The organism is Kaistia terrae, assembly GCF_026344005.1.
GTDB classification, from domain to species: domain Bacteria; phylum Pseudomonadota; class Alphaproteobacteria; order Rhizobiales; family Kaistiaceae; genus Kaistia; species Kaistia terrae.
This window is the reverse complement of sequence record NZ_JAPKNH010000013.1, coordinates 56,511-111,393: the sequence shown is the minus strand read 5'-3', so window position 1 is coordinate 111,393 and position 54,883 is coordinate 56,511. Positions and strand designations below refer to the sequence as shown.

General features: G+C 63.6%; 60 protein-coding genes (2 of these 60 only partly in view). 46 read left to right on the top strand and 14 right to left on the bottom strand.

Annotation, left to right across the window (positions count from 1 at the left end; all coding sequences use genetic code 11):
- From OSH12_RS23830 to OSH12_RS23690, 29 genes are all read left to right on the top strand, one after another.
- Positions 1–1,232 carry the 3' portion of a terminase large subunit gene (locus tag OSH12_RS23830; protein WP_266346136.1) on the top strand. Its footprint begins 439 nt before the window's first position, so the window shows 1,232 of its 1,671 coding nt (coding positions 440–1,671); its start codon lies beyond the left edge, outside the window; the stop codon is at positions 1,230–1,232.
- Between the two features lie 100 nt (positions 1,233–1,332).
- Positions 1,333–2,580 (top strand): phage portal protein, encoded by a 1,248-nt coding sequence (locus OSH12_RS23825; protein ID WP_266346135.1) that lies wholly within the window; start codon positions 1,333–1,335, stop codon positions 2,578–2,580.
- On the top strand, positions 2,558–3,412 hold the full coding sequence (locus OSH12_RS23820; protein ID WP_266346134.1) for a head maturation protease, ClpP-related: 855 nt from the start codon (positions 2,558–2,560) through the stop codon (positions 3,410–3,412). Before OSH12_RS23825 ends, OSH12_RS23820 begins: the two co-directional genes overlap by 23 nt.
- A gap of 10 nt (positions 3,413–3,422) precedes the next feature.
- Positions 3,423–4,841 (top strand): phage major capsid protein, encoded by a 1,419-nt coding sequence (locus OSH12_RS23815; protein ID WP_266346133.1) that lies wholly within the window; start codon positions 3,423–3,425, stop codon positions 4,839–4,841.
- A 68-nt stretch (positions 4,842–4,909) separates the two neighbouring features.
- Entirely contained in the window at positions 4,910–5,341 is a 432-nt protein-coding gene (locus tag OSH12_RS23810; RefSeq protein WP_266346132.1) for a hypothetical protein, read from the top strand.
- A gap of 39 nt (positions 5,342–5,380) precedes the next feature.
- The gene (locus tag OSH12_RS23805; protein WP_266346131.1) at positions 5,381–5,704 is read left to right on the top strand and encodes a hypothetical protein; all 324 of its coding nucleotides are present in this window, start codon (positions 5,381–5,383) and stop codon (positions 5,702–5,704) included.
- Entirely contained in the window at positions 5,701–6,339 is a 639-nt protein-coding gene (locus OSH12_RS23800) for a hypothetical protein (RefSeq protein ID WP_266346130.1), read from the top strand. Before OSH12_RS23805 ends, OSH12_RS23800 begins: the two co-directional genes overlap by 4 nt.
- A 161-nt stretch (positions 6,340–6,500) precedes the next feature.
- Positions 6,501–6,683 (top strand): hypothetical protein, encoded by a 183-nt coding sequence (locus tag OSH12_RS23795; protein WP_266346129.1) that lies wholly within the window; start codon positions 6,501–6,503, stop codon positions 6,681–6,683.
- Positions 6,683–7,351: a hypothetical protein gene (locus tag OSH12_RS23790; RefSeq protein ID WP_266346128.1), complete on the top strand. Its 669-nt coding sequence runs from the start codon at positions 6,683–6,685 to the stop codon at positions 7,349–7,351. The genes OSH12_RS23795 and OSH12_RS23790 overlap by 1 nt, the downstream gene beginning before the upstream one ends.
- Position 7,352: 1 nt before the next feature.
- Positions 7,353–7,787, top strand: a complete 435-nt coding sequence (locus tag OSH12_RS23785) for a phage tail terminator-like protein (protein WP_266346127.1) — start codon at positions 7,353–7,355, stop codon at positions 7,785–7,787.
- A 24-nt stretch (positions 7,788–7,811) separates the two neighbouring features.
- Positions 7,812–9,287 carry a phage tail tube protein gene (locus tag OSH12_RS23780; RefSeq protein WP_266346126.1) on the top strand — a complete coding sequence of 492 codons (1,476 nt, stop codon included), beginning with the start codon at positions 7,812–7,814 and terminating at the stop codon, positions 9,285–9,287.
- A 46-nt stretch (positions 9,288–9,333) separates the two neighbouring features.
- Positions 9,334–9,735, top strand: a complete 402-nt coding sequence (locus OSH12_RS23775; protein WP_266346125.1) for a hypothetical protein — start codon at positions 9,334–9,336, stop codon at positions 9,733–9,735.
- Between the two features lie 74 nt (positions 9,736–9,809).
- Entirely contained in the window at positions 9,810–10,103 is a 294-nt protein-coding gene (locus OSH12_RS23770; RefSeq protein WP_266346124.1) for a phage tail assembly chaperone, read from the top strand.
- A complete protein-coding gene (locus OSH12_RS23765) occupies positions 10,090–12,888 on the top strand; it encodes a phage tail length tape measure family protein (protein ID WP_266346123.1) in 2,799 nt (932 codons plus the stop codon). The genes OSH12_RS23770 and OSH12_RS23765 overlap by 14 nt, the downstream gene beginning before the upstream one ends.
- Positions 12,888–13,511 (top strand): hypothetical protein, encoded by a 624-nt coding sequence (locus tag OSH12_RS23760; protein WP_266346122.1) that lies wholly within the window; start codon positions 12,888–12,890, stop codon positions 13,509–13,511. The genes OSH12_RS23765 and OSH12_RS23760 overlap by 1 nt, the downstream gene beginning before the upstream one ends.
- Positions 13,511–14,137, top strand: a complete 627-nt coding sequence (locus tag OSH12_RS23755) for a hypothetical protein (protein WP_266346121.1) — start codon at positions 13,511–13,513, stop codon at positions 14,135–14,137. The genes OSH12_RS23760 and OSH12_RS23755 overlap by 1 nt, the downstream gene beginning before the upstream one ends.
- Positions 14,137–14,550 (top strand): DUF6950 family protein, encoded by a 414-nt coding sequence (locus OSH12_RS23750; protein WP_266346120.1) that lies wholly within the window; start codon positions 14,137–14,139, stop codon positions 14,548–14,550. The genes OSH12_RS23755 and OSH12_RS23750 overlap by 1 nt, the downstream gene beginning before the upstream one ends.
- The gene (locus OSH12_RS23745; protein ID WP_266346119.1) at positions 14,547–17,183 is read left to right on the top strand and encodes a phage tail protein; all 2,637 of its coding nucleotides are present in this window, start codon (positions 14,547–14,549) and stop codon (positions 17,181–17,183) included. Before OSH12_RS23750 ends, OSH12_RS23745 begins: the two co-directional genes overlap by 4 nt.
- On the top strand, positions 17,183–18,100 hold the full coding sequence (locus tag OSH12_RS23740) for a hypothetical protein (protein ID WP_266346118.1): 918 nt from the start codon (positions 17,183–17,185) through the stop codon (positions 18,098–18,100). The genes OSH12_RS23745 and OSH12_RS23740 overlap by 1 nt, the downstream gene beginning before the upstream one ends.
- An 8-nt stretch (positions 18,101–18,108) precedes the next feature.
- Positions 18,109–18,480 (top strand): hypothetical protein, encoded by a 372-nt coding sequence (locus OSH12_RS23735; protein ID WP_266346117.1) that lies wholly within the window; start codon positions 18,109–18,111, stop codon positions 18,478–18,480.
- Complete coding sequence (locus OSH12_RS23730; RefSeq protein ID WP_266346116.1) at positions 18,480–18,875, top strand: hypothetical protein; 396 nt, start codon at positions 18,480–18,482, stop codon at positions 18,873–18,875. Before OSH12_RS23735 ends, OSH12_RS23730 begins: the two co-directional genes overlap by 1 nt.
- A gap of 82 nt (positions 18,876–18,957) precedes the next feature.
- On the top strand, positions 18,958–19,260 hold the full coding sequence (locus OSH12_RS23725) for a hypothetical protein (protein WP_266346115.1): 303 nt from the start codon (positions 18,958–18,960) through the stop codon (positions 19,258–19,260).
- Positions 19,257–22,844: a phage tail protein gene (locus tag OSH12_RS23720; protein ID WP_266346114.1), complete on the top strand. Its 3,588-nt coding sequence runs from the start codon at positions 19,257–19,259 to the stop codon at positions 22,842–22,844. The genes OSH12_RS23725 and OSH12_RS23720 overlap by 4 nt, the downstream gene beginning before the upstream one ends.
- Positions 22,844–23,314 carry a hypothetical protein gene (locus tag OSH12_RS23715; protein WP_266346113.1) on the top strand — a complete coding sequence of 157 codons (471 nt, stop codon included), beginning with the start codon at positions 22,844–22,846 and terminating at the stop codon, positions 23,312–23,314. The genes OSH12_RS23720 and OSH12_RS23715 overlap by 1 nt, the downstream gene beginning before the upstream one ends.
- Before the next feature lie 35 nt (positions 23,315–23,349).
- Positions 23,350–23,565, top strand: coding sequence for a DUF7940 domain-containing protein (locus OSH12_RS23710; RefSeq protein ID WP_266346112.1), 216 nt, complete (start codon positions 23,350–23,352; stop codon positions 23,563–23,565).
- Entirely contained in the window at positions 23,558–24,145 is a 588-nt protein-coding gene (locus tag OSH12_RS23705) for a lysozyme (protein WP_266346111.1), read from the top strand. The genes OSH12_RS23710 and OSH12_RS23705 overlap by 8 nt, the downstream gene beginning before the upstream one ends.
- Positions 24,127–24,453, top strand: a complete 327-nt coding sequence (locus OSH12_RS23700) for a DUF6527 family protein (RefSeq protein WP_266346110.1) — start codon at positions 24,127–24,129, stop codon at positions 24,451–24,453. Before OSH12_RS23705 ends, OSH12_RS23700 begins: the two co-directional genes overlap by 19 nt.
- Positions 24,450–24,830 (top strand): hypothetical protein, encoded by a 381-nt coding sequence (locus OSH12_RS23695; protein ID WP_266346109.1) that lies wholly within the window; start codon positions 24,450–24,452, stop codon positions 24,828–24,830. The genes OSH12_RS23700 and OSH12_RS23695 overlap by 4 nt, the downstream gene beginning before the upstream one ends.
- A gap of 156 nt (positions 24,831–24,986) precedes the next feature.
- Entirely contained in the window at positions 24,987–25,244 is a 258-nt protein-coding gene (locus OSH12_RS23690; protein WP_266346108.1) for a hypothetical protein, read from the top strand.
- On the opposite strand, the gene OSH12_RS23685 is transcribed toward OSH12_RS23690, so the two are convergent.
- From OSH12_RS23685 to lsrA, 9 genes are all read right to left on the bottom strand, one after another.
- The gene (locus OSH12_RS23685) at positions 25,204–26,670 is read right to left on the bottom strand and encodes a hypothetical protein (protein ID WP_266346107.1); all 1,467 of its coding nucleotides are present in this window, start codon (positions 26,668–26,670) and stop codon (positions 25,204–25,206) included. The genes OSH12_RS23690 and OSH12_RS23685 overlap by 41 nt on opposite strands.
- 195 nt (positions 26,671–26,865) lie before the next feature.
- Complete coding sequence (locus OSH12_RS23680; protein ID WP_266346106.1) at positions 26,866–27,135, bottom strand: hypothetical protein; 270 nt, start codon at positions 27,133–27,135, stop codon at positions 26,866–26,868.
- Positions 27,135–27,332 carry a hypothetical protein gene (locus OSH12_RS23675; protein ID WP_266346105.1) on the bottom strand — a complete coding sequence of 66 codons (198 nt, stop codon included), beginning with the start codon at positions 27,330–27,332 and terminating at the stop codon, positions 27,135–27,137. Before OSH12_RS23675 ends, OSH12_RS23680 begins: the two co-directional genes overlap by 1 nt.
- Positions 27,333–27,623: 291 nt before the next feature.
- Complete coding sequence (locus tag OSH12_RS23670; protein ID WP_266346104.1) at positions 27,624–27,884, bottom strand: hypothetical protein; 261 nt, start codon at positions 27,882–27,884, stop codon at positions 27,624–27,626.
- A 66-nt stretch (positions 27,885–27,950) separates the two neighbouring features.
- The gene (locus OSH12_RS23665; protein ID WP_266346103.1) at positions 27,951–29,198 is read right to left on the bottom strand and encodes a class II aldolase; all 1,248 of its coding nucleotides are present in this window, start codon (positions 29,196–29,198) and stop codon (positions 27,951–27,953) included.
- 74 nt (positions 29,199–29,272) lie between these two features.
- Positions 29,273–30,304 (bottom strand): autoinducer 2 ABC transporter substrate-binding protein LsrB, encoded by a 1,032-nt coding sequence (gene lsrB / locus OSH12_RS23660; protein ID WP_266346102.1) that lies wholly within the window; start codon positions 30,302–30,304, stop codon positions 29,273–29,275.
- A 13-nt stretch (positions 30,305–30,317) separates the two neighbouring features.
- Positions 30,318–31,319, bottom strand: a complete 1,002-nt coding sequence (locus OSH12_RS23655; protein WP_266346101.1) for an ABC transporter permease subunit — start codon at positions 31,317–31,319, stop codon at positions 30,318–30,320.
- Positions 31,316–32,359 (bottom strand): ABC transporter permease subunit, encoded by a 1,044-nt coding sequence (locus tag OSH12_RS23650; protein ID WP_266346100.1) that lies wholly within the window; start codon positions 32,357–32,359, stop codon positions 31,316–31,318. Before OSH12_RS23650 ends, OSH12_RS23655 begins: the two co-directional genes overlap by 4 nt.
- A complete protein-coding gene (gene lsrA / locus OSH12_RS23645; RefSeq protein ID WP_266346099.1) occupies positions 32,352–33,854 on the bottom strand; it encodes an autoinducer 2 ABC transporter ATP-binding protein LsrA in 1,503 nt (500 codons plus the stop codon). The genes OSH12_RS23650 and lsrA overlap by 8 nt, the downstream gene beginning before the upstream one ends.
- A gap of 241 nt (positions 33,855–34,095) precedes the next feature.
- Here lsrA and OSH12_RS23640 point away from each other — a divergent pair, with 241 nt between their 5' ends.
- From OSH12_RS23640 to OSH12_RS23620, 5 genes are all read left to right on the top strand, one after another.
- Complete coding sequence (locus tag OSH12_RS23640) at positions 34,096–35,043, top strand: sugar-binding transcriptional regulator (RefSeq protein ID WP_266346098.1); 948 nt, start codon at positions 34,096–34,098, stop codon at positions 35,041–35,043.
- Between the two features lie 10 nt (positions 35,044–35,053).
- The gene (gene lsrK, locus OSH12_RS23635; RefSeq protein ID WP_266346097.1) at positions 35,054–36,619 is read left to right on the top strand and encodes an autoinducer-2 kinase; all 1,566 of its coding nucleotides are present in this window, start codon (positions 35,054–35,056) and stop codon (positions 36,617–36,619) included.
- A 57-nt stretch (positions 36,620–36,676) separates the two neighbouring features.
- Complete coding sequence (locus OSH12_RS23630) at positions 36,677–36,997, top strand: antibiotic biosynthesis monooxygenase (RefSeq protein ID WP_266346096.1); 321 nt, start codon at positions 36,677–36,679, stop codon at positions 36,995–36,997.
- 316 nt (positions 36,998–37,313) lie between these two features.
- Complete coding sequence (locus tag OSH12_RS23625; RefSeq protein ID WP_266346095.1) at positions 37,314–37,934, top strand: hypothetical protein; 621 nt, start codon at positions 37,314–37,316, stop codon at positions 37,932–37,934.
- 104 nt (positions 37,935–38,038) lie between these two features.
- Entirely contained in the window at positions 38,039–38,689 is a 651-nt protein-coding gene (locus OSH12_RS23620; protein ID WP_266346094.1) for a methyltransferase family protein, read from the top strand.
- 168 nt (positions 38,690–38,857) lie between these two features.
- Here the strand turns inward: OSH12_RS23620 and OSH12_RS23615 are convergent, their stop codons facing one another.
- Complete coding sequence (locus OSH12_RS23615; RefSeq protein WP_266346093.1) at positions 38,858–39,988, bottom strand: choloylglycine hydrolase family protein; 1,131 nt, start codon at positions 39,986–39,988, stop codon at positions 38,858–38,860.
- Between the two features lie 239 nt (positions 39,989–40,227).
- Positions 40,228–40,554, bottom strand: coding sequence for an NIPSNAP family protein (locus tag OSH12_RS23610; RefSeq protein ID WP_266346092.1), 327 nt, complete (start codon positions 40,552–40,554; stop codon positions 40,228–40,230).
- A gap of 291 nt (positions 40,555–40,845) precedes the next feature.
- Between OSH12_RS23610 and OSH12_RS23605 the strand changes: the two genes are divergently transcribed.
- The 6 genes from OSH12_RS23605 to OSH12_RS23580 all read left to right on the top strand — a co-directional run bounded on the left by OSH12_RS23605 (position 40,846) and on the right by OSH12_RS23580 (position 46,140).
- Complete coding sequence (locus tag OSH12_RS23605) at positions 40,846–41,244, top strand: c-type cytochrome (RefSeq protein ID WP_266346091.1); 399 nt, start codon at positions 40,846–40,848, stop codon at positions 41,242–41,244.
- A 220-nt stretch (positions 41,245–41,464) separates the two neighbouring features.
- A complete protein-coding gene (locus tag OSH12_RS23600) occupies positions 41,465–42,310 on the top strand; it encodes a cytochrome c oxidase subunit II (protein ID WP_266346090.1) in 846 nt (281 codons plus the stop codon).
- 85 nt (positions 42,311–42,395) lie between these two features.
- Entirely contained in the window at positions 42,396–44,204 is a 1,809-nt protein-coding gene (locus OSH12_RS23595; protein ID WP_266346089.1) for a cbb3-type cytochrome c oxidase subunit I, read from the top strand.
- Positions 44,201–44,905 (top strand): cytochrome c oxidase subunit 3, encoded by a 705-nt coding sequence (locus OSH12_RS23590; protein WP_266346088.1) that lies wholly within the window; start codon positions 44,201–44,203, stop codon positions 44,903–44,905. The genes OSH12_RS23595 and OSH12_RS23590 overlap by 4 nt, the downstream gene beginning before the upstream one ends.
- A 101-nt stretch (positions 44,906–45,006) precedes the next feature.
- Positions 45,007–45,744: a heme-copper oxidase subunit III family protein gene (locus OSH12_RS23585; RefSeq protein ID WP_266346087.1), complete on the top strand. Its 738-nt coding sequence runs from the start codon at positions 45,007–45,009 to the stop codon at positions 45,742–45,744.
- A 9-nt stretch (positions 45,745–45,753) separates the two neighbouring features.
- Positions 45,754–46,140, top strand: a complete 387-nt coding sequence (locus OSH12_RS23580) for a cytochrome C oxidase subunit IV family protein (RefSeq protein WP_266346086.1) — start codon at positions 45,754–45,756, stop codon at positions 46,138–46,140.
- Between the two features lie 120 nt (positions 46,141–46,260).
- Here the strand turns inward: OSH12_RS23580 and OSH12_RS23575 are convergent, their stop codons facing one another.
- From OSH12_RS23575 to OSH12_RS23565, 3 genes are all read right to left on the bottom strand, one after another.
- Positions 46,261–46,590 carry a BrnA antitoxin family protein gene (locus tag OSH12_RS23575; RefSeq protein ID WP_266346085.1) on the bottom strand — a complete coding sequence of 110 codons (330 nt, stop codon included), beginning with the start codon at positions 46,588–46,590 and terminating at the stop codon, positions 46,261–46,263.
- A 114-nt stretch (positions 46,591–46,704) separates the two neighbouring features.
- Entirely contained in the window at positions 46,705–47,874 is a 1,170-nt protein-coding gene (locus OSH12_RS23570) for a cystathionine gamma-synthase (RefSeq protein WP_266346084.1), read from the bottom strand.
- Entirely contained in the window at positions 47,871–49,295 is a 1,425-nt protein-coding gene (locus OSH12_RS23565) for a pyridoxal-phosphate dependent enzyme (RefSeq protein ID WP_266346083.1), read from the bottom strand. Before OSH12_RS23565 ends, OSH12_RS23570 begins: the two co-directional genes overlap by 4 nt.
- 306 nt (positions 49,296–49,601) lie before the next feature.
- Here OSH12_RS23565 and OSH12_RS23560 point away from each other — a divergent pair, with 306 nt between their 5' ends.
- From OSH12_RS23560 to OSH12_RS23535, 6 genes are all read left to right on the top strand, one after another.
- Positions 49,602–50,912, top strand: coding sequence for an ABC transporter substrate-binding protein (locus OSH12_RS23560; RefSeq protein WP_266346082.1), 1,311 nt, complete (start codon positions 49,602–49,604; stop codon positions 50,910–50,912).
- Positions 50,913–51,224: 312 nt separating this feature from the next.
- On the top strand, positions 51,225–52,082 hold the full coding sequence (locus OSH12_RS23555; protein WP_266346081.1) for a carbohydrate ABC transporter permease: 858 nt from the start codon (positions 51,225–51,227) through the stop codon (positions 52,080–52,082).
- On the top strand, positions 52,079–52,945 hold the full coding sequence (locus OSH12_RS23550; protein WP_266346080.1) for a carbohydrate ABC transporter permease: 867 nt from the start codon (positions 52,079–52,081) through the stop codon (positions 52,943–52,945). Before OSH12_RS23555 ends, OSH12_RS23550 begins: the two co-directional genes overlap by 4 nt.
- Positions 52,942–53,844, top strand: a complete 903-nt coding sequence (locus tag OSH12_RS23545) for an ROK family protein (protein WP_266346079.1) — start codon at positions 52,942–52,944, stop codon at positions 53,842–53,844. The genes OSH12_RS23550 and OSH12_RS23545 overlap by 4 nt, the downstream gene beginning before the upstream one ends.
- Complete coding sequence (locus OSH12_RS23540; protein WP_266346078.1) at positions 53,841–54,584, top strand: GntR family transcriptional regulator; 744 nt, start codon at positions 53,841–53,843, stop codon at positions 54,582–54,584. Before OSH12_RS23545 ends, OSH12_RS23540 begins: the two co-directional genes overlap by 4 nt.
- 48 nt (positions 54,585–54,632) lie before the next feature.
- On the top strand, positions 54,633–54,883 hold the start of the coding sequence (locus OSH12_RS23535) for an SIS domain-containing protein (RefSeq protein ID WP_266346077.1). The gene runs 535 nt beyond the window's last position; only the first 251 of its 786 coding nucleotides appear in the window; the start codon lies at positions 54,633–54,635; the stop codon falls past the right edge of the window.

Sequence of the window (54,883 nt, the reverse complement as noted above, 5' to 3'; positions counted from 1 at the left end):
CGGAACTGATGAAGGAGATCACGCCCGCTGCGGACTCGCTCTTTGTCCAGTCGCTCCGGGCCAAGTTCGTACCGCTCTCCGGCAAGGCTGTCGGCAAGCATGGCCTCTCCGCTTCGGTCATCCTCGGCGACGAGATGCACGAATGGCGTGATGGCGAGTTGATGAACACGCTGCACCAGTCGACGTCGGCCCGCGATCAGCCGATTGAGCTCCTGGCTTCAACCGCAGGCCTCAAGGGACGGGGCTACGGAGAGGTGATCTTCGACGAGAGCCGTCGTATTGAGCGTGAAAGCCGTGGTGAGGGAGCGATCGCCGATACGCTCGTCGTCATCTTCGCAGCTGAGCCTGAAGACGACTGGACCGACGAGCAGGTCTGGTACAAGGCAAACCCTAATCTTGGCGTCTCGCCAACCCTTCGATTCCTGCGTGAAGAATGCGCAAAGGCGAAGGATGCGCCGCGCCTCGAGGCGGACTTCAGGCGCTACTATCTCAATCAGTGGATCGGCACGGCCGATCGGTGGATCCCGCTCGACAAATGGGATGCCGGCGCTCCCGACAAGGAGCGTTGGCGCAAAATTGAGATGGAGATGCTGGGGCGGAAGCGTCGTGCCTGTTTTGGCGGGCTCGACCTTTCATCGACAAGCGACCTGACGGCCCTGGTCTGGATCTTCCCGCCGGACGGCGCAGACACACGTTGGCTGATCCTTCCGAGGCTATGGGTGCCGGCCGCGAGCATCGAGCTTCGGGCTCGTCGCGATCGTGTCGGGTATGATGCTTGGGCCAAGAGCGGCGCCATCCGCGAGACGGAAGGGAACAGCGTCGACTATGCGACCATCCGAAAGCAGGTGATCGCCGATGCGGAGAGGTTCGATGTCCAGAACTTGGCCGTCGATCGACTGTTCCAGGGCCATGAGACTGCGGTGACGCTCGCCGAGAGCGGTGTCCCTGTCGAGTTCTTCGGCCAGGGCTTCTACTCGATGTCGCCGGCCGCGAAGGACTTCGAGCGCCTGGCCATTTCCAGCCAGCTCGACGCCGGCGGACATCCCTGCATGCGCTGGCAGGTCGATCATGTCGCCTACAAGCAGGACGACGCCGGCAACATTAAGCCTTCGAAGGTCCGATCTTCCGAGAAGATAGACGGCGTCGTCGCGCTGATCATGGCGATCGGCGTGGCATTCCGACCCGGTGACGGACCATCCGTCTACGAAACTCGCGGCGTGCTCGCGATCTGAGGATCATATGGGTCTGTTCTCATGGATTGGCGCTCGCCCGAGCGAGACTGTTCCGCCGCCGGAGGCATTGTCTCCGCCGTCGGAGGACATTACTCCGGCCGTGGCAGGCATCCGTGCACAAGGCGAACAGATTGCTGTTCGAGATCTCGGTGACCCTGTCATTCGTGACTTCATGCGGGGCGGAACCGAAACCAAGTCAGGTGCGGTCGTCACGCCGGACGGGCTCATGCGGGTGTCGGTTGCCTGGCGCTGTATCGGCCTCATCTCGGGCGCGGTGGCCAACTTGCCGCGCGATATCATCATCCGTGTTGACGAACGTCACCGCGAACCGGCCGTCGATCACCCGGTGCGGAACCTCCTGACGCGCAAGCCTAACCATTGGCAGACGCCAGAGGAATTCATCCGCCAGCTGCAGGCGCATGTCCTGATCCGTGGCAACGGCTACGCCCTCAAGGTCAAGGTCGGCAAGCGGATTACAGCGCTGCTTCCGATGCATCCGGACCGAGTTTCGGTCGTCCAGCTGCCTGACTTATCTCTTGACTACACCTACCACCGTCCGAACGGCGCCCAGATCCGGCTCAAGGCCGATGACGTCTTTCACCTTCGCGGGCTTTCGCTAGATGGCGTCACCGGTCTCTCGGTGATCTCGTATATGCGCGAGGCTGTCGGGCTCGCCATCCAGGCAGAGACAGCTGGAGCGCGACTGTTCAAGCATGGCGTCATTGCCGGGCAGGTCTACGAGCATCCTGATCGAATGTCGCCGGAGGCATACGGCCGGCTGAAGCAGTCGATCGAGGAAAAGTACGCAGGCGCCGAGAATGCGCACAAAGCCATCATCCTCGAGGAGGGAATGAAGGCTTCCGACAAGGTCGCGATGACCGCCGCAGACGCCGAGTTCATCGCTGTCCGTGAATTCCAGCGGCAGGATATCGCCACATTTTACGGCGTACCGCCGCACATGATCGGGGCTGGTGCTGGCCACAACTCTAATGCCAGTCCCGGCATGCTTCAGATGTCGACGCTGTTCGTTCAGTACTCGCTGCAAGATCATCTGACTATGTGGCAGGGCGCTATAAGACGCGACCTGCTCGATGGTGGCGATCCGCGGCTGGAGGCCCGATTCTACACTACGGGCCTTCTGCGCGGTGACCCGGCAGCGCGTTGGGAAACCTATAAATCCGGCCTCGATCGCGGGGTCTACAGCCCTGATGAAGTCCGGTCCTACGAAGACATTAACCCGCGGCCGGACGGCAAGGGTGGCGAATACACCGTCGCTTCTAACCTGGTCGGCAACCGGGCCGACAACTCCAAGGAGAAAGACCAGAATGTCGATCCGGCCGCTTCCTGAGATCCCCGATTTCCAGATCTCTGCCGATATGGGCTGGGACATGCGGCCTGATGCGGTGGACCGTTGGCAGGCTGGCGTAAAGGCTGCCGACGCGCCCGAAAACTCGATCTCTATCTACGAGACGATAGGTCATGACTATTGGACCGGCGAGGGCATGACCAGCAATCGCGTGGCCGGCATGCTGCGAAAGATCGGTGATGCCGACATCGTCGTGAACATCAATTCGCCCGGCGGCGACTTCTTTGAAGGGGTCTCGATCTACAACCTCCTTCGCCAGCACAAGGCGAGCGTGACGGTCCGTGTCATGGGCGTTGCCGCTTCCGCGGCCTCCGTCATCGCTATGGCCGGCGACCGGATCGAAATTGGTGCAGCCAGCTTTCTGATGATCCACAACGCTTGGGCCGGTGCCGTCGGCAACCGACATGACTTCCGCAAGGCGGCCGACATGCTCGAGCCGTTCGATGCCGCCATGGCGCAGGTCTATGCTGCCCGGACCGGCATGGACGTCCTGGCAGCCGCGAAGCTCATGGATGGCGAGACCTGGATCTCGGGGGCGAGTGCGCTCGACATGGGATTCGCGGACGCGCTGCTCGACGGCGACAAGATCGTCGAAGACGCCCAGGCCAGTGTGGCTGCTTCGTCCGTGAAGGCGCTCCGCCGCGTAGATTCTCTTCTCGCAAAGCAGAACATCTCCAGAAGCGAGCGGCGCGAGCTGTTCGCCAACATCAAGCGGAACACGCACGACGCTGTTCCTACGGCCACGCAAGACGCTGGCCATTCGGACTTCCTCGCCTCGATCCAATCGACGATCCGCACGATCGCCCAAAACTAGGAGCTACCCCATGCGTGGGATTTACGTGTTCGCGGCGCTGGCCGTCGCGGCAACTCTCGTCGCGTCCATGGCGCTCGCCGACGGCGGCGCCGCCGTCGCCCATTTTCACCTCGGTGCCGGCTCGGCCATCGCCAGCATGATCGCTCCGGTGGTGCCGCGCGGGCTCCAGTTCGTGCGCGCCGAGACCGCACCGACCGTGGCCGACCTGAAGGCGGCGATGGATCTGCTTGGCAAGACCTTCGCCGAGTTTCGGACTGAAAACGACAATGCCTTGAAGAGCAAGGCTGATGGCCTGCTCACGGAAAAGGTCGACCGCCTCAATGCGGCGGTCGGTGAACACCAGGCCGCTGTCGATGACATCGCCCGCAAGATCGCCGCGCTCCAGCTCAACGGCAACATGCCGTCAGGCGGACGGGTCTACAGCGCTGAGCAGCTGGCTTATTTCGCCAGTGTCGACGGCTGGATGCGTGGCACGGTCGACGAACGGGACATGAAGGCCCTGCAGGCGAAAGCCGGCTTCCAACCCGTTTCGGCTGCCATGACCACGCAGTCGCAGCCGGACGGCGGCTTTCTCACCCGTCCCGAGTTGGACTCGACGATCGACTCGGTGCTCAAGGTCGTATCGCCCATGCGTTCCCTGGCCACGGTTCGCTCGATCGGTGGCTACAGCTACTCCAAGTTGGTCAATCAGCACGGCACGACTTCCGGCTGGGTCGGCGAGGGCGACAACCGCGTCCAGACGCTTGCGTCGCAGCTCTCCGAGCTGAGTTTCCCGGCAATGGAGCTTTACGCCATGCCGGCGGCGACCCAGACGATGCTGGACGATTCCTTCATCGACCTCGAAAGCTGGATCAGCGATGAGGTCACGCTGGAGTTTGCGCAGCAGGAAGGTGCGGCTTTCGTCTCGGGCAACGGCGTGAAGCGGCCTTGGGGCTTTCTCGCCTATGAGAACGTCGCGGACGCGAACTATGCCTGGGGCAAGCTCGGCTATGTCGGTACGGGCGTTTCGGGCGCGTTTCCGGCCAGCAATCCGGCCGACGTGCTGATCGACCTGTTCCACGCGCTGAAGGTGCCCTACCGCAACGTCGCGAGTTGGACGGCGAACAACAAGACGCTCGGCACTCTGCGTAAGCTGAAGGACGGCCAGGGCAACTATCTGATCAACATCAACTTCAAGACCGATGGCGTGGTCAGCGAGATGCTTGGTCGACCGGTGGTCGAGATCCCGGATATGCCGGACATCGCCGCCAATTCCTATGGACTCGCCTTTGGCGACTTCAAGCGCGGCTATCTGATCGTCGATCGTGTCGGCATCCGCATCCTGCGCGATCCCTACACCGCCAAGCCCTACGTGCTGTTCTACACGACCAAGCGCGTCGGCGGCGGCATCCAGAACTTCGAGGCTATTAAGCTTCTCCGCTTCGGCTGAGTTGGTGCCGGCCGGCGGTGGCCATCTGCCGCCGGCAACCTTTCCCTCAATCCAGATAGGAGCGCACCATGCGTGACCTCGCTACGAAAATCGCTGCCGTTGCCGCGCTCGGCCCGGTGGCCGCGAATGCCGATGCCACCTCTGCGGCGATCGATCTTCAGGGGTATGACGGCGCAACGATCGTTCTCGGCATCGGCGTCGGGGGTATCGCCTTCGATGCCACGAACAAGATTGAGTTCGTCGTGACCCATTCCGACGATAACGTCTCCTACTCCCAGGTCGCTGCCAGTGATCTCTGCGGGCCGAGTTCGCCTGCAGCAGTGAGTGGCGGCATCGTGAAATCGCTCGTGGCCGCACATCCCGCGATCGAGAGCTTTGCGGTCGGTTATGTCGGCAACAGGCGCTACCTGAAGGTGCTGGCCGACTTCTCCGGGACGCATGGCACAGCCACGCCGCTCTCCGTCACCGTCATCAAGGGCGCTCCTCGCCGGGCGCCGTAGGCGTCACCAGCAGGCCCAGCCAGCAAGCAGGAGATCCAAATGGCTGAAATTAGCGCGATCGTCGTCTCTCCCTTCAAGGGGGTGCGGGACGGAGAAATCTACCCTCGCGACATTGAGGTGGGCGATACGGTGGTGGGCGACCTGGCCGTCTCTGCCCTCCGCGACGGGATGGCTGAACTTAGGGATGGCGATGCGGACCATGGCGCTGATACGGCTATCGTCAATCTCGGCCGCCTCAAGCTCGACGAGCTTAAGGCGCTGGCGGCGGAGCGCGGTATTGAGCTGGGTAAGGCGCAGACCAAGGCCGAGATCATCGCGGTACTCGATCCCGCGACGCTCCCGACGGGACCGTCCGCCACATGAGCCTCGCCCTCCTGACGCCGGCCGAGGCGCAATCCGGATATCCGAGCGCACACGCCTTGCTTACGCTCGCCGAACTGCGCACGGCGGCCGGCTTCGGGGTGGGTGGGACGGACGACGAGGTGACGGCTCTGGGTGACGGCATCGCCCTTGCCGTCGCCCGGCACTGCGGCGTTGCGTCGGCGGGGCTCGCTCCGCCGACGCTGCGTAAAGAAACGTTAGTTGAGACGGTACGGCTCGATGCTGTCGTCACGCGACTTATTCTGCGCCGCCGTTTCATCAGTGTTTTGAATGTCGAGCAGGGCGGCACAGCACTTGATCTTTCGCAGATAGAGGTTGAGGCCGGGGCTGGGATGGTCTCCCGTTTGTCGGCCGGCGGCCACGCAAAGTGGTGTGGTGGCCCTATAGCGGTCACCTATGAGGCTGGCTTCGACGATGTCCCGGCAGATATCCGCATGGCCGCCATCTTGGTAGCGCGCCAAGCCATTTCGGCGCAACGCCGTGACTTGGCCGTGAAGGTCGATGCCGTCAACGATGTCGATCGCGTCGAGTATTTCGATCCGACCATCTTTGGCGCCGACATGATCCCGCCGGCTGCGATGCGGCTGCTCGCAGCCTACAAGACGGAAAACCTCTAGCCATGGCATCGCCGGAAGAGACCCGCGGTCGATACAGACGCTCGATGGATAGGCTCGGTGAGTCTGTCATGTTGCGTCGAGTCGGACCGCCTGCGGTTGAGAAAGTTGTCCCCGGTCGGCTGCTTGGTTTCGCGCCAGAGGAATTGGTGGGGTCGATCACCGTGGCTGATCGCCGGGTGCTTGTCCTGGCTGAGGACGTCGAGGCCAGCGGCTGGCCTGGAGCCCTGCGTAAGGGTGACAAGGTCGTGATCCGGGGGCGTGTGTCGAACATCCAGTCCATCGACGACGATCGTCGTCGGGTTGCCGGCGTCTTGATCGCCTATGAACTGGTTGTGCGCAGCTGATGGCTATCTCTTCGCGGATCGATTCTATCGAGCGCGATATCGCCGTGATGCTCGATGAGACGCTGTCGCCGGAGGCGCGAAGTCTTGAGTTGGCGGCCTTCGCCAGGCGCGAGCTTGCCGAGGCGCAGCGGGTAAACCAGCAAGTGCTCGGCATGGTGCCGCCGCATGATACCTATGTCGACGGTCGGCCGAACGCGTCCGTCGAAACAGTGCGTCCAGACGGTGTTGTCGTGTTCGAATTCGAGATGCTGCAGGACATCTTCGCCCAGATTGGCGAGATGCTGGTGCAGGCATCGCCGGTCCGAACCGGCCGATTTGCGCGGTCGTTCCTGTTCCTCGCCGATGGCGCAGTGGTCGACCCCGGCGCCCTCGTGCCGCCGGCCTCGGAATATGTATTCGTCAGCTCCGTCCCCTACGCCCGCAAGATCGAGCAGGGGCTGTCGTCCATGGCGCCGGACGGCGTGTTCCAGGCTGTCGCCGCGATCGCCTCGAGGCGGTTCTCAAACCTCGCATCGATCACTTTCTCTCATGTCGTGCTGCAGGCGGGGATGATCGACGACTGGGCTAGTACCGATGGCGCGATGCGGCACGCCAGCCGTCACCATCGCCGGAAGTCGCCGGGCGAATGGCTACGCCGCCAGCCGGCTATCAAGATCAGGACGTACTGACATGCCGATGCAACAAGTTGTAGCCGCGGTCGAGGCCCGGCTCGCTTCCGGCTGGGCGTTTTGCCCGGTTCGCGGCTTCTCCGACGACAATGGCGACACGCCAGGCGATGCCTCCGCCTTTCTCGTCGTCCAGTACCCGGTCGCAATGTCGAGCCAGATCACCATCGGCGCGCCGGGCGCCAACGTCTTTCGAGAAGAGGGCGCTTTCCGCCTGGTGCTGGCGATGCCGCGCACGATCGAGGGCCGGCTGCTAGCCCTGATCTGGACCGACGAGCTGGCAAAACTGTTCCGTGCCAAGCAGTTCGGCGCAAATGCCGACTTCATGGGCGTCACGACCTATGCCCCGACGTCCCCGTCGATCGAGGACGACACCGATAACGGCAACTACCTCCTGCTCTCGATCGCCGTTCCCTACCAGGCCGACCTACTCGGCTAACCCCTCTATAGACGGAGACGTTTCATGGCCGACCTTCAGTCGACGAACCGTGTTGCCCTCGCCAAGGTCCGTGAGGCGACCTTCGGTGTCACCCCGCCGACCCCAGCGTTCAAGAGCATCCGCCAGACCTCTTCCGGTCTCGCCGCCAGCCCCCAGACCGAAGTGTCGGCCGAGATCCGGCCCGACCGCCAGGTAACCGACCTGATCCTGGTCGGCATGCAGGCCGGCGGCGATATCGGCGGCGAGCTTTCGTTTCGCTCGGTCGACGACGACTTTGAGGAAGCGCTGCAGGGCACCTGGTCGAGCAAGCCGTCGATCGAGGTGGTGACGCTGGACACGCAGATTTCCGACGTGTCGGCCACGACCCTGACGGTTGCCGCCGGCCTTGGCACGCCGTTCAAGGCCAACCATTTGGTGGTGCTGACCGGATTGCCGACGGCGGCTAACAACAAGGTCGCCAAGGTTTCGTCGGCGACCAGCACCACCATCGTGTTCCCGGCCTCGACCTTCGTGGCCGAGACGGCACCCATCCCTGTTGGCGCTGCTGCTCGGGTGGTTGGCTTTGCCGGAGCATCGGCCGACATCGCCGCAGTCACGATCGGCGGCAACGCGCTCGCCTCGACTATCCTCGACTTCACTACACTCGGCCTGCATGTCGGCGAGTGGATCCGGATCGGCGGCACGACGGCCAACAGCTTCTTCGCCACGGCCGGCACGAACGGCTGGGCGCGCATCGCGGCGATCAGTGCCAACCGCCTGTCCCTCGACAACGTCCCGGTCGGCTTTGCCGCCGATGTCGGCACAGGAAAATTGATCGAGATCTATGCTGGCGACTTCCTGGTCAACGGCTCGAGCAAGCGTTCGAACACGATCGAGCGCCAGTATCTCGACCATGCGCCTGTGACGTTCGAATATCTGCGCGGCCAGACGCTCGACCGGCTTTCGGTGAATGCGCCGGCGCAGAAACCCGCCGCCTATTCCCGGACCTATGTCGGTGCTGATGCTGCTGTCCAGGCGTCGCGTTTCGCTGGCGCCACCGACATCCCGGCGCCGACCTATCCGGTGCTCAACACCTCGTCGAATGTCGGCCGCATCGGTTTTGGTGGGTCATTGCTGTCCGGCCCGAACTTCGTGATGTCGGCGCAGTTCGAGATCAACAACAACCTGCGTCGGCAGAACGCGGTCGGCTCGATCGCCGCCGTCGGCATCGGCAACGGCGAGTTCTCCGTCACCGGCACGCTGGAGACCTATTTCGGAGACTCGAGCGTCTATCAGCAGGTCATCAACAACACGCTGACCTCCTACGACATGCGGCTCGGCCGCCAGGACGGCAATAAGGAATCGCTGCTGTTCGACTTCCCGTCGATCAAGCTTTCCGGCGGCTCGCCAGGCGTCTCCGGCAAGAATGCCGATGTGATGTTGTCGGCCGGCTTCACCGCGATCATGGATGCCGTCAAGGGCTACACCATGAGCGTCGGCCGGTTCTGGTTCCTGCCGTAGCGCGCGAGCCGCCCCTTCCTCACTTCTCACAACCCGGAACCTCACGATGAAGCTCGCAAATCTCAAGATCGACTCTGCCAAGCTCGAACAGGGCGCCTGGGTCGGCGACATCCCGGCCCTCGGCAACATCCGCCTGCATGTGCGCGGCCTCGGCAATGACGACTATCGCCGTCGCCAGTCCGAACTGGTCGCCGCGATCCCGCGCCATCTCCGCAAGGAGCCGGCCGAGCAGGACAAGCTGACGAACACCCTGATCGTCGAGACCCTGCTTCTGGGCTGGGAGCATGTCGAAGACGACAAGGACAAGCCGCTGCCGTTCACCCGCGAGAATGCGCTGCTGATCCTCGCCGATCCCGATATGCGCGCCTTCAATGACGGCGTCATCTGGGCCGCTTCCACCGTTGCCGAGCGCCGCAAGGCGGATCTCGATCTCGACGCGGGAAACTGACAGGCGCCCTCGACTGGCATCTCCAGTGGGGGGCGCATGCCGAGAAGATCGCTGCCGCTGCGCGCGACAGCGGAATGCCGATCGCGGACCTGCCGTTTCTGGCCGCCCGCGAAGATCCAGACGATGCGCTGCGCTTCGTCTGGGACGCGTTCTGGAACCTGACGACCGACCGGCCGGTTGGCTTCGCCACCGGGCCAATTCCATGGTCGGCGGTCGATCGCTACGCCGGGCGATACCGGCTTGAGGCTGCTGACAGCTTTGAGCGCTTCCTCGCCCTGATCCGGTCGATGGATAGCGCCTATCTCGAACATCTCGAGCGCGAGCGCGAGAAAGCTCGGAAAGACAATCCCGCCAATGGCCAGTCTTGAAACCATCCGCCGGCTGTCGATTCGCGGTAGCTCCGAAGGTGTCGTCGAAGCCGCAGCCAATCTGCGCCTGGTCGACACGGCGCAGAAGCAGGTTGCGGCTTCGGCCGGTCCTTTGGCAATCGCGACCGACACCGTTGCAAAGAAGGTGACGTCGTCGGCCGGCGCCTATGACCGGCTGCGCCAGTCGATCGACCTCGACTATCGCGCCCAGATGCAGATGGAAAAGGGACAGCGCACGATCAACGCGGCGCTCGAGCAGGGCGTCACCGACGCGCAGGGCGCTGCCAACGCCATCGACATGCTGACGGCCAAGTATGCGCGCCTGCACGGCGCCATGAGCGTCAGCGTCTCGCCAGGCCAACTTATCGGCGCGCAGGAATCGGGTGCGTCGGCCAGCGCCAGTGCGGCGGCGTTCGCTGCTGAGCTTGACCGGCTCGACGAGATTGCCGTGCTGAAGGCGCAGCAGATCGGCCAGAACTTCAATCAGACCCTAAACGCCAGTTTCGCCACGACGGGCAAGTCGGCTCGCGACAGCGCTTCGGTGTTCGAAGACGCCGCGCGCGCCGAGGGCCTAATGGCCAAGGAGGCCGCGCAGCTGCGCGCCCAGATCAATCCGCTCGGTGCCGCGCTGGACCAGATGAACGCCGAGCTGGCGCAATATTCCAGCCTGGCCTCGGCCGGTGCGATCAACGCCGGGGAACTGGCGCAGGCGCAGGCCATGGCGCGCTCCCGGTACGACGCCACGGCGGGCTCGCTCACCACCATGAGCCGCAACACCAAGCTCGCCACTCATGAGGTGACGAACCTCACCTATCAGCTCAACGATATCGCCACCGGCCTCGCGACTGGCCAGTCGCCGTTCATGATCTTCGCCCAGCAGAGCGGCCAGCTGACGCAAATCTTCGGCAATCGCGGCATTCGAACCGCCCTCGTCGGGACGTTTCAAGGTTTGGCGTCGATGGTCAGCCCGGTCACATTGGCGTTGGCCGGACTTGCGGCCGGCGGCTGGGCGGCCAGCATGATCTTCAAGAAGATGCGCGGTGATTCCGAAAGCCTCGAGGATGTGCTGAAGCGTCACCAGACGGTGATCCAGACCCTCAAGGCCAGTTATGGCGACGCCGCGCCAAAGCTCGAGGCTTTTGCAGCTGAGGGCCGGAACGTGGCCGAGGTCCTGGCCCGGATCCAACAGAACGATCTGCAGGACCAAATGAAGAAAGCTTCCGAAGCGCTGCAGTATGGCTTCGGCGATCTGGCGCGTGGCGCCAGTGGCGGCGGCTTTGCCATGGCCGAGCAGTTCAAATCGCTGGAAGCGCCGCTCAACCGCTTCTTCGAAAGTGTGCGCTCGGGCCAGCCCGATGTTCGCAAGCTGCGGTCGGAAGTCGCCAATCTGGCGAACCTCGATCCGACCAACAAGGCGCTGGGCGACTCCGTCAAGAAACTGATGGAGATCACGGACACGGCCAACCAGGCTCAGGGCTCGCTCTTGGGCCTGACGGGAGGATTTGATGCGGCCGGCGCGGCTGCGCGGCGCAACCAGGTCAGTCTCGACAACTACGCCAACGCGCTGAAGACCATCTCTCAGATCTCCCTGCCGCAGCTCTCCGATCTCGAGCAGGTAGACAAAGCGCTCGAGACGGCGCTCGGCAGCACCGCCAGCGCTGCCGACAGGGCTGGGGCGATCAGCGTGGCAGCTGCCGCTCGGCAACGCATTGCCGATAGCCAGGTGCCGCTGCCGAAGTCGAAGCCGAACTATCTCGGCGCGAACCCGGACGGCAGCTATGGCGCCGCCGCCGGCAAGGCGGCCGAGCGCGAAGCCAACGCCTACCGCGACCTGATCAAGAATGCCAACGACCGCATCGATCAGCTGCATGTCGAGATCGAGACGGTCGGCATGGCGGACGCTGCGGCGGAGAAGTACCGCATACAGCAGGAGCTGCTGGCTAGCGCCACCGACAAGGGGCGGTCCGTCTCGGAGCCAATGCGCAAGGAAATCGAAAGGATCGCCGACGAATACGCGCAGCTGGCAGAGCAGGTGGCGAAAGCGCGGCTGCAGCAGGATCTGCTTTTCGATCGTCGCCAGCTTGGTCGGTCGGCGATCGACCAGACCGTCGCTGCCGCGCTGCGTGGCGCCGGTCTGCCGGAAGATCTCAACTCGACCGAAGCGCAGATGATCCGGCTCAACGAACAGCTGGCGATCGGCAAGGATATGTCGATGGATTTCGCCTCGAGCTTCATCTCGGGCCTTCGTGAAGGACAGTCCGTCATGGAATCGCTCGGCAACGCCCTCAACCGGCTGGCCGACAAGTTGATCGAGATGGCCCTAGACCAGGCCATCAGCGGCCTATTTGGCAACCTGATGGGCGTCATGGGCGGCGGCGGCTTCATGTCGATCGGCGGCACCGGTGGCATGTTCGCCAAGGGCGCGGCCTTCTCCGGCGGCAATGTCGTTCCCTTTGCCAAGGGCGGCGTGGTCACTGGTCCAACGACGTTCCCAATGTCGGGCGGACGCACCGGTCTGATGGGGGAAGAGGATTTCGAGGCGGTTGTGCCGTTGCGGCGAACGTCGAATGGGCGGCTCGGTATCGAGGCAGTCGGCGGTGGCAGTGGTGGTAGTGCGGTCTTTCACTTCCAGAACTCGAGCCCGATCATCATCCAGGGAAATGCCGGCGAAGATACCGTCAGCAAGATCGAGGCAATGGTCGCGCGCCGGGAAAAGCAGTTCGAAGCGCGGATTCCCGACATCATCCGCCGCGCCAAGCAGAACCGACAACTGGCGGTCGGCTGATGGCAAACACTGACCTCATGAGCGCGCTCGTCATATCGGGTGTGACCTTCTCGATCGACTACGGGCAGGAGTCATCGGGGCAGGCGGGCGGGCAGACCCGGGTGAAGGATCTCCGCTCGCCGCTCTGGCGGATGAAGGCCGATTGCTCCACGCTGACGCTGGATCAACTAAGGCGGGTGCGGGCGATCGTTGGCGCGCTCGGGGGCTCGTTGGGCAGCTTCTACGCCTGGGATCCGGCTGCGCAGTTTCCGGCGGCCGATCCCGATGGGGCAATCCTCGGCGCCAGCAATGTCCTGATCAGCGGGCTCGGTGCCGGAGCGAAGAACCTTCTTTTGAAGGGGCTGCCGGCCGGCTATGTGCTGACCGTCGGCGATATGGTCTCGTTCGACTATGGCACGTCGCGCGCTTTACACCAGGTCGTGACGCCGTCCGTGGTGGCCAACGGCTCAGGCGTGACGCCGGAGTTCGAGATCCACCCGCCACGGCGGCAGGGCGCCGCCGTAAACAACGTCGTCTCGCTCAAGCGCCCTTCCGCCGAGATGCGGATCGTCGCCGGCAGTCTCAATCTGAGCGCGGATGGCATGATCGGCCAAGCCGGCTTTGAAGCCGTGCAGGTGATCTGATGCGCTCGCTCGATCCGGCTGAACTTGCTGCCATCGTCGCCCGCACCGTCGTCGCGCGTGACCTTGTTGTCATTACCGTGAAGGACCGCATTACCGGAAACTCGTCCGACGTTGGTTTCTGGTCGGATGCCGGGTCCCTCTCTTGCCTCGTCAAGAACGGCCGGACTGGGGTGGTCGAGACCAAGTCTTTCGTCGGCGGCGCGCTCGTCTCGATCGGCGATATTCCGCTGATCTCCGACATCTCGGTGCGGACGGTCGACGTCGTGTTGTCGGGCATCGACGCCTCGGTGATCGATGCGACCCGAACCTATGATGCTCGCAATGCGCCGATCGCGATCTACCGCGGCTATCTGAACCCTGACACGCTCGAACTGGTGGCGCCAGCCAAGTCGCGTTTCGTCGGCTTTATCGACGAAGCGCCGGTTGTCACACCGTCCGAAGGTGGTGCCTCGACGGTGACGCTCTCCTGCGCCTCGCACACCCGCGAACTGACACGAAAGAACCCGGACGTTCGCAGCCATGAGAGCCAGATCCTGCGCAAGTCCGACGACGATTTTTATCACGACACCAGCGTGGTCGAGACGTGGGAAATCTTCTGGGGGAAGGAAAAGGGGCGGGCAGGCTGATGGCCCTTCATCGTATCCCCACCTGGCGCACCGCCCTGCATGAAGCGATCGAGGCGCACCGTCGTATCCCGTTCGCGTGGGGTGATCACGACTGCGCACTGTTCGCCGCCGACTGCATCAAGGAGATGACCGGCCTGGATCTCGCCAGTGGCTTTCGCGGTTCCTATCGCTCGGCTGGTGGCGCGCACCGCGCCCTGAAGCGGGCCGGCTATCCCGATCTTGTCTCGCTCGCCGCCAATTTCTTCGAAGAGATCCAGCCGATGATGGCTGGAGCCGGCGATATCGCGGCTTTCGATACGCCGGACGGTTGGGCGCTTGGCGTCGTCGCCGGTGAGCGCGTGACCGTGCTCGGCCTGGATGGGCTCGGCACGCTCGATCGCCTCACGGCTGCAAAGGCATTTCGAATCCCATGATCCGTCGCACCCTTCGAACCGCATCGACTGCGGCGCAACTGCTGCTTTGCTCGACGGCGCTTTGCCAGGCTGTTCCGATCATCGGGGCAATCGGCGCGTTCGCCGGTTGGCTCGGCGGCGGTGGCATCCTCGCAGGACTGGTTGGAGGTGCGCTCAAGCTGGGTATCGGGCTCGGCATCAGTTACCTCGCGCAGAGCATCTTCGGAAAGAAGCAGCCTGTCGGAGGCACTGGTGGCGCTTCCGGGACAATGCAGAGCGGCGGCGCCGTATCGCGCAGCTTCATCATCGGCCGAGCCATGACGGCTGGCTCGCTCGTCTATCGTGGCACTTGGGGTCAGGACGACGGCACGCCGAACGCCTACTATCACAGGGTGATTTCCCTCTCGGATCTGCCGGTGAAAGGGCTGGCCGAGGTTTGGGTCAACGGTTCAAAGGTCACCTGGGACCCGTCCACGCCGTCGGGCACGCAGCGCGCGATTCCCGAGTACAACAATGATGGTGATCGGCTCTGGATTCGCTTCTACGACGGCGAGCAGACCACGGCCGATGCCCAGATGGTATCGCGGTTTGCAGGCTCGGCGCGGCCCTGGAAAGCGACACGCGTCGGCACGGGCGTCGCCTATGCCGTGATCATCGCTCGCGTTAGCGACAAGGTCTTCTCTGGCTTCCCGCAGTTCAAGTTCGTGCTCGACGGCGTGCCACTTTATGACGTCCGCAAGGACAGTGCCATGGGTGGCTCGGGCGTGCAGACCTGGGGTGATCCCTCAACCTATTCGCCTGCGCCCGCGAACCTTGCTGTGCAGGCCTACAACGTCATTCGCGGCATCACCTATAAGGGCAAATATTTCTTCGGCGGCCAGACTGTTTCCGGCCCGCAGTTGCCGATCTCGTCCTGGTCTGCTGCGATGAATGAATGCGACCTGTCTGTCCCGCTGGTCGGCGGAGGCACGGAAGCGCAGTACCGCGGGGGCGGCGAAATCTCGCTCGACACTGATCCGGCCGATGTTGTGGCGGAGATGATGAAGGGCTGCAACGGTAGACTGGCCGAAGTGGGCGGCGTCTACAAACCGCACGTCGGAGCCCCGAGCACGTCGGTCTTCTCCTTCACCGATGAAACGATCCTCTCGACGGACCCGCAGACCTTTGAACCCTTCCCCTCGCTGGCCGAGGTCATCAATGCGGTGACCGGCAAGTACATCGAGCCCGGCGAGGGTTGGAGCGCCAAGGATGCGCCGCCGCTTTATTCGCTCGCGCTGGAGGCGGCCGACGATGGCCGTCGCCAGGTGGCAGACGTCACTTATGGGCTGGTGACCTCGGGCACGCAGGTGCAGCGGCTGATGAAGTCGGCGCTGGCCGAGGCCCGTCGCTTCCGCCAGCACGCGCTGCCGATGCCGCCTGACGCCTTCCTGCTCGAGCCGAACGATTTCGTGTCCTGGACATCGGCCCGCAACGGCTATGTCACCAAGCTCTTTCGCGCCGACGCGGTGCAGGATCTCGGCAACCTCAACATCGGCTTGAACCTGACCGAAGTCGATCCGGCGGACTATCTTTGGATTCCGGGTGACGACGAGCGGCCGGTCATCACGGCGCCGACGGAAGTCATCCGGCCGCCGGCGCAGCCGATCATCGACTGGAACGCCGTCCCGATCACGATCCGGGGTGACGGCGACAGCATGCGGGCTGGTATCCGCATGTCGTGGGACCCGAACATCGACGACGTCGACGGCGTGCAGTTCGAGGTGCGCCTGGCTGTCGATCAAACGATGGTGCTGCAATCCGAGACCGACCGCGTCGACGCCGGCGCGATCGAAATCTCGCAGTCGATCCTCGGCCTGACGCAGTATGAGGTGAGGGGGCGCTACCGGCCCGCATCGCCGCGCCCGGCCGCCTGGTCGAGCTGGCGCGCAGTGCTGACCCCAGACATCGCAGAGGGCCTGACGCAGCAGCAGCGCTATGAGCTCGCGCTCATGACCAATGACGCCCAGGGCTCGATGCAGGCCCTGCAGGACCAGATGCGTGAGTTGATCGAACAGGTCGCGCATACCTCGGCCGAAGAGGCTGGGCAGGGCTTTCTGCAGCGACAGGAAATTCGTCAAAGCGTGATTGCTTTCAGCGGCAACATCTCCGCCGCCATCATGCGCGTCACGACGGCCTTCGTTGAAGGCGATGCAGCGCTGGCTTCTGACCTTGTCGCGCTCACAGCCGTCAGTGACGAAAACCAGGCCGCGATCCTAAGTGAATCGACAGCCCGCGCCGATGCCGACGATGCTCTCGCGAGCATGGTCACAGCGGTGCAGGCGATCGCGGATCAGGGGACGGCTGGCGGCTTTATCAAGTTCGAAGCCGTGTCGGCGCCGTCCGGCGTGACGGCGCGGTTCCAGATCTTCCTCAACGTCGGAACGTCGGGAACGCCGAGTTGGAAAGACGCGGGCTTCATGCTCGAGATCGTCGGCGGTGTCGCGCGTTGCGTCATCAAGGCGGACCAGTTCGTCCTCGGTGACGCGACAACCGGCGTCATCCCGTTCTCTATCGTCGCCGGCATTCTCTATGCGCGCCACCTGGTCCTCCAGTCGTCCAATGATGTTGTGAAGCTGGACCTGAGCAACGACGCGCTCATCTTCTCGGAGCCCTGATGGCCGATAATCCCCGCCTGTTCGCCGGCGAGCTTTCGCCGGGTGACTTTCGAGCCCGCATCAGCAAGCCCGGCCAGGACGCGTCCGATCCGAACCTGCCGCGTGACCAGGTGGATTTCGATACCGCCTGGCCATTCGCCGGCAATATCCACGCGGTTCTAACTAAGGCGACGGGCAGTGGCACCGTCGCCAACCCATTCGAGTTCACGTTTCCGGCGCTTCCCTATGTCCCTTGCGTGAAGTGCTTCCTGGTCAATCCAGTCGCCTTTCCACAGGCCTCGGACGACATCTCCTGGGTCCACCAGTTCGTGCAGACCATCACGTATGAGTGCTTCAAGGATCGGCTGAAGTTCTACACCATCGGCGCGAACTCATATGCCGGCCTGATGGTGGTCATCGTGTTCAAGATTCCTGCCAGAGACGTTGATGGGGCCGGAACCGACCCCCACCCATTGGCCCGCATGATGATGGGCAAGCGAGGTGCCGATTACGGCCTCTATTCGTCGCGGCCCGGTCGCGACGTTCGAACCTGCGCCAAGTCGCAGATGATATTCAGTTCGGACGATACCTTCATCACCATCAACGGCACGCTCTCGAACTGGATAAGGGGAGCGGCGAGCGCCCCGACCGACAACGTCTATACGGAGATTGGATTCACCTATCCGTGGAAGGGTTATAAGCCGGTCGTCCTGTTCTTCTGCACGATCTCTCAAACGGCCAACAACGAAAACCAGATCTACCACCTGCCGTCCGACAGGGTGGTGAACACGTGGGGTTCTGGCTATCCGGCTGACGGGTTCGTGCGCTTGCGGGATGACCAACCAGGAGTGGGAAGGGTTCATCTGCGCAGGATCGGAAGCAATTTCTGGCTCAACTATTCGATCATCGTTCTCGACATCCCGCTTCCCCTGCCGTGAGTTGAGCCATGCCAACCAAGCGCGGACATATCGGCAAGCGCGGTTCCGATTTCGTCATCCAGTTTTCCAAGCCCGGCCATGACGTCGACACGGCAGCGCCGGAGAACCTCGTCTTCAACAGCGCGGCCAAGCGGCTTCGCCCGCTGCTCTCGGGTGTTACGCCGCCTCTCGCGGCCGGCAACACCAACATCCCTTTGCCCAAGACCTTCCTTGGCTTGCCGCTAATCTTCGTCGACATGTTCTTCGGAACGGATGCCACTCGCAGCCCGGGGCGCGGCTTCACGGTCCAATATTATCGAGGTCGCGACTACTTCACGATCGCCAACTCAACCGCCGGCGCGACCTTCTCCTACAACGTCTTCGACAATGAGATCACCTGATGCAGCTGCTCTATCATGACGAGAATGGTCGGATCACGCAGTCGCAGTCGGGCGCCATGAGCCCCGACGACCTCGACGATCTGCGCGCTCGAGGCTTCCTGTTCGTGGTCGAGCCGGACGGTGTTTCGATGACCGACAACTATGTCGTCGACGGCCATCTCGTCCCTCGGCCGGTGGCGCCGATCGCCATCAGCCGCACCGAGATCCCGGCGGACAAACGCAGCAAGGTCAAGATCGCCGGCCTGCCGGACCCGTGCGTCGTCGAGATCGACGGCGAGCCGGTCACCGTCGTCGGCGGCCTGATCGAGCTGACGTCCGACATGCCGGCGACCTATTGGGTCGTCTTCGACAGCTTCCCGTTCATGCCTTGGTCTGCCGAGATTACGGCCACCTAGCCGGAGCCTTCCTTTGAAAATCCGTCTGACGAAGAACCTGGAACCTCTCCGGGGGAGCGCCCTTGCGCGTCTGGATGAAGTGATGAGCGAACGCCTCTACGCCATGACGGCGTCGCCGGTGGCGATCCTGCGATCGCGAAAGCTGGCGGAAGCGAAGCGCGTACTGGCGGGCGAGGGCGGGGCGCCTCTCCTTACTGCCGAGGCGTTCGACCAGACATTCGACGTGGCAAGCCTCGCGGCGACCGTCGTGGCCAAGGCTGCAACTGAGGCCGAAGTCATCGCCGCGATCGAAGCCCAGCGCCAGCGCGCGCAGGCCGCCATCCGTTCCGCCCCAAACCCCGCCGCCATCGACGCCGTCCTGCTTGAACTGGAGCTTCTCCGATGATCGACAGCTACTATCGCGCCGGCACGCTCTCCGTCACGGCCGGCTCAACGGCTGTCGTGCTGGTCGGTGCTGCTGCCCTGTCGCAGGTCAAGGCCGGCGATCAGCTGGTGATCGGCGGCACCGTCGCGGTCATCGACAGCGTCACCGACAACCTCAATCTGGTTCTGGTTGAGGGCTGGCCCGGCGCGACGGTCGCTGCCTCGGCCGACTATCTCATCCTGCGGACGGGCGCCGCCTGGTCGACGACCGTTGTCGCCAACGCCCAGCTTGCCGCCATCATCGCCGCAATCGAGGCTGGCCTGCAGGTCTCCGGCGCGCTGTCGATCGGCTATGTTTTCTCGTCGACGACCGGCGATGCCGATCCCGGCACGGGCCAGCTGCGGCTCGACAATGCCACTCAGAACGCGGCGACCACCCTCCGTGCCGATCTGGCCGATGCCAGCGGCATCAGCGTCGCGACCCTGCTTGACCAACTCACCCTCTCGTCCTCTTTGGTCAAGAGCCTGATCCGGCTGTTCAAGACGGCTGATCCATCGAAGTGGCTGACGTTCCAGGCGACCTCGCAGGCGACGCCGACCGGCTACCGCAACATCGCCGTCAGTTTGATCGGCGGGTCGTCGGCCTCGCCGTTCGTCGATGGCGATGCTATCTCGATGGTCGCCACCGTCTCGGGTGATAAGGGCTCGGCTGGTGCCGCGACGGGCTTCCCCTACGCCTGGGCGACGGCGACAACCGCAACCGATCCGTCTGCCGGCAGGGTCAAGGTCAATCACGCCACGCCTTCGAGCGCGACCCTCCTGTTCATCTCGGAGACGGACGGCAACAGCTCCAACCTGGCGGCCGAGATTGCGAGTTGGGATGACAGCACGTCTTCCCGCAAGGGCCGGATCAAGGTCGCCGACAGCTCGAATCAGGCCAACTTTGTCGAATACGATGTCGCCGGTGCGGTTACCGACAATGGTACCTGGGTCACGGTCCCGGTCGCGTTCGTCGCTTCGGGCGGCACCATGGCGAACAACGCTGCCTGCGTGCTCGGCTTCACGGCGAAGGGCGACAAGGGCGACACCGGGTCGGCGGTTGGCGTGACGCTGGTCTACTCGACGACCACGACTGATGCGGATCCAGGCAACGGGACCTTCCGCTTCAACAATGCTGCGCCGGCCTCGGCGACTGCCGCCTATGTCGACAACCTTGAGGCCGGCGGCGGTTCGATCACGGGCTGGCTCGATAGTCTGGACGACAGCTCATCGGTTGTGCGGGCTATCTTGGCGCTCCGCGGGATCACCAATCCTTCCGCCTGGGCCGTATTCCTCGTGACGGGCAGCGTTGTTGATGGGACTGGCTACCGCAAGCTCACGCTTGCGCATCTCGCTTCCGGCGGCACTTGGTCCAATGGAAACAGCTTTGCCCTGTCTGCATCACTTTCAGGCAATGTCGGCAGTATCGGCCCGGCCGGCGGCGCGATTTCAATCCCTTACACCTTCTCGACGACGACAACCGATTCCGATCCTGGGGCCGGGCAGATTCGGCTTGGAAACGCCACACAGAACCTCGCGACCGTGATGCGGGTGGACCTGTCCGGTTCGGACGGTAGCGACTGGGCGTCTGTGCTCGACACGCTCGCGCTTTCGACCAACCCGACCAGGGCGCTGATCCGGATCTTCAGGGCGTCCGACCCGACCAAGTGGCTGCTCGCCTCGCTGAGCGCGCTCGCTTCGCCGACCGGGTATCGCAACCTCTCCATCAACGTGCTCGGTAGCTCGTCTAGCAATCCGTTTGCCAATGGCGACGCCGTGATGTTCTGCGCCGAGCGCATCGGCGACAAGGGCAACAAGGGCGACAACGGAGACAACGGCAACGCGGCGACAGTCGAGGTCGGGACCGTTGTAACCGTCCCGGCCAGTGTGCCCGCTGCCGTCACCAACTCCGGCTCGGATACGGAAGCGATCCTGAACTTCGAGATCCCGGCCGGGCTCGACGGTTTCCTGCCGGGCCGGCGCTTTGCCTTCTCGACCACGACAACCGATGCCGACCCGGGCGCCGGTACGCTCGCCTTCAACCACGCGACGATCGGCTCCGTCACGTCTCTGTTCATCGACAATGAGGAATCGGCCGGCGCCGATGTCACGGCCTGGCTGGATAGCTTCGATGACAGCACCAACACCGCCAATCGCGGTTCGATCTTCATGCAGCACGGCACCGACATCTCGACCTTTGCCGAATTCGTCGTCACCGGCTCTGTCATCGATGGTGCTGGATATCGCAAGATCCCGGTCGTGCCGGTCGGGGGCTCGGGCTCCCTTACCAATGGCGCACCGCTCGTTCTCAGCTTCACCCGAACCGGCAACAAAGGTTCGGACGGCCTCGGTGCGGGCGATGTGGTCGGGCCGACTTCGGTAACCGATGGCGCACTTGCCCTTTTCAATGGCACCACCGGCAAACTGCTGAAGAATGGCGCAACAGTGCCGAGCGCCTTCGGCCTTTCGCTGCTCGATGACGTCAACCAGGTGGCGGCCCAGACGACTCTCGGACTTGTCATCAGCACGAACGTGCAGGCCTATCACGCGTCGCTGCAATCGCTGTCGAGCATCACCGTCTCGGCCGCCGCGCTGACGCTGCTCGATGACCCCAACACGGCGGCAATGCTGACGACCTTGGGCGCAGTCCCCCTCGCCGGCGGCACGATGACCGGTGCCCTGACGCTGAACGCTGATCCGTCCAGCGCCCTCCATGCCGCGACGAAGCAGTATGTCGACAACGTCGCCGCAGGACTGGATCCGAAGCCAAGCGTTCGCCTGGCGACGACCGCCAATGACACGCTGTCGGGGCTCGCTGCGCGTGACGGCGTGACGCCGGTCGCGGGCAACCGGGTTCTGGTCAAGAGCCAGACGACGGCTGCGCAGAACGGCATCTATGTGGCAGCCTCTGGCGCATGGGCGCGCGCCGCCGACATGGACAACTGGCTTGAGGTGCCGGGTGCGAATGTCTGGGTCGAGGAAGGAACAGCGCACGGCGCAAGCGCGTGGGTCTGTTCCGTCGTCTCGGGCGGCACTCTCGGTACGACGGCGATCACCTGGTCGCAATTCGCTGGAACCGGCGTCTACCAGCCGGCCTCGATCAATCTGACCACCTGGTCGGGCATTGCCGCAGCCGCCGGCATCGGCGCATTTCTAGCAACCCCATCGAGCGCCAACCTGCGCGCGGCCCTAACCGACGAAACGGGGACTGGCAGCGCTGTCTTCGCCGACTCCCCCGCACTCATCGGAACGCCCACGGCGCCGACCGCAACGGCTGGCGCGAATACGACGCAGGTGGCGACGACGGCGTTTGTTGCGGCGGCAGTTGCTGCGCCTATCCCAACCACCTCGGTGTACCCCATTGGCACGGCAATGATGATGGTAAAACGCGGGACGGGGTCACTTGCAGATGGCGCTACCATTGCCGGGTCCAGTGTTCAAAACGCATTTTGGGACGCTGGGGGGACTATGGACAATAGCGGGACTGCCCAAGCTGGAACATGGCGCAATATTGCTGGTGTGGCGCTCCTGGAGAATCAGGCCGGAACGATGGTGAGGATAAGCTAATGCTGGTTACGAACGCACGCTTCATCAACGTTTCCGGCTGGTACGACGTGACGGTCACGCCGGACGATGGTGAGCCGTTCGGCTACACCGTTGCGCCCGATGACGACGCGGAGACGGCAGTGGCAATCCGGGCTGTCGTTGCGGCACAGGCGATCCCAATTGCAGCCTACGTGGCGCTGCTACCAGGTGTCCCCTCGAGAGTATCGGCCGCTCAGGCGAAGCTGGCGCTGGACGCCGTCATTACTTTTCCGGGGCAAGAGGCCGAAGAGGGCGTTCTCGTCGGCAGGATGACGCTGCTTGATGATTTGGAAGCCGTGATCGCGGCTATCCCCGTCCGTGCCGTCCGCATCTGGTTCGCCGACGCCAACGTCTGGGAACGGACGCACCCCTACGTCTCCGCGCTCGCCCTCGAAATGTCGCTCGATGACGACGCTATCGACGCGCTGTTCATAGCGGCTGATCGCTACTAACCACCTCCCCATCATCACAATTCCGGAGACAAGAAATGCTCGTGCCCAACTGGCGCGCAGTGCTGCGCTATGCCTGGAGCCTCAAGCTGATCCTCCTCATCGCCGCGATCCAAGGCCTCGATGCGGCCATGCCCCTCATCGGCCTTGCCCTGCCCATTCCCGCTGGCTGGCTGGCAGTGATCACCACGATCCTCGCCATCTTGGCCGCGTTCTCCCGCCTCATCCCGCAGAAGGCTCTGACCGATGGCTAAGCTCTATTCGACGAAGCGCGGCAAGGCCGCTATTGCCGGCATCATAGCGATTGCCATCGGCGGCTTCGCTACCGTCTCTGGGACCAGGGTCCCCGACGACGTGGCACTCGCAGCGACCTTCTTGGTCAAGCCGTGGGAAGGTCGTCATCTCCGGGCGTATCCAGACCCGGCGACAGGCGGCGTTCCCTGGACGATCTGCGATGGCGACACCAAGGGTGTGAAGCCCGGCCTGGTCGAGACTCCGGCCGGCTGTGACAAGCGGCTTGTGACCCGCATGGCGGAGTTCCGGGCGCAGCTGGTGCGCTGCATCCCCGGCTTCGACAAAAAGCCACTGTCATGGCGGGCAATGATGAACTCGCTCTCCTACAACATTGGCACCGGTATCGGCGCCACGAAGGGCGGATCGTGCAACTCGACGGCCGCGCGCCTCGGCCGCGCCGGTGATTATCTCGCCAGCTGTAGTGCAGCCACCGCCTTCAACAAGGCCAACAACCGTGTGTTCATCGGTCTCGTCAATCGCAGGGAGATGGGCGACGCCCGCCGGATCGGTGAAGGCGAGCTTTGCGTGAGTGGCCTCTGATGGGCGCGCTGTCGAAAATCCTACGTTCGGCAGAGGGTGGTCGTCTGTTGTTCTGGTGCCCCGGCTGCGATGGAGCACACCAGGTTAGCGTCGGGGAGGGGCCCAGTCCGCGCTGGGGCTACAACGGCAATGCCGATGCCCCGACGTTCACGCCGTCGATCTTTGTCAATGCACCTGGGCCCTATCACAATCCCGGCGCCGAGACTTGCCACTCCTTCGTGACGGACGGCCGCATCCAGTTCCTCGGCGATTGCTCGCATGCGCTGGCCGGCCAGACCGTCGATCTCCCGGATTGGGAGGCTGCATGACCTCCGTCTTCGGCCTGAAGGGCATGGCGATCGCCGCTGCCATCGGCCTCGTCGCCGGCGCCTACGCCGGCTACCGCATCACCAACACCTTCGACGAAGCAAAGGCGCTTCGACTGGAACGCGACGCCCTCAACGCGACAATTGCCGCACGCGACGAAACCATTGCCCGTAATGCCCGGCTCACCACCGGCGTCAACAACATCGCGATCGGCGTGAACCGCGCGATTGCCTATCTGAGAGAGGCGGCCAGTGATGAAGCCCTCACGCGCGACGACCCTGTTTGTCGCTATAGCGACGATGAGTTTGGCCGGGTGCAGTCACGTATCGACCGCGCGGCCAGACCCGGCGCCGGTCTTCCTGCCGTCACTCGCCCCTGAGATCCGCGAGCCCGGCGCGCCACCGGTCGTCAGCCGCAATCCTCAGATCATGGCCAACCGGGCAATCGACGCCTATGGCGTTTGCACCATCAAGCACGTTGGCACCGTCGCGGCTTATGATCAGGCCGTTGTCGAGTTGGGGAAGGCGAGACAGAGATGAAGCAACCGGAATCGGAACCACTCGCCGAGCGCTATGGCGATCTCCCCGAGGAGACGCGTCGCATGCTGGAGGACCTGCGTCCGGATGAGGTCGCATTCCTCCAGCGGCTTATCCGCGTGATGATCAGCTTTGGGACGGTCGGTAAGTTTCTTGGGCTCGTCGGCGGGGCGGCGATCGGCCTGGTGCTGGGCCTGCCGCTGCTGATCGACACCCTCATGCGGATCTGGAGTTGGATTCCTCATCGGGGGCCGTGAGGGCGGCGGGGGTTCTCTTTCGTACCGCGACCGCACCTGCACGAAAGATGGTGCGCCAGAAACTCACTATGGAGATCGCAACCGCAACCTCGATAGATGGCATGATAGGGACGAGGTAGCGCAGCTCGATCGCCGTGAGCGATATCGAAACCAATATGGCCGTGCGAACCGTGGTGGTAAGCAAGGCGGCCGTCAGCGGCAAAAATGCTGCGCGATCACCTAATAATATGGCCATCGGCCAGAAAATAAGCGCCGCCGATATAACAAGCAACGTGTAGATGTGCGCAATATTGGCTAGTATTAAATTGTTCCATCCATACGAAGTTACAGTATCTTTTCTAGTCCACAGTAGTGTGGCTCGCGTCAAAGGGACAAGCACGTAAGCTTCAACTGGATTATTTCTCTGAAAGGAATTGGCAAGCGTGGCGAAGTTTTCGTCCAATTCGCTTGGAAAAGGTCCTCCATCGGTCAGTCTGGATGCCTGCTCCATCAACCGTCCTAGATCAGGCTCAACGCTGGGCGAAAAATGGAATTTCGCTGCACTTTCTATTGTAGAGTATTGCTTGTTCCAAATGGGCCAAAGGAACTGGCTTGCGCTTTCCTGCGAAAGCGCCGTCGCCCTCCATAAATCAATCACGCCGGACGGGCGATCTCCCTTATATAGATAGGATGGCTGCTCCCATTCCCCTTTTACAGCAGCAGGAATCTGCCAAGCGAAAAGGCCAATTCCTGCGGAAATGCCGATCGGGGCAAGAGCTTTTAGAAGCGTTCGCCAATCCATTAGGCTCAGTCCGACAACGCAGACCGCGACGAGAAGGAATACCTGTTCCCGCCGAACGATAACAGCGGCTGCGATGGCCAGCGATACTGCCAGCACGTCAAGTCGTCCGCGTCGCACAGAGCGAACGAGAGAAGCGGCAACCAAAATTGTCGTTGCAGCGGATAGGTACTCGGGCATCAGGATGCTGGACCAAGCAAACGTTGCCGGAGAAAAACTCAATAGCGTTGCGGTCGCTACTTGCATCGCGCCAGTTCCGCGTAGCGACAATATCAATAGAATGACTGAAAGTGCATATGCTAGCGATTGGGATACAAGTACCGTGCTCGTACTTTGGCCACCAAGGAAATAACTCAGCGCGACAAAAATTGAATACCCGGGTGCTTTTGTTGATATAAAATTAGACGTGCAGTCATCGGTGACTATGTCGTCGCTATAGCAGCCATACTCAAAAATATTCTTAGCAACTTCAATGTATAATGAAGTGTCACCCTGCCATCGAGGCTCGTTAATCATAATTTGAAGGACGGCACTCACCAAAACAATGACGACGCTAATGAGCCCCGGCAATCCGAACGAGCCTGCTGGTAACACTCCTGACCGGCATAACAGAGTTGATGTGCCTGTATGATGCTGCGATCCGACCATGTGATCTCATTTTACTGTTCGGGAAGAGATACTACACCGGGGTGGACTTTCCGCCAGAGCCGCCCTTACCATAGGCGAAGGGGGTATCATGACGCGCACCGCCATCACACGCACGCTCGTTTACACAAGCCTGATCGCCGCCTCGGTTGCGTCCTGGTGGGCGCTGATCAAGCTGGTGGCGGATATCAGCGGGCTTTAGCCGCCCATCATCGCCTGCGAGCCCTTGCCGGGCATGCTGAACACAATGAATACCCTCCTGCATCCGCACGATGGGCACTTAAGCCGCTCGGGCAGCATCGCGAGCGGGTAGTCCCGGCCGCGCGTCCAGATCATCGAAGGTAGGTCGAGATTGACGCTCTGCCCGCAAGCGCGGGTCCCCTTCTTGGTGCTGGCATCGCGCCCCAGGCATCGGACGGAAGCCGTCCAGCCCGCGCGATAAGCATCGGTTAGCGTCTCGACGTCCATCAAGCCTCCTGCCGCTCGACTGCCGGGAGGCGCCCGCGCACGAACCCGAATGACACGCGTTCCGCCCGCGCATCGACAGCCATCAGCAGCGTTTCGATGACAGCCAGGGGGTCGCCGTTGTGAGCCGATAGAAGGCTTTGTACGCGCTGATCCAACGCGCTTTGCACCTCGTCGAGACGTTCGGCGGGCTCGCCCATGACGCTGCTCCGTGTTTGATGTTCCTATTTCGTTCTCATCGCAAAGAGAGTCAAGGAGACTAGGAGTTGAATCCTAAAATGCGAAAAGGCGGCTCCCATAAAGAGCCGCCTCTATCCCCTGTCGCATTCGCTGGGCCGTAGAACAAAGCGGAACTATGCACGACTGGATTTTGCAAACTATTTCGCGAACCCGTTGATTTCATTGGCTCGGGTCGCCCCCTTCCGGGACACCACCTAAAAACTAAGTGACTGTTTTCGTTATCGAAATCGCGCTAAATCCCGCACCTCGGATTAGGGTACGGGCGTTTTGTTCTGTTTCTGTTGCTGCAACTTGTCGCTCGCATGCACACCCATCGCTGCCCTGTTGGCTGCTCGGGCGTACAGTTTTGCCTGTTTCGGAGACTGCCAGCCGAACATCGCCATAAGCTCGGAAGTCGTCGCGCGTGCCTCTGCCGCGCGAGTCGCTCCCGGCACGCCCGCTTCCGCACAGCGATCCCGGAACCAGTTCCCGAATCCATCGCCCGCGAAGGCTTTGCCGTATTCGGTGGTCAAATAGGAGAGGCCGCCAGTCTGCGTGGCAGAGGCAGATTGGGCGGGGGAACCCCCCGCCCATGCTTGTCAGGCTGACTTCAGCTTGGCCTGTTCCAGCGACCAGTATTCCATGTCGAACAGGTCTGGCTCCGAAATCGGCGTGAAGCGGCCATAGGATTCGGCGGCGTTCATCACGCGCGTCGACTGCTCGATCAGGTCGCCGGCGATTTTCGCAGCCTTGGCGTTGTTGCCGAGGCCGAACATACCCTCGCCACGCACGAGGACGACGCGCGGATAGGCGTCGAGCATCGTCTTCGGCTCGCTGGCCTTCGCGGCATTGCGCTCGAAATAGGCGGTGTAGCGCTCGACATAGCCTGCAAGCGCCTTGTCGATCTCGGCCTCGGAGGCGCCGGCATCGACAATCAGCGGGAACGGCTTGATGCGGATGACGTGGTCGGGCGTGACCGTGCCACGGAGCGCGATGTCCTCGACATCCGGCTTCGATACGTGGCGGCGGATCGCTGGCGTCGAGCGGTAGTCGAGCGAAAGCCCCTTGGCGAAGGGCGAGCCGGGGCGGGTGAGGGCGGCGGTCAGCCGCTCGACGAATGCCGGGTCGGCATCGCGGTCGCTCTGTTGCGGACCTTCGAGCGCCACACCGGCGCGTGCCAGTTCCTGCTCGGCCATGGTCGCGAATTCGATCATCAGCTCATAGGAGGCCTCGGCCGTGTCGGCGAAGCTGAACAGGCCGTGGTTCTCGAGCCAGAGTCCCTCGCAGCCGGGATGGTCGCGATAGACCTTGTCGCCCTCGATCGAGAGGTCGAAGCCGGGCATGACATAGGGGACCCAGGCGAGCCGGTCGCCATAGACGCGCTTCACCGTCTCGCGCATGTCGGGCTGGTTGGCTAGCGCGAGTGCGGCCGTCGCATGGGTATGGTCGACGAAGGCAAACGGCAGGAAGCCGTGCAGCAGCGCCTCGACCGAAGGGTTGGGCGAGGCGGGATCGAGCAAAGCGGAGCGCAGCAGCGCCACCATTTCGGGGTCCGACAGCTTGCCGCCATCGCGCGCGGCGATCAGCGGTTCCATCCGCACCGCCGGCAGACCCGGCGCCTCGATCGTGTCGAGATCCCAGCCGCTGCCCTTGATGTGCATGATCTCCTGGCCGTCGCCGCCGGTCAGCTTGGCCGAGGTGTTGCCACCGCCATGCAGGACGAGGTCGGGATCCTGGCCGATGATGCGCGACGTGTAGATGCGAAGGCCGAGCGCCTCGCTCTGGCCGGCGGCAAGGGCTGCCTGGATGAAACGATTGGCCTCGTCGCCGTTCCAGCGGCTTTGCATGGGTCTGGATCCGTTCTGCTTTTAGGGAAATGGATCGGGCGGCCCCTGTGGGGCCGCCCGCATGGTTTCGCGATTTAGAAGTCGAAGTTGCCGATGTTTTCCTTGGTGAACACGGTCCGCTCCGGCAGCAGGATGATGCCGTTGCCCTCGCCTTCGTATTCGTAGCCCTGGACGCTGTTCGGCGAGACTTCGATGGTGCCAACGCCCGGAATGTCGAGCTTGTCGCCGACCTTCATCTTGCCGTTCTTCAGCACGTGCTCGGCGACATGGACCGAGATCTTGCCCTGCTGCGTCACGTCCCAGAGGCCGAAGCGCTTGATGGTGCCGCGCTCGACATAGGGGCGCATGACGTTGGGCGTCGAGAAGCCGACGATGTTGACGCCCTCGGCGCGCTTGAGGTTTTCAGCGGCCTGGGCCGCGGCCGGCAGGGCGTTGGCATCCGGCGCGATGATGATGTCGAGATCGGGGTAGGTCTGCAGGATGCTCTCGGCTGTCTGCAGCGACTTCTGCGCATCATTGTAGCCGTACTGGGTGGTGACGATTTCCCAGCCCGGATGCTCCTTGGCGATCTTCGCCTTGGCGGCTTCGGCCCAGGCGTTCTGGTCAGTCACGGTCGGGCTCGAATAGAAGAACGCGACCTTGGCTTTCTCCTTGGTCACGCCTTCCTTCGCCATGTCGACCAGCAGGCCGCCGAGCTGGTCCGGTGTGCCCTGGTTGATGTAGTAGCTGCGGCAATCCGGGTTGACGTCGCTGTCCCAGGTCATGACCAGCACGTCGCGCTCCATGGCGCGCTTCAGGGCCGGGCAGAGACCGTCCGGCGACACCGACGAGACGATGATCGCGTTGTAGCCCTGGTTGACGTAGTTGTTGATGAACTGCACCTGCGCCGAGACGCTGGGCTCGGTCGGGCCGTCATAGGTGACCTTGGCGCCGACTTCTTCGCCTGCCTTCACCGCACCGGCGCCGCCGCTGGTGAAAAAGCCGACGCCGACCAGCTTCGGAATGAACGCGATCTGGGATTCGGCCAGCGCCGAGCCCGTGGCGAACAGGGAGCCGGCGAGCAGGGTTGCCGCCATCAGTCCGGACTTCAGGAACTTCGTTGTCATTGTAGTCTCCTCCTCAAAATGCTGATGCCCGATTGTTTCGTTTCTGCCGGGCGACAGCGATGAAATCGGCCAGCAGCGCACTCCCGTGGCGCAACGCGACCGCAGCAACCAGCAAACCTCCCGAAAGCGCGCTGGATATCTGGCTTGGAACACCGCTTGCCTGCAGTCCCTGCTGCAGGTAGCCGATGACGAATGTTGCGAGCAGCGTGCCGAGGATCGAGCCCTGGCCGCCATAGATCGACGCGCCGCCGAGCACGGCCGCGGTGACGGCCGGCAGGAGGGTCGCTGCGCCGAGATCGACCCGCGCCGAGCCGAAATAGGCGGACATGACGAGGCCGGCGATCGCGGCGCAGACACCGGTGATCACGTAGGTCACGGTCTGCGTCGCCGCGACCGAAAGGCCGGAATAGCGCGCCGCCTCCGCCGATTGGCCGATCAGGAACACGGCGCGGCCGAAGCGGGTGAAATGCAGCAGCACGACGAGCACCGCGGCGAGGCCGAGGAACACGGCGAGAGGCGCCGGCACGCCCAGGAACTCGGCATAGCCGAAGCTGGTGAAGCTGGCGGGGAAGTTACCGATGCCCTCATAGCCGCCTGCGCCGACGGCGCCGGACAACACGGTGGCCGCGCCCTGGAACAGATAGAGGTTGCCGAGCGTCACGACCAAGGGCTGGATCTTCGACAGGTGGATGACGGTGGCGTTGAGGAGCCCGGCCAGCGCGCCGGCGACGAGCGCCATTCCGATCGCCAGTGGCAGCGGCACGCCGAAGAAGTTCGATACCCCGAATACGATGGCGCAAAGGCCGATGGTCGAGGCGAAGGACACGTCGATGCCGCCGGCAATGATGACCAGCGTCAGCGGCAGCGCCACAAGCCCGATCTGGACGAAATCCGACGTGCCGTAGATCAGGTTCCCGACATTGAGGAAGCGCGGGTTGATGAACCCGAACACGGCGAGCTCGGCGATGAGCATCAGGAAGAGCGCCGCTTCCCAGCGGAAGAGTATGTTTTTCATCGGCTTGCCTCCGCCAGCAGGGCTTTGTCGGCGATCTTGCCGGTCGCCCCTCCGCCTTGCGGTGTGCGGGCATGGACGGCATAGCGGCGGGCACGGATGCGCCGGTCGATCAGCAGGCGGATGCGTCCGTCGAGCAGCAGCACGATCAGCAGGATCGCGCCGGCGATGAAGTCGTTCCAGAACGCCGGGATCTTCAGGAACACCAGCGCGCTGTCGATCGAGGTCAGGAAGATCGCGGCGGTGAAGACGCCGGCCACCGAGCCGCTGCCGCCGAGCAGGCTGACGCCGCCCAGCACGTTGACGGCGATCGCCTTCAGCTCGACGCCATTGCCGGCCTGGTTGGGAATGAAGCCGATTTGGGCTGCGAAGATCAGGCCGGCGATGGCGGCGCAGGCACCCGAGGCGACAAAGGCGGTGAACTGCACGCGGCGGACCGGCACGCCAAGATGATGCGCGGCGTCGCGGTTGTCGCCCACGGCATAGAAATAGCGTCCGAACCGCGTCCTGCGCAGGAAGATCCAGGCGAGAATGAAGAGTCCGAGCACCGTGACCGTCAGGATCGAAATGCCGAAGCCGATGCCGCCTGCCAGCGCCTTCAGGTTTTGCGGCAGGTCCTCGATCCATCGGCCACCGGTCTGGATCAGCATGATGCCGCGATAGAGGCCGAGCGTGCCCAGCGTTGCGACGATCGAGGGGATGCGGAGATAGGCGACCAGCAATCCGTTCAGCGCACCCGCCGCCATGCCGGTCAGAACGCAGAGCGCGATCGCCAGGGGCAGGCTGACGCCGGCATTGAGCGACATGCCGAGCGTGGCGGCGCTGAGGCCAAGGATCGAGCCGCTGGAAACGTCGATGTTCCGGGTCAGGATCACCAGCATGGTGCCGAGCGAGATCAGCAGCAGGACGAGGCTGTTCGACAGGATGACCGAGGCTGTGGCGGCCGACAGATAGCCGGGCGCCGCGAAGCCGAGGGCCAGGCAAGCCGCCGCCATGACGGCCAGCAGCATGAGGACGCGGTTGCGCGCGACAATGTTAAGCATGGGCCTGCTCCCCCGCGCCGAAGGCCAGGCGGGCGATCGCGTCGACGCTGATGTTCTCTGTGAGTTCGCCGCCCAGTTGGCCGAAGGCCATGACGACGACCCGGTCGGCCAGCAACTCGATCTCGTCGAAATCGGACGAGATCAGGATGACGGCGACGCCGTCGGCCGCCAGCTTGCGGATGAGCGCGTAGATGTCGTTGCGGGCCGCCACGTCGACGCCGCGCGTCGGCTCGTCGAGGACGAGCACCTTGGGCGCGGCCGAAAGGCATTTCGACATCAGCACTTTCTGCTGATTGCCGCCGGAGAGCGCCTTGGCCGATTGCCCCGGTCCCGTGCACTTGATGCCCATGCTCTGGCGGAACTTGTCGAACAGGCTGCGCTCGTGGCCGGGCCGCAGCAGGAAAGGCAGTCGGTGGATCAGATAGGACGAGGTGTTCCAGTAGAGCGGGGCGTCGAGGAACAGGCCGTTCTGCTGCCGGTCTTCCGGCAAGTAGACCAGCCCGGCATCAATGCAGCGGCGTGGCGAGCGGTTGGCAAGCTCGACCCCGTCCAGCGCGACCGAGCCACCGCTCTGGCGACGGAGGCCGAACAGCGTTTCGGAAAACTCCGTTCGCCCCGCGCCCACGACTCCGGCAAGTCCGAGCACTTCGCCCGCCCGGACCTCCAGGCTGATGTCGCGAAACCCTTCGCCGCTAAGTTTTCGAACGGATAGTCGCACGGGGCCGGCTCCGGTGCCGGAGCGCTTCGCCGGGGCGCCGGTGGGGGCGGCGCCGGTTGTCACGCGGCTCATCGCGTCGATGATTTCTGCATCGCTATACGTGTCCAGCGGCCCGCTGAGGACGACGGCGCCGTCGCGAAGCACGCTGATCGTGCCGCAGATCTCGCGGATTTCGCGCAGCTTGTGCGAGATGAAGAAGATACCGACGCCCTGGGCTTGCAGCTTGCGGACGCGCTGGAACAGGGCATGCACTTCGAACGGCGTCAGGGCGGAGGTTGGTTCGTCCAGGATCAGCACGCGCGCTTCTCGCACGAGGCCGCGCAGGATCTCGACGATCTGGCGCTCGGCGATTTCCAGCGTTGCCGCCTGGGCGTCGAGGTCGAGCGTGACGGCGAGCTCGGCGATGAGCTGTTCGACCCGCTTGCGCAGGGCGCGCGGCGAAGGGCGGAGGCCGAGGCAGATATTTTCCAGAACCGACTGGTTGCCGAGGATGTGCGCTTCCTGGGGAACCAGGTACAGGCCGAGCTGCTGGGCGAGTGCCGGCGAGGCATGTGGCAGCGGCACGCCGTTGATCTCGATCGACCCGGCATTCGCCGAGACGAGGCCAGACATGATCTTCATCAGGGTCGACTTGCCGGCGCCGTTGCCGCCGAGCAGCGCATGCACCTCGCCCTGCTGCAAGGCGAGCGAAACACCCTTCAGAACCGGGACCGGGCCGTAGGATTTCCAGATGTTGGTGAGCTGTGCAGCGCTCCCGGCCGCTAAGTCCGCAGTCATTCGGCACCTGTTCAGATGTCTTATATGCCTTTCAAGTGATCATATCATCGAAGGGGCGTCAATATGCTCAAATACGGATGTCGCAATCCAATTCCATCATATTGCGGCGCAATATAGCGAATTGTGAGGAATTCACGGTGTTTCCGGCATGCTGCGGATTATGCCGGCCTGACGGTGTTGACGTATCAAATGTTTTTACGATATCGATATGATCACAAATCGCGACAAGGGATGCCCGCGTATGGCCTCGGAAAGCAGTGAGTGGAGCTACGGCGATGCCGACGAGGAAATCCTCACGCGCATCGCCTGGTACTATTACAATGACGGCCTGACGCAGAACGAGATCGGCGAGAAGCTGAACATGTCGCGCATCAAGGTGTCGCGACTGCTCGAGAGTGGCCGGCGATCCGGCATCATCCAGGTGCGGATCAATTCTCGGTATCAGGGCTGCCTGTCGCTGGAGCGCGAGATCAAGAGCCGTTACGGCCTGCTGGAAGCCTATGTGGTGCCGGAGCTTCCCGGCCAGAAAACCAGTGACCGGTTGGGCCAGGCGGCGGCGCAATTTCTCATGCAGCGGCTGCAGCCGGATGACCTTCTGGCTGTCGGCTGGGGCGCCACGGTCAGCAACGCCATCCAGCGTCTCGGCCACCTTGCCAATGAACGCAATATCGGCCTCGTCAGCCTGACCGGCGGTGTCGGCACCTATGTCGATGGCATGCGCACCGCCAATTGGGGCAGCAGCGTCCATCTCGTGCCCGCGCCGCTGGTCGTCCGCGATCCCGACGTCGCGCGCAATCTTTCGCTGGAGCCCGCTGTCGCCAATCTGCTCGATATGGCGCTGAACGCCTCGTACCAGCTCGTCGGCATCGGCGAACTCTCCGGCACGTCGACGGTGGTGCGCTCCGGCTATGTGGCGCCGGATGAGGTTGAGCCACTGCGCCGCAAGGGCGCCGTCGGCGACATCCTCTGCCAGTTCTTCAATGACAGGGGCGAGGTGCTCGACCTGCAGCTGCACGACCGTGTCATCGGGGTGAAGCTCGCAGCGCTTTCCCGGGCCGAGAAGGTCGTCGCGGCGGCGGGCGGGCTGGAGAAAGTTCCGGCGATCCACGCCGCGCTCAAGGGCAGGTTCGTCGGCATCCTGATCACGGACGAAACGACGGCACTCGGTCTGATGGACCTGAAGGACTAGGGAGATGGCTATGGCGGGGACGTATCTTCTGGCGGTGGACGCCGGAACCGGCAGCGGCCGTGCGGTCATCTTCGACGCGGCGGGCAATCAGATTGCCGCGGCACAGCACGAGTGGTGGCACAAGCCCGATCCGCGCTTCGACGGCTCGATGGATTTCGATGTCGAAGGGAATTGGGCCCACCTTGCCCGCGCCATCCGACAGGCGATTGCCAGCGCGGGTATTTCGGCCGCCGACATCGCCGCCGTCAGCGCCACCAGCATGCGCGAGGCGCTGGTCGTCTATGACGCCGAGGGGCGGGAAATCTGGGCTTGCGCCAATGTCGACAGTCGTTCGAACAGCGAAGTCCGCGAGTTGAAGCTTGCCTTCCCCGAGCTTGAGGCCAGGCTTTATGCGCATTCCGGCCAGACCTTCGCGCTCGGCGCCTTGCCGCGCCTGCTTTGGCTGAAGCGCAACCTGCCCGATGTCTATGATCGCATGCACCGGATCAGCATGCTGTCGGACTGGGTTCTGGCCCGGCTCTCGGGCATTCTCGTCAGCGAGCCCTCCAATGCCGGCACCACCGGACTGCTCGATCTTCGCGAGCGGACCTGGCTGCCGCAGGCGATGCGCTGGGCCGACATGCGCGACGATATTTTCCCCGAAGCGGTCGAGTCCGGCACGGTCATCGGCCGCGTGACGGCCGAGGCGGCCGAAGCGACGGGACTGAAGGCGGGAACGCTGGTCGTTGCCGGCGGCGGCGACTGCCAGATCGGCACAGCCGGGCTTGGCGTCGTCAACAAGGGCGATTGCGCTGTTCTCGGCGGCACGTTCTGGCAGCAGATCGTCAATGTCGACCAGACGCTGACCGACCCGTCCATGGATCTGCGCATCAATCCGCATGTCGTCGCCGGACTCAACCAGGCGGAAGCGATCAGCTTCTTCGTCGGCGTCGTCATGCGCTGGTTCCGCGACAGCTTTGGCGCGGCGGAAGTGGCGGCGGCGAATGCCGGCGGCGGCGATGCTTATTCGCTGCTCGAAGCGCAGTCGGCCCATATCCCGCCCGGCGCCTATGGTATCATTCCGGTGTTCTCCGATGTGATGCATTACGGCAAGTGGTACCACGCGGCGCCATCGCTGTTGAACCTCTCGATCGATCCGGAAAAGTCCGGCAAGGCGGCGATCTTCCGGGCCCTGCAGGAGAACGCGGCCATCGTCGCGGCGCGCAATCTCGCCGCGATCTTCAAGCTCTCCGGCGTGACGCCGAAACGGATCGTCTTCGCAGCCGGAGCCGCGAAGTCGGCCCATTGGGCCCAGATCCTGTCGAGTGCGACGGGCCTTCCCGTGGTGACGCCGGTGGTGAAGGAAGCAACCGCGCTCGGTTGCGCCGCCGCCGCCGCGATCGGGGCGGGCCTGCAGCGGGATTTCGTGTCGACCGCGGAAAGCTGGGTGCGCTGGGACCGCCATTTCGAGCCGGATCTCGCTCACAAGGCGATCTACGACGAGGCCGGCGAGCGCTGGGCGCGCGCCTATGCGCTGCAACTCCAACTCGTCGACGAAGGCGTGACCACGTCGATGTGGAAGGCGCCCGGTCTCTGACTTCGCGATTTCGTCGCGCTTTCGGCGCGACCTCAATCAATTTGCAAAGGAGTGAATATGCTCATCCAGATGGTGACCATTACGGTCAAGCCGGGCCATGCCGACACCTTCATCGAAGCCTTCCGCATCAACTATGAAGGAACGCGCCAGGAACCCGGCAATCTGCGCTTCGACGTCCTGCGTGATCCGGACGACGGCAACAAGTTCCTGATCTATGAAGTCTTCAAGTCCGCCGCAGCCCTCGAGGAGCATCGCCACACGCCGCACTACCGGACGTGCGTCAGCATGCTCGAGCCGATCCAGATCGGTCCGCGCTCCAAGGTCTTCTACAATGCCGAGATGGCCGATTTCCTGACGGAAGAGACCGTCGCCGGCTAGAGCGCTCTCGAGCGACGTGTGCTGCGGTTCGCGTGAAGAAAACGCGGCGAGCCAAAGCGTTAGAGCATGGCGCCGTTTCGATGAAACGGTGAGATGCTCCAGGCGGTTCAGCGACTTCGGCGCGACGATCCGCTACCGGGAGGGTCAAGCCCTCATCGAGGGGAGATTATTTCCGTTTTTGTTGCTTCCGTTACTGCTGCGCGGGTTGCTGATTTCTCGCACATCGGAGGGCTTCTAAACTGAGTGGCGACGGTCCATATGTGGTCCTGCGACTGGCGCGCCATTCGCAGCCGAACCGAATGGAGAGACGCCACCGATGCCAGGCACCCTGACTGGAATTGCGCGCCCGACGACATTGACGATCGATGACAGGTTGGCGGTTGCGACAAAGCTGGCCGTGCGGATGTACGAGGCGGGAATGATCCGGGCCGATAGGCTTCAGGATGCGCCCCATGATATTGCCACCTATGGCGACGTCACGAAGGATGGTCGCGAACTGGGCCGTGACTTGGCTCGTTATGAGGCCTGGCGCTGCGACGACGCCATTTATGCCGCGCTGGATGAATTCAGCCGGATGTTGGCCGAGCGGCTGGATGCGGTGCAGGCCCAGTGGGCTGCCGACAATGAAATCCACCCGCGGTTCCGGGTCGGTGATCGAATCGCGTGGCCCAAGGTCAGGGGTCAGGACAATATCGGGACCGTCATGGCGATCGAGCCGGGCGGGTGGTATTCTGTCATGCTCGACAACGCGGCGGCGAGTGGGTCAAAACTGCGGCTTCTGGTCGCTTTCGAAGCCTGCCGAGCCGAGGGAGAGGCGGCCCCGTCGAGGCTCACATCGCTCAAAGGCCTGCCCGGCAAGATCTGGGCCGCGATATCCGCCTTGCTCGCATTGGAAGCGATGGATTTCACAATGCGGGCCAGCATTTTTCTGCCCTAGTCTCGGCTGTTTCGAGCGGTTGGCAGCGGCAATTCGAGGATTTCGTCGGAGCCGGCCGAGGCGCGTCTGCTACCAACGCTTCGGCCAGCCATAGATTGGTCGCAATGGTGGACGAGCAGGGCTGCATTCAATCTCAGGCGGTGGGCGACGTGCGACTCCAGGCTCTCAACCAAAGACTGCGCATCAACCTTATTCAGGTCGGGGCGCTGGTGTTCGCCCTGTTCCTGCTCTTGGCTCGTCCCTATTGGACGGGCAGAGTGCACGAACACATGGAATCGCTGGGCTTCTGCCTGGTGCTGGTATGCGTCGCCGGACGAATGTGGAGCATCCTCTACATCGGCTCGCGCAAGAACCGCGCGTTGACGACGCTTGGGCCTTATTCGATCACGCGCAACCCTCTCTATCTGTTCTCGACGATCGGCGTGGTCGGCGTCGGCCTGATTTTCGGTTCGGCTATCGTTGCGCTGGCGTTGGGCCTGCTGAGCTACATTGCTTTCACGATCACGGCCACCAAGGAAGCCGATCACCTGACGGCGCTTTTTGGAAGCGAGTTCGAGGCCTACGCCAAGCGGACGCCGCTGTTCTGGCCGAAGTTCTCGCTTTACCAGGACTCGCCGGATGTCGTTTTCTCGCCAAATGCGCTGAAGCGAACCTTCCTGGACGGCATGTTGTTTCTCGCCATCTTCCCATTGATGGAAGCGCTTGAGTTCGTGCAAAACCAAGGCTTCCTGCCAGCCTTCCTGCGGCTTTACTAAAAGGTCCGAGCGCCCCTGCGCGTTGGTTCCCAGCACTTTCTCCCTTGGCTGTGCCAGAGGTTTTGGTGGCGGGAGACAAAGTACTGGCGCTTGCGGTGGCCTTGCCTGAACAAAAGAACGGCGCGTGAAGGCACGCGCCGTTTGCTTTTTCGAGACTTCCGACAAGCCCTAGGGCTTGGCAAATTCCAGCGCCGGCGAGGCGAGGCCGGACTTCAGCGGCGCGACTGCCGTCTGCTTGGCGTCGAGGTCGAAGCTCATCAAGTCGATGCTGCGCAGAACCTGATCGTCATAGGTCTTGACGTAATAGACCCGGTTCTTGATGTCGGCGATTGCCGACCACTGGGTATATTCGAGCTGTTCGTTGGCCGCGTCCGTACCCTCGCGAACCCAACCCTTCGGGATGTCGAAATTGTTGATTAGGTGTTCGGCGAGGCGGACGCTCTCGATGCCGCTCGGTACCGCCGCCGCCGACATTGCATAGCCGACCGCGCGGATGAAGCGCGACGGCGGGGTCGGGTCACCTGGAATGCCGAGCAGGCCCGAGCCTTGGCCGAGCTGCTGGATCGTCTCCCCTTCGAGCTTCAGCGGCGGCGCGTTGAACGGGGAAATCTTGAGGTAGTTGCTCAGATTGATCCTGTGCCAATCGAAGGGAGGCGAATTGGTCATCACGCCGATCGGATTGTCATAGACCTTGAGCGTGCCGTCGACCGGCTCGATTACCAGCGATGCCCCTGTCGCATCGTGCAGCGTGTAGTGAACCGGGGGCGCTATCTTCAGATCGACCTGCACCACATCGATGATGGCGATCTCGGACAGGGCCGCCTTGACCTCGGCGACGGTGGCGAAATTGGTCAGCGCCCAGGTCAGAACGTCCCAGGGGGCGAGCGACTTGGCGGGATCGGCCTTGGCCGGATCGACATAGCCGGCAAAGCCGGGGAAATACAGGATACCGCCGGTCAGGCCCTTCTCGTTCATGCCGTCGACCAGGCCGGTCACGCCCATCGCATTCATGCCCACGGCGGCGTATTTGCTGGCCCAGGCCATGGCCGGCTTGTTGTCCGGGCCGGTCGAATTGAGGGCGTAGCCGCGCGGGATCACCAGCGCGCTCGACTGCATCGGAATCGCGAATTCCATCGTGCGGGCATAGACTGCGCTGTTGTCCGACGTACGGACCAGAAAGCTCGTGCAGGCCAGTGCTGTCTGCGTCGTCATGAGCGATGCCGCGACAGCTGCCGTTGCTGCCATGCGCGTCGTTGTGCGCCAGAGTTTCGAGAAATTCTTGCCGTTTTGACGAATCATGATCTTCCCCTCAGCGAAAAACTGCAATCTCAGCCCGATTTGCTTAGTTCGGATTGCCGAAGAGCTCAATGATCAGGTTGCATGTTAATCATCGTGACACATCGAATTCGCCCGTGAATGTCACGCGGGAGCTAATGCTTCGAGGCGGCGCGCAAGGCGAAAGCCACCGTGGCCTGTCGGACCTCGGTGGCTTGTCATCGGCGGAATATTCGCTGCGGCGGTAGCGGGTGCCGGCTGGTCTAGCGGACCGAGGAAAACGCCGTCGGCTGCAGGAAAGAACTCGCGACATTGGCGACGATCAGGCCATCCTTCTCGCTGTCGGCGCGGGCGGCCTGCCATTCCGGATCGCTCATGAAGGCGTTCCAGCGCGTCTCGCGATCCGCCAGGCTGTCCCAGGCGATCAGGTAGGTCAGATCATTGTTGGCCGGCCCGATCAGCGTGGTCCAGAAGCCGGCCTGACGGATGCCATGCTTCTCCCAGATGCGCAGCGTGTGGTTCTGGAAACGGTTCTGCAGGGCGGCCATGCGGCCAGGCAGGCAGGAATAGATGCGCAATTCGTAGATCATTCGCTTCTCCGGCGGGATTGCTGAGGGTGGGCGGGACAGCGACCCTCGACCGAAAGACAAGCCTGTTCGCGCGGAGGAGGCAAGGGGCCTTCGCGTCAGGAGGGTGCCTTGCCTCCGCAACACGTCCTCTGGCTTGGCGCGACACGCCCTCACATCGGGAATCGGATAAGAGTCATTCTAATCTGATGTGACGCAGCGGAAATATGCTAGCGTGGTGGCGAGCACGACGTTTCGGGTCGTTGTGTCTCCCGGAACGGTCGCGATGCTCTTGCAGTCTCTCGGGAGGCTTCGATGCATGTACGGGGCTTTGCAATTTCGCTCGCCCAGATCTTGAGCCTGGCACTGGTTCCCGCCGCCCTGGCCGATGGCGATGCCACACAGGGCGCCAAGGTATTTCTCAAATGTCGCGCCTGCCATCAGGTCGGCGAGACCGCCAAGAATGCCGTCGGGCCGGAACTGAACGGCCTGTTCGGCCGCCAGACCGGCTCGGTTCCCGGCTATAATTATTCTCCTGCCAACAAGAATTCCGGCATCGTCTGGGATGAGACGATTTTTCGCGAATATATCCAGAACCCGAAGGCCAAGATCCCCGGCACAAAGATGTCGTTTCCCGGCCTGAAGGACCAGACCGATATCGACAACGTCATTGCCTATCTGAAGCAGTTCGGGCCGGACGGAAAGAAACTGTAACGCTTCTTCCAAGTCGTCCGGCGCGTGGCGATCGCGACGGGCGGTTCTTTTCTATTTCCATAATCTCCGCGTGCGATCTTTGAGGTGCGATCTCTTGGAAACGCGCGCGAAGAAGCCTAATATCGTCGGATAGAACAGGGGTGAACGGGGGCGATGCGTCTCCGTGTCCGCTCGTATTCATGCATTCCGTTCCGTCGCCGTCATGGCAGGGATGAAGAGGATGCCGCTCGCGATTGTTCTGGCTCTTATCGTTTTCGGCTCGGTGCTCTTCCACTTTCTGAGCCCGTGGTGGTTTACGCCCATCGCCTCGAACTGGGGCTATATCGACGACACCGTCAACATCACCTTCTGGATCACCGGCGCCGTCTTCGCCGCTGTCGTGCTGTTCATGGCCTATTGCCTGCTGCGCTTCCGGCACAAGCCCGGCCGTCGCGCCGCCTATGAGCCGGAAAACCGGAGGCTGGAAAGCTGGCTGGCGATCGGAACCGGCATTGGCGTCGCCGCCATGCTGGCGCCGGGCCTGGTGGTCTGGGCGCGCTACATAACGGTTCCGGCGGACGCGACGGCGGTCGAGGTGGTCGGCCAGCAATGGCAATGGGCCTATCGGCTGCCCGGCAAGGACGGCAAGCTCGGCGCTTCCGAAACGCGCGCCATCTCCGACACCAACCCGGTCGGCATCGACCCGGACGATCCGGCTGGCCGGGATGATGTCGTCGTGCAGGGCGGCGAACTGCATCTGCCGGTCGGCAAGCCGGTGGCGCTGCTGCTGCGCTCGGTCGACGCGGTGCATGATTTCTTCGTGCCGGAGTTCCGCGCCAAGATGGACATGATCCCGGGCTCGGTCACCTACTATTGGCTGACACCGACCCGCACCGGCAGCTTCGAGGTGCTGTGCGCCGAGCTTTGCGGCGTCGGCCACCCTTATATGCGCGGCACCGTGGTGGTTGAGCCGGAGGCCGATTATCAGGCCTGGCTCGCCCAGCAGCAGACCTTTGAGCAGATGCAGGCGCCGGCCACCACCGGCGCGATCGATACCGGTGCGACCAAAGCCAGCGCAACGGAATAGCGCCGGCCTGCGAAGGCGGCGCGAATGACAGATAGAGCGGGGAGCCGGGATGCGGCCGCCCCGGAAGGCAGCGGGGTGACGGCTCATGGTCGATGTCACGCATGGCGGACCCACTTCTGGGGCGTCGACCGGCGTCGCGCCGGGGTTCGAGATCGGCGAACTGGACCTCTATCATCCGAAAAGCTGGGTGACGAAATACGTCTTCTCGCAGGATGCCAAGGTCATCGCCATCCAGTACGGGCTGACGGCGATGGCGATCGGGCTGGTGGCGCTGGTCTTGTCCTGGCTGATGCGGATGCAACTCGCTTTTCCGGGCCTGCTGCCCTTCATCGACGCCGACCACTATTACCAGTTCATCACCATGCACGGCATGATCATGGTGGTGTACCTGCTGACGGCGCTGTTCCTCGGCGGCTTCGGCAACTACCTGATCCCGCTGATGCTGGGCGCGCGGGACATGATGTTCCCGTATCTGAACATGTTGAGCTACTGGATCTATCTGCTCGCCGTCCTGGTGCTGGCGGCCGGGTTTTTCGTCCCCGGCGGTCCGACCGGGGCCGGGTGGACGCTCTATCCGCCGCAGGCGATCCTCGGCAATACGCCGGGCCACCAATGGGGCATCATCGTGATGCTCGTGTCGCTGATGCTGTTCATCATCGGCTTCACCATGGGCGGGCTCAACTATGTCGTCACCGTCCTGCAGGGACGGACGCGCGGCATGACCCTGATGCGGATGCCGCTGACGATCTGGGGCATCTTCACCGCCACGGTGATGGCGCTGCTCGCCTTTCCGGCGCTGTTTGTCGGTGCCGTGATGATGCTGTTCGACCGCCTGCTCGGCACCAGCTTCTTCATGCCGGCGATCGTCGAAATGGGCGAGCAGACAGCCTATGGCGGCGGCAGCCCGATCCTGTTCCAGCACCTGTTCTGGTTCTTCGGCCATCCCGAGGTTTACATCGTTGCGCTGCCGGCCTTCGGCATCGTCTCCGACCTGATCAGCACGCATGCGCGCAAGAACATCTTCGGCTACCGGATGATGGTCTGGGCGATCGTCGGCATCGGCGCGCTCTCCTTCGTCGTGTGGGCCCACCACATGTATGTGAGCGGCATGAATCCGGGTTTTGGCTTCTTCTTCGCCACGACGACGCTGATCATCGCCATCCCGACCGCGCTCAAGGTCTATAACTGGGTGCTGACGCTGTGGCGCGGCGACATCCATTTCACCCTGCCGATGCTGTTCGCGCTCGGCTTCATCGTCACCTTCCTGAATGGCGGGTTGACCGGGCTTTTCCTCGGCAATGTCGTCGTCGACGTGCCGCTGTCCGACACGATGTTCGTGGTGGCGCATTTCCACATGGTGATGGGCGTCGCGCCGATCCTCGTCATATTCGGCGCGATCTATCACTGGTATCCGAAGATCACCGGCCGGATGCTCGACACCACGCTCGGCAAGATCCATTTCTGGGTCACCTTCCTCGGCGCCTATCTGATCTTCTTCCCGATGCACTATCTCGGCCTGCTCGGCGTACCGCGTCGCTACTTTGAAATGGGTGAGACGGCTTTCGTGCCGCCCTCGGCCGCCACGCTGAACGTCTTCATCACCATCACCGCGCTGGTCGTCGGCGCGGCGCAGATGCTGTTCCTGTTCAATCTCGCCTGGAGTTTACGGCATGGCCGCGAGGCCGGCGGCAATCCGTGGCGGGCGACGACGCTGGAATGGCAGACCCCGGAGACGCCGCCGGCGCATGGCAATTGGGGCGCCGAGCGGCCGACCGTCTATCGCTGGGCTTATGATTATTCGGTGCCGGGTGCGGCGGAGGATTTCCTGCCCCAGAACCAGCCGGGGCCGGATCCGGTCGTGCCGGGCCACGCCATTGCGGAGGGCGCACGATGAGCATCATCCTGCTTTTCCTCGCCGCCATCGTCGCCGTCGTGTTCGCATGGCTCTGGCGGCATGGCATCCTGGCCAAGCCCTGGCTCGAGGTCGGAGTCGCCGGGGGCTATCCGGTGACCGATCCCTCGGCGGCACGCGTCGCCAAGGTCGCGCTCGGCGTCTTTCTCGCCGTCATCGGCTCGCTGTTCGCCCTCACGGTCAGCGCCTACCTGATGCGCGCCAGCCTGGGCGACTGGCAGGCCGTGCGGACGCCCGGCATCCTCTGGGTCAATACCGGCGTGCTGGCGTTGAGCAGCCTGGCGCTTGAAACGGCGCGGCTCGCCGCCCGGCGTGGCGACATGGCCGGAGTGCGGGCCGGCGTACTGGCGGGCGGCGCGACGGCGATGCTGTTCCTCGTCGGCCAGTTGATCGCATGGCGGCAATTGAACGCCGAGGGCTATTACCTCGCCTCCAATCCCGCCAACGCCTTTTTCTATCTGATCACCGCGCTGCACGGCGTGCATGTGCTGGGCGGCCTCGCGGGGCTCGGCCGCGTCACCTGGCGGATGGAACAGGGCGCCGGCGTTGCCAGGCTTCGGCTCGGTGTCGATCTCTGCGCCATCTACTGGCATGCGCTGCTGCTGATCTGGCTGGTTCTGCTGGGGCTGCTGACCAACTGGGTCGGCGACTTTGTCGCCATCTGCCGTCAGTTGCTGACCTAGAGCCGTTCAGAAACGCTGAACGGCTCTAACTCTTTGTTTGATCGCGTTTTCTTCACGCGAACCGGTGCCCACTTCGCTCGAAAACGCTCCAGGAGGAACGCATGACCGATCATGTGGTGGATCTCCCTCCCTCGCCGCCGGCCGGTCAACGGATCGCCCCGGCGAGCGGCTGGCGCGGTTTCGTCAGCGACTGGGCCTCCGACCAGACATCCTTCAAGGGTGTCTCGTGGGGGAAGGCCATGATGTGGGTCTTCCTGCTCTCCGACACCTTCGTCTTCGGCTGCTTCCTCGTTGCCTATATGACGGCGCGGATGTCAACGACGGTTCCCTGGCCTAATCCGAGCGAGGTGTTCGCGCTGACGATCGGTGGTCAGTCTGTGCCGCTGATCCTGATCGCCATCATGACCTTCGTGCTGATTTCCAGCAGCGGCACCATGGCGCTGGCCGTCCACTATGGCTATTTGCGCGATCGCCGGAAGGCTGGCGCGCTGATGCTGCTGACGGCGCTCTTCGGGGCCTGCTTCGTCGGCATGCAGGCGTTCGAATGGACGAAGCTGATCCATGAGGGCGTGCGGCCGTGGAGCAATCCGTGGGGGGCGCCGCAGTTCGGCTCGACCTTCTTCATGATCACCGGCTTCCACGGCATGCATGTCAGCTTCGGCGTGCTGTTCCTGATCCTGATGGCGCGAAAGGTGCTGCGCGGCGATTTCGACACCGGCCGGCGTGGCTTCTTCACCAGCCGCAAGGGGCGCTACGAGGCCGTCGAGATCATGGGCCTCTACTGGCACTTCGTCGATCTGGTCTGGGTTTTCATCTTCGCCTTTTTCTACCTTTGGTAGGAGGTTCGCATGTCCGCGACGACCGTTCACGCCGACCCGCACGCCAATCCAAACGTCAGCAGCGACGCGCCGGTTGCCGACGAGGCGCACCAGCACCATCCGGTTCGGCTCTATTTTGCCGTCTGGGGCTGGCTGTTCGTCCTCAGCGCCTGCTCCTACATGGTCGATTATATCGGCCTGCAGGGTTGGCTGCGCTGGACGCTGATTGTGCTGTTCATGCTGCTGAAGGCGGGGCTGATCGTCGCCATCTTCATGCATATCGCCTGGGAGCGGCTGACGCTGATCTACGCCATCCTGCTGCCGCCGCTGCTGGTGCTGGTCTTCGTCGCCATCATGGCGTCGGAGGCGAACTACACCTTGTTGACGCGGGTTCTGTATCTCGGCGGCGGCCCCTGAGCCGCCTGACGCCGGGAGCACGCTTCTCGCCTCTCCTCGAAGGCAGGAGAACTGCGAACCCCTCCGCCGAAACAAGAGCCGCGCGAATTGCTTCGGCGGCTGTTGTTTCACGTGAACCGATCAGGCGGGAGCGAGCGGCGGCCGGCGCTTGACCGCGCTGCGCGCCCGCAGGCGGGCCCGCTTCTTGGCCTCGCGCGAGACGTGGCGATTGACGACCAGATTGAGCGATTCGTTGATCGACGCCCGCCAGTCGTCGCCGACTGACTGGAAGTGCTCGATCACCCGATTGCTCAAGTCCAGCGTGACGGGCGTCACTATCGCAGCGTCCGCGTCGGCCTTTCGCCGCCGCGCCGGAATCTTTGCCGGGCTATGGGGTTGCGCGAGCGCCGTCCCGTCGCCATCGGGTGCCGGAACGGGCTCCGTATCCAAAGAGTTCGTCGAATCAGTCATGGCCGCCTCGGTGTCGAAGTTAATCTTCTACACCGACCATGACGTAACGTCATGGATTGCGCATTGATCTAGGTCACACCCCCTCCGCGGTCCCCATGACCGCGGTGCTTTCTGTCACAGCAGCGCTTGGGCGATGTCCTGGATCAGGTCGTCTGCGGCTTCGATACCGGCTGAAATCCGCACCAGCCCGTCAGTGATGCCGAGGGCCTCGCGCTGCGCCAGCGGGATCGAGGCGTGGGTCATCGTCGCCGGGTGTTCGATCAGGCTTTCGACACCGCCGAGGCTCTCGGCCAGGGTGAACAGCCGCACGCGTTCGAGGAAACGCTTCGTGCCGGCAAGGTCGCGGTCGAATTCGACGCTGATCATGCCGCCAAAGGCATGCATCTGCCGTTTGGCGATGGCGTGCTGCGGGTGGCTTTCGAGGCCGGGATAGAGGACGCGGCGCACATCCGGCCGCGATTCGAGCCAGCGGGCGATGGCGAGCCCGTTTTCCGAATGCCGCTGCATCCGCAGCGCCAGGGTCTTCAGCCCTCGCAGGGCCAGAAAGCTGTCGAACGGGCCGGAGATGGCGCCGACCGCATTCTGCAGGAAGCGGATCTGGTCGACGAGTTCCTGTTTTGGCCCGACGACGACGGTGCCGCCGATCATGTCGGAATGGCCGTTCAGATATTTGGTCGTCGAATGGACGACGATATCGATGCCAAGCTCCAGCGGGCGCTGGATATAGGGGCTGGCAAAGGTGTTGTCGGCCACCGTGATCAGGCCGCGCCGCCTGGCAAGCTGCGCCACGGCTTCGAGGTCGATGATCCGCAGCAGCGGGTTGGTCGGCGTCTCGATCCAGAGCAGTTTCGTCTCCGGCCGGATCGCCGCCTCAATGGCGGCGAGGTCGGTGAAATCGACAAAGGTCACCTGAAGCCCGGCCGTGCGCTTGCGCACCTTGTCGAGCAACCGGAACGTGCCGCCATAGAGATCGTCGGTCGCAACGATGTGGTCGCCGGCGGAGAGCAGCTCCAGCGTCGTCGCGATCGCGGCCAGGCCGGAGGCGAAGGCGAAGCCGGCCGTGCCGCTTTCCAGATCCGCGATGGCTCGCTCGAAGGCGAAGCGGGTCGGGTTTTGCGAGCGGCCATATTCAAAGCCCTTGTGAACGCCCGGGCTGTCCTGCGCAAACGTGGAGGTGGCATAGATCGGCACCATTACCGCGCCCGTCAGCGGATCATGGCTCTGGCCGCCATGGATCGTTCGCGTTTCGAAGGCGAGCCGGTTCGGCTTCAGGGGCTTGTTCAAAACGCTAACCTCTCATGATTGATCAGGTCCATCCGGGTGATGAGACCGACGAACTCGTCGCCGTCCAGGACGATGGCCACTTCGTTGCGTTCGAAGACCGGCAACAACGCCTCGACCGGCTCGTCGGCCTGCAAGGTGTTGAGCGATGTCACCATGGCGTCGCGCACCGAGGCGCTGAACTTGCCGCGGCCATTGTGTTCGTCCGGCCGAAGCCCGCCCAGAACGTCGCTCTCGTCGATCAGGCCGATCAACGCGCCATGCTCGATGACCGGCAATTGCGAAACGTCGGCGGAGCGCATTCGCGCATAGGCGGTCGAAAGCGTGTCCTCCGGCGATACCGTCACCGTGCCGCCTTCGGCAAAGCCCCGGGCGACGAGATCGCGCAGATTGCCATGGCGAATTTTCTCGATCAGGCCCTGCTCGGCGACCCAGACGTCGTTGAAAACCTTCGACAGATATTTGTTGCCGCTGTCGCAGACGAGGGTGACGACGCGCTTCGGCTCCTTCTGCTCGCGGCAATAGCGCAAGGCCGCCGCCAGCAGCGTGCCGGAGGAGGAGCCGGCGAGGATGCCTTCCTGCTCCAGCAGGGCGCGCGCGGCGGCGATGCTCTCGCGGTCGGAAATCGTATAGGCGCGCGACACCAGAGAGAGATCGGCATTCGGCGGCACAAAGTCCTCGCCGATGCCCTCGACGGCCCAGCTTCCCGGCTCGATCGTCTCGCCGGTCTCCACCAGCGGCGCCAGGATCGAGCCTTTCGGATCGGCCAATACCATTTTCGTCTTCGGCGAGACGCGCTTGAAATAGCGGCCGATGCCGGAAAGCGTGCCGCCGGAGCCGACGCCGACGACGATCGCGTCGACGTCGCCATCGAGCTGCTCGAAGATCTCGGGCCCGGTCGTCGTCTCATGGGCGTGCGGATTGGCCGGGTTGGCGAACTGGTTGACGAAGAAGCCGCCGACCTCCTCGGCGATGCGGGCGCCCATGTCCTGGTAATATTCGGGATGGCCCTTGCCGACATCGGAACGGGTCGTGCGGACATCGGCGCCGATGGCGCGCAGATGCTGCACCTTCTCGCGCGACATCTTGTCGGGCACGACGAGGATCAGCTTGTAGCCCTTCGGCAGCGCCACCTGCGCCAGACCGAGCCCGGTATTGCCGGCCGTCGCCTCGACGATGGTACCGCCCGGCTTCAAGCTGCCATCGGCCTCGGCGGCGGCGATCATCGACAACGCGATCCGGTCCTTGATCGAGCCGCCCGGATTCTGGCTCTCCAGCTTGACGAACAGCTGGCATGGCCCGGTGTCGAAGGTGGTCAACTCGACGATCGGCGTGCGGCCGATCAGGTCCAGGCTGGAGCGGACGGGACGGGGCAGGGGTGTCGAGGAACGGGCGGCTTCGGGCAGGGCGGATTGGTCGGTCATGGATGATCTCCCCATGGCGCACGGATAGCGAACTGCCCTCAGGATGTGGGGTTGCGACTGCCATCGGCAAGGCCGGGCGTTCTCTCGATCCGGCGCCCCGCGCAAAATCCTGCCCGTCGGTTCGGCTCCCGACCTGTCGGTATTTTCGGCATTTGCGGCGCTACGGCGCGGATCCTGGCAACTCGCCCGCGTGACACCGAAAAGGCGGCTTGCCGATTTCGAAAAGTCATTATAACGTCCTTACGTCATAATGAAAAAAGACGGCCGAAACACCGTCGGACCGTCGGCATTGAACGGAGGGGTTCCGTGACGATCAGACCTTTGATGGGCTTGTTCCTGGGTTCCGCGCTGGCCGCTTTCTCAAGCGTTGCCATGTTCTCGAATGCAGCTTGGGCAGAAGACGTGACCGTGTCGTTCCTGACGCATTGGCCGCCGGAGACGGTCGCCAAGCTGGAGGCTGCCGCTGCCACCTACGCCAAGGATCATCCGGGCGTGAAGGTGGAGGTTCGCGCCGTGCCGTTTGGCGATCTGCTGACGACGCTGCGCTCGCAGGCCGGCCAGAGCGGCGGCCCGACGATCACCGGCATCTATGATCTCTGGCTGCCGGAGCTGGCGCGCGACAAGCTCGTCAACGCCGCGCCGGAGGCAAGCGCCACTGACGTCACGACCAACTGGCCGAAGGGCGTGGCGACGGCCGCCAGCGTCGGCGGCACGGTTTATGGCTATCCCAACGAGATCGATGTCTACGCGCTCAACTACAACAAGAAGCTGTTCGAGGAAGCCGGCATCAAGGAAGCGCCGAAGACCTGGGACGAGTTCTATGCCGCCGCCGAAAAGCTGACCAACAAGGACAAGGGTCAGCAGGGCTTTGGCATGATCAACTCGTGGGCGGCGGGCGTCGTCCACCCCTTCGCCTCGCTGCTCGCCTCCAATGGCGGCGCACTGGTTGTCGACGGCAAGCCGCAGCTCGACAGCGACAACGCCAAGGCGACGTTCGAGCTCTACGAGAAGCTGATCAAGTCCGGCGCCTCGGTTGCCACCATGGGCACCGCCGACGCCAACACCACCGGCCCGTTCCTGGATAATTTCGTGTCCGGCAAGACCGGCATGATCATCATGGCGAACTGGTGGGAGTCCGCTCTGAAGGCCGGCATGGGCGACCGCTTCGCCGATATCGCCACTGCGCCGATCCCGGTCGGCCCGAAGGGCGATGGACCGCACTCGATCTCCTATTCCTGGATGACGGTCGTCTCTGACGGCGCGACAGACGCGGAGAAGAAGGCGGCCTGGGATTTCCTCGCCTGGTTCAACGGCCCGACCTCGGGCGAGAACGGCGCATCCGCCATGGGCGATCTGCTGCAGTCCATGGGCATCCTGCCGTCGCGCACGTCTGACGTCGCGGCCTTCGCCGAGCGCCTGAAGACGCCGTTCCTGGCCGGCTATGTTTCCGTGCTTTCGGAAGCCCGCCCGTTCCCGACCGTGCTTGGCGGTCAGGAATTCACGGAATCGCTGCAGGGCCATATCGAGGCGGTGCAGTTCGGCAAGGAGACGGCAGCGGAAGCAGCAGCCGGCGCCCAGGCCGACGCCACAGCCATCCTTGAGAAGGCGGCGCAGTAGACGCGCTGGTGTCCCTCTGTCGTCATCCCGGGCTTGACCCGGGATCCATTCAGCCGACTGCCTTGGGACGCTGAATGGATCCCCGCTTTCGCGGGGATGACGGAGGAGGAATCCCGACTCCCTCGCCCGCTTGCGGGAGAGGGCTGGGGTGAGGGCCTTGCTTGCAGAGCCTGAGCCCGAACCAAGCGCCACACGAAGACCCTCGCCAAACCCTCTCCCGCGACCGGGAGAGGCAGGTCGAGTCACGCCCAGGGCTGTCATGAACAGAGAACACGCATACCGATGAGCGGATTTCGAAAATCGATCGTGGCCATGCTCGCGCCGAGCCTGGGGTTGATCGCGATCTTTGTGCTGGTTCCGATCGCGCTCACGATCTGGCTCGCCTTCACGAAGTGGTCGTCGCAGACGCCGTTCTCGACCGCGACCTTTATTGGCTTCGACAATTTTCGCGAGATTTTTGGGACGAGTTCCGTTGGGCGCGACTTCAAGGGAGCCATGGTCAACACGGCGCTCTATTCGCTGCTCTCGATCGCCCTGCTGCTGCCGCTTTCCGTGCTGTTCGGCATGCTGATCCACCAGGCGGAGCTCAGGGGCGCCAACATCCTGCGCACCATCCTGTTCGCCACCTACATGGTGCCGATGATCGCCGTCGCTCTGGTGTTCTCAAAGCTCTATTCGCCGACGGAAGGGCCGTTCAACCAGATCCTGTCCTGGGTCGGAATCGGCCCGCAGCCCTGGCTTTCCTCGCCCGATACGGCGCTGGTTTCGGTCGTTTTGCTGAATGTCTGGCAGCAGGTCGGCTATTTCACCATCCTGATCATCGCCGGCCTGACCCAGATCCCGCACTCGATCTATGAAGCGGCCAGGATGGACGGCGCGCGCGGGCCGTCGCTGTTCGGCTTCATCACGCTGCCGCTGCTGAAGCGCACGCTGCTGTTCTCGGCCGTCATCGCGCTGATCAACGCCGTCCAGGTGTTCGAGCCGGTGGCGCTGATCACCCAGGGCGGGCCGGTCGGCTCGACCAATGTCATGACCTATCACATCCGCCGCGTCGGCATCGAGCGGGCCCAGGGCGGGCTCGGCTCGGCCATGTCGGTGACGCTGCTGCTCGCGCTGGTCGTCACGGTGACCGCCGTCTTTGCCTTGGCCCGCAGGGAGGATCGGCGATGAGCGTTCCCGCTACCGCTTCTTCCCCGGGCGCAAGCTCGCCCGCATGGCGCGCGATCCTTTATCTGCTGATGATCGGGATCGCCGTCGCTTCCGCTTTCCCGCTCGTCTGGATGGTGCTGTCGAGCCTGAAGACGCCGGCCGAGGCGATGCAGACCCCGCCGGTCTGGATTCCCGGCACGCCGACGCTCGACGCCTATACCAAGGTGTCGGATCTCATCAGCGTCGGCCGCTCTTTCGCCAATTCGGCTGTGATCGCCGGCATCACCACGGCGGGCATCCTCGTCACCTCGCTGATGGCGGGCTACGCCTTCACAAAATACCGCTTCCGCTACCGCGAAGTGCTGTTCGCGATCACGATCGCGACGATGTTCCTGCCGCCAATCGTGACGCTGATCCCGCTCTATCGGCTGGTCGGCTCGATCGGCCTCAATGCAAGCCTTGCCGGTGTCATCCTGCCCAACCTCGCCAACGCCTTCGGCATTTTCCTGATGCGCCAGTTCATCGCCGGCGTGCCGGACGAACTGGTCGAGGCGGCGCGGCTTGATGGCGCTTCGGAGTTCCGCATCGTGTTCACGATCGTCGCGCCGCTGGTCGCGCCGGCCCTGGCGGCGCTCGCTCTGTTCGCCTTCGTCTATCACTGGAACAGCTACCTCTGGCCGCTGACTGTCCTGCAGGGCAACACAAACGATTATCCGATCGTCATCAGCCTGGCGCGGTTGCTTTCCTACAATCGCTCGGCGGTGAACACGAACCTGGTCATGGCCGGCGCCACGCTCGCCGTGCTGCCGCCGCTGATCCTGTTTGTCTTCCTGCAACGCTTCTTCGTCCGCACCATCACGGCAACGGGAATGGGGGGCCAATGAGCACCGTTCCTCACGTTTTGGCGCTGGATCTCGGCGGTACCAGCCTTCGCGCCGGCTTTTCTCCTGTCGACGCGCCGGCCGAACTTGGCCATGTCGAGCGCTTCCCCGCGCCCGAAACGGGCGAGGCGTTGCGCGAAAAGGTCTTGGACTTGATCGCCGCGCGTCCGGATGCTGCGGCGCTGGTCGGCATCGGCATCACCGTTCCCGGCCTTGTCGAAGGCACGGTCGCGCGCTGGGTGCCGAACCTGCCGTTGCTCGACGGCGTCGATCTCGCTGATCTGCTGGGTGAAGCTGGCGTTCCGGTCGCAGCCGGCAATGACGCGCAGATGGCAATGCTGGCCGAGGCGACGCTTGGCGCTGCGAGCGGCCTCGACGATGCGATCCTGCTGGCAATCGGCACTGGCATCGGTTCGTCCGTGCTCTCTGGCGGGCGCATCGTGCGCGGCGGCCGGGGCGCGGCCTGCTCGTTTGGCTGGGCTTCCGCTGACACATCCGATCCCGGCGAAGACCGCTCCGGCTGGCTGGAGCGACAGGCCGCCGGGCGTGCGCTCGATAAACTTGGCCATGACGCCGGTTTTGCCGATGGCGCGGCGCTGATCGAAGCGGCGCGGGCCGGCGACCGGGACGCGAACCTCGCCATCCACCGGGTCGGGACGGCGCTGGGAACGACGCTTGCCGGCGCCGTGGCGCTGCTCGATCCGCAGGCCGTGCTGCTCGCGGGCGGTGTTTCCGATGCCATCGATGTGCTGGGCCCTTCGCTCCGCGCGGCGTTGACGCGGAACCTGCCGCCGCATTTGAGAGAAATCCTGATCCGGCCGGGCCATTTCGGTCCGCGCGCCGGCCTTGTTGGTGCTGCCGTGGCCGCCGGCCTTGGGCCGGAATGGTGGAGGGTCCGATGACCGAAAACGCAATGACATCCCTCGACCGCAGCCGTCCGGAGCCGCTCTGGCACCAGGCTGAGCATGCCATCCGCGCCCGTATCGAGGCTGGCGAATGGCCGTCCGGTTCGCAGATCCCGGCCGAGGATCGGCTCTGCGAATGGCTCGGCGTCAGTCGCATCACCGTGCGCCATGCGCTGCGCAATCTCGAAGCCCTCGGCTTGCTCCGCCGAGAGCATGGCCGCGGCACGTTTGTCCGCAGCGCCACGGTTGTGGCCGGTGCGCGCGGCTTGACCAGCTTTTCCGATGAAATGGCGGCGCTGGGCCTGACTGTCGGCTCGCGCATGCTGGCGCAGGAGATCGTGCCGGCGAGCGCCCGGGTCGCGGCGGCGCTTGAGATCGAGGAAGGCGAGCCCGTCGCGCTCGTCCGTCGGCTTCGGCTCGGCAACGGCTCGCCGATCGGCGTGCAGACCGCGCACCTCCGGCTCGACCGTGTCCCCGGCCTGCTCGACGAGGACCTTTCGGGCGGATCGCTCTACGGCCAGATCGAGCGCCGCTACGGCATCAAGCCGACCGAGGCGACGGAACTCTACCGTGTCGGCGCTGTCGGCCCGGAGGATGCCGAATTGCTCGAAATCGCCGCCGGCAGCCCCGCCTTCATCGTCGAGCGCCTCGCCACCGACCCGCGCGGCCCGATCGAATTCACTCTCTCGACCATGCGGGGCGACCGCTACGAGATCCGTTCCACCCTGAGGATCTGACGGCCGCGCCGCATTCCTTTTCCCAAAAACACTCCAAGGAGACGACTCATGACCGATTTCTACCTGCACAGGCTGATCAAGCTGATCGAGACCGCCGGCGCAGCCAATGACGCGGGCCTTACCGAAGCCGCCAAGCGCTTCTCCGAATCGCTGGCGCAGGGCGGCCTGATCCACCTGTTCGGCTCGGGCCACTCGGTCCTGCCGACCCAGGAAGCCTTTCCGCGCTACGGCTCGTTTGTCGGCTTCAACCCGCTGACCGATCCGCGCGTCATGTGGCACAACGTGCTTGGCGCCGGCGG

What these genes read in the sequence shown, in the direction of transcription:
- OSH12_RS23720 (WP_266346114.1), top strand. Translation starts at nt 19,257, where the DNA reads ATGATCGACAGCTACTATCGCGCCGGCACGCTCTCCGTCACGGCCGGC.
- OSH12_RS23695 (WP_266346109.1), top strand. Translation starts at nt 24,450, where the DNA reads ATGACCTCCGTCTTCGGCCTGAAGGGCATGGCGATCGCCGCTGCCATC.
- OSH12_RS23675 (WP_266346105.1), bottom strand. Translation starts at nt 27,332, where the DNA reads ATGGGCGAGCCCGCCGAACGTCTCGACGAGGTGCAAAGCGCGTTGGAT.
- OSH12_RS23590 (WP_266346088.1), top strand. Translation starts at nt 44,201, where the DNA reads ATGAGCATCATCCTGCTTTTCCTCGCCGCCATCGTCGCCGTCGTGTTC.
- OSH12_RS23775 (WP_266346125.1), top strand. Translation starts at nt 9,334, where the DNA reads ATGAAGCTCGCAAATCTCAAGATCGACTCTGCCAAGCTCGAACAGGGC.
- OSH12_RS23605 (WP_266346091.1), top strand. Translation starts at nt 40,846, where the DNA reads ATGCATGTACGGGGCTTTGCAATTTCGCTCGCCCAGATCTTGAGCCTG.
- OSH12_RS23755 (WP_266346121.1), top strand. Translation starts at nt 13,511, where the DNA reads ATGCGCTCGCTCGATCCGGCTGAACTTGCTGCCATCGTCGCCCGCACC.
- lsrA (WP_266346099.1), bottom strand. Translation starts at nt 33,854, where the DNA reads ATGACTGCGGACTTAGCGGCCGGGAGCGCTGCACAGCTCACCAACATC.
- OSH12_RS23735 (WP_266346117.1), top strand. Translation starts at nt 18,109, where the DNA reads ATGCCAACCAAGCGCGGACATATCGGCAAGCGCGGTTCCGATTTCGTC.
- OSH12_RS23565 (WP_266346083.1), bottom strand. Translation starts at nt 49,295, where the DNA reads ATGACCGACCAATCCGCCCTGCCCGAAGCCGCCCGTTCCTCGACACCC.
- OSH12_RS23730 (WP_266346116.1), top strand. Translation starts at nt 18,480, where the DNA reads ATGCAGCTGCTCTATCATGACGAGAATGGTCGGATCACGCAGTCGCAG.
- OSH12_RS23630 (WP_266346096.1), top strand. Translation starts at nt 36,677, where the DNA reads ATGCTCATCCAGATGGTGACCATTACGGTCAAGCCGGGCCATGCCGAC.
- OSH12_RS23715 (WP_266346113.1), top strand. Translation starts at nt 22,844, where the DNA reads ATGCTGGTTACGAACGCACGCTTCATCAACGTTTCCGGCTGGTACGAC.
- OSH12_RS23725 (WP_266346115.1), top strand. Translation starts at nt 18,958, where the DNA reads ATGAGCGAACGCCTCTACGCCATGACGGCGTCGCCGGTGGCGATCCTG.
- OSH12_RS23805 (WP_266346131.1), top strand. Translation starts at nt 5,381, where the DNA reads ATGGCTGAAATTAGCGCGATCGTCGTCTCTCCCTTCAAGGGGGTGCGG.
- OSH12_RS23680 (WP_266346106.1), bottom strand. Translation starts at nt 27,135, where the DNA reads ATGGACGTCGAGACGCTAACCGATGCTTATCGCGCGGGCTGGACGGCT.
- OSH12_RS23685 (WP_266346107.1), bottom strand. Translation starts at nt 26,670, where the DNA reads ATGGTCGGATCGCAGCATCATACAGGCACATCAACTCTGTTATGCCGG.
- lsrK (WP_266346097.1), top strand. Translation starts at nt 35,054, where the DNA reads ATGGCGGGGACGTATCTTCTGGCGGTGGACGCCGGAACCGGCAGCGGC.
- OSH12_RS23640 (WP_266346098.1), top strand. Translation starts at nt 34,096, where the DNA reads ATGGCCTCGGAAAGCAGTGAGTGGAGCTACGGCGATGCCGACGAGGAA.
- OSH12_RS23770 (WP_266346124.1), top strand. Translation starts at nt 9,810, where the DNA reads ATGCCGATCGCGGACCTGCCGTTTCTGGCCGCCCGCGAAGATCCAGAC.
- OSH12_RS23745 (WP_266346119.1), top strand. Translation starts at nt 14,547, where the DNA reads ATGATCCGTCGCACCCTTCGAACCGCATCGACTGCGGCGCAACTGCTG.
- OSH12_RS23650 (WP_266346100.1), bottom strand. Translation starts at nt 32,359, where the DNA reads ATGCTTAACATTGTCGCGCGCAACCGCGTCCTCATGCTGCTGGCCGTC.
- OSH12_RS23820 (WP_266346134.1), top strand. Translation starts at nt 2,558, where the DNA reads ATGTCGATCCGGCCGCTTCCTGAGATCCCCGATTTCCAGATCTCTGCC.
- OSH12_RS23810 (WP_266346132.1), top strand. Translation starts at nt 4,910, where the DNA reads ATGCGTGACCTCGCTACGAAAATCGCTGCCGTTGCCGCGCTCGGCCCG.
- OSH12_RS23615 (WP_266346093.1), bottom strand. Translation starts at nt 39,988, where the DNA reads ATGATTCGTCAAAACGGCAAGAATTTCTCGAAACTCTGGCGCACAACG.
- OSH12_RS23800 (WP_266346130.1), top strand. Translation starts at nt 5,701, where the DNA reads ATGAGCCTCGCCCTCCTGACGCCGGCCGAGGCGCAATCCGGATATCCG.
- OSH12_RS23665 (WP_266346103.1), bottom strand. Translation starts at nt 29,198, where the DNA reads ATGCAAAGCCGCTGGAACGGCGACGAGGCCAATCGTTTCATCCAGGCA.
- OSH12_RS23585 (WP_266346087.1), top strand. Translation starts at nt 45,007, where the DNA reads ATGACCGATCATGTGGTGGATCTCCCTCCCTCGCCGCCGGCCGGTCAA.
- OSH12_RS23690 (WP_266346108.1), top strand. Translation starts at nt 24,987, where the DNA reads ATGAAGCAACCGGAATCGGAACCACTCGCCGAGCGCTATGGCGATCTC.
- OSH12_RS23555 (WP_266346081.1), top strand. Translation starts at nt 51,225, where the DNA reads ATGCTCGCGCCGAGCCTGGGGTTGATCGCGATCTTTGTGCTGGTTCCG.
- OSH12_RS23760 (WP_266346122.1), top strand. Translation starts at nt 12,888, where the DNA reads ATGGCAAACACTGACCTCATGAGCGCGCTCGTCATATCGGGTGTGACC.
- OSH12_RS23710 (WP_266346112.1), top strand. Translation starts at nt 23,350, where the DNA reads ATGCTCGTGCCCAACTGGCGCGCAGTGCTGCGCTATGCCTGGAGCCTC.
- OSH12_RS23655 (WP_266346101.1), bottom strand. Translation starts at nt 31,319, where the DNA reads ATGAAAAACATACTCTTCCGCTGGGAAGCGGCGCTCTTCCTGATGCTC.
- OSH12_RS23815 (WP_266346133.1), top strand. Translation starts at nt 3,423, where the DNA reads ATGCGTGGGATTTACGTGTTCGCGGCGCTGGCCGTCGCGGCAACTCTC.
- OSH12_RS23785 (WP_266346127.1), top strand. Translation starts at nt 7,353, where the DNA reads ATGCCGATGCAACAAGTTGTAGCCGCGGTCGAGGCCCGGCTCGCTTCC.
- OSH12_RS23780 (WP_266346126.1), top strand. Translation starts at nt 7,812, where the DNA reads ATGGCCGACCTTCAGTCGACGAACCGTGTTGCCCTCGCCAAGGTCCGT.
- OSH12_RS23545 (WP_266346079.1), top strand. Translation starts at nt 52,942, where the DNA reads ATGAGCACCGTTCCTCACGTTTTGGCGCTGGATCTCGGCGGTACCAGC.
- OSH12_RS23765 (WP_266346123.1), top strand. Translation starts at nt 10,090, where the DNA reads ATGGCCAGTCTTGAAACCATCCGCCGGCTGTCGATTCGCGGTAGCTCC.
- OSH12_RS23580 (WP_266346086.1), top strand. Translation starts at nt 45,754, where the DNA reads ATGTCCGCGACGACCGTTCACGCCGACCCGCACGCCAATCCAAACGTC.
- lsrB (WP_266346102.1), bottom strand. Translation starts at nt 30,304, where the DNA reads ATGACAACGAAGTTCCTGAAGTCCGGACTGATGGCGGCAACCCTGCTC.
- OSH12_RS23625 (WP_266346095.1), top strand. Translation starts at nt 37,314, where the DNA reads ATGCCAGGCACCCTGACTGGAATTGCGCGCCCGACGACATTGACGATC.
- OSH12_RS23620 (WP_266346094.1), top strand. Translation starts at nt 38,039, where the DNA reads ATGGTGGACGAGCAGGGCTGCATTCAATCTCAGGCGGTGGGCGACGTG.
- OSH12_RS23610 (WP_266346092.1), bottom strand. Translation starts at nt 40,554, where the DNA reads ATGATCTACGAATTGCGCATCTATTCCTGCCTGCCTGGCCGCATGGCC.
- OSH12_RS23575 (WP_266346085.1), bottom strand. Translation starts at nt 46,590, where the DNA reads ATGACTGATTCGACGAACTCTTTGGATACGGAGCCCGTTCCGGCACCC.
- OSH12_RS23600 (WP_266346090.1), top strand. Translation starts at nt 41,465, where the DNA reads ATGCCGCTCGCGATTGTTCTGGCTCTTATCGTTTTCGGCTCGGTGCTC.
- OSH12_RS23750 (WP_266346120.1), top strand. Translation starts at nt 14,137, where the DNA reads ATGGCCCTTCATCGTATCCCCACCTGGCGCACCGCCCTGCATGAAGCG.
- OSH12_RS23705 (WP_266346111.1), top strand. Translation starts at nt 23,558, where the DNA reads ATGGCTAAGCTCTATTCGACGAAGCGCGGCAAGGCCGCTATTGCCGGC.
- OSH12_RS23595 (WP_266346089.1), top strand. Translation starts at nt 42,396, where the DNA reads ATGGTCGATGTCACGCATGGCGGACCCACTTCTGGGGCGTCGACCGGC.
- OSH12_RS23740 (WP_266346118.1), top strand. Translation starts at nt 17,183, where the DNA reads ATGGCCGATAATCCCCGCCTGTTCGCCGGCGAGCTTTCGCCGGGTGAC.
- OSH12_RS23550 (WP_266346080.1), top strand. Translation starts at nt 52,079, where the DNA reads ATGAGCGTTCCCGCTACCGCTTCTTCCCCGGGCGCAAGCTCGCCCGCA.
- OSH12_RS23540 (WP_266346078.1), top strand. Translation starts at nt 53,841, where the DNA reads ATGACCGAAAACGCAATGACATCCCTCGACCGCAGCCGTCCGGAGCCG.
- OSH12_RS23790 (WP_266346128.1), top strand. Translation starts at nt 6,683, where the DNA reads ATGGCTATCTCTTCGCGGATCGATTCTATCGAGCGCGATATCGCCGTG.